We start from the raw sequence: 51,740 nt of genomic DNA, 5'->3' as shown, positions 1-51,740 counted from the left end.
CAGCGCGCGCGGCAGCAGGCGCACGGGGGCCGATGCCGACAGCGCGGCCAGCTTGCCCAGTCCCGCGGGATCGAGCCCCGCCGCCGCCATCACCTGGTCCGACAGGCCGGACAGCTCGCGCGTGCGGCGCGCATGGTCGTCGATGCTCTGCCGGCGCTCGCTCGCATAACTGTCCAGCAAGACGTCGCGCAAGGCGGCCGCATCGCCGGCGCGCAGCAGCAGCGCCAGGCGCCAGGCCAGGCTGGCCGCATCCTGGATGCCGTGGTTCATGCCGAAGCCGCCGATGGCGGAAAAACCGGCCGCCGCGTCGCCGATCAGCAGCGCGCGGCCACGCCGCAGCGTCGCCGCGCGGCGCAATTCCATGTTCCACGGCCGCACCGACATCAGCTCCACCGGCACTTCTGCGTCGCCGATGGCCGCACGCACCATGGCCAGCGCCTGCGCGTCGCCGATGTCGGCCGCCGTCAACAGCGGCGGCAGCACGGCGCAGCTGAGTACCCATTCGCTGTCGTCGGCCGTGTGCGCGGACAGCGCGCCGGCGACGCCGGCGTTGAGTATCCAGTACAGGGGGCTGGGCCGGGCCGACGTCAGGTGCGCCAGATTTGCCCGGAAATGTATCTGCACCACCGCTTGCAGCGGCGTCGCCGCCGAGGCGATGCCCAGCGCCTGGCGCGTGCCGCTGGCCGCGCCATCGGCGCCGATCACGTAGCGCGCCGCCCGCTGCGCCTTCTTGCCGCTCGCGCAGTGCGCCAGGGTCAGCGTGGCGGCTTGCGCGTCCTGCGACAGCGCGACCAGCGCATGCCCGGGCAAAAATTCGATCAGGGGCTGCGCCAGCACCTGCGCGCGCAGGATGGGGTCTGCCACGTTCTGCGACAGGTGCAAGGGACGGCACGGACTGCATGCCAGCAAGGCCGCCGTGTGGGCGGGATCGCCGAGCGGTACGCAGCGGCCCAGGTCCACGCCGGCCAGCGACGTACACCAGGTGATGTAGCGCAGCTTGAGCGGCGGCGCGCTCGCTTCCCTGAAGTCGTCCGCCAGCTCGGGCGCGATCGAACGCAGCACTTCCATCGAGCGTATCGACCAGACGTTGCCGCGCGGATGCGGGTCCGCTTGCGTGCCGCGTTCCACCAGCACGCTGCGGATGCCATATTGGGCCAGCAGCAGCGCCAGCACGGAGCCGGCCGTACCGGCGCCGACGATGGCGACAGGCGCCGTTTCGCCACCGCGCGCGCGGTGGCTATCTGTTTGAGTTGAAATCACGGCGATACCTTCAGTGAAGAACGGCCGCCCGGGCGGGCAAACCGAGATGGAACAGGCTGGCAAAGATGCCGATCAGGTCATCGGCTTGCGGCAGGTCGACGTGCGCATGGCGCCAGGCGATATGGCCGTCCGGGCGCACGAGGAACAGGCCATCGGGCTGCTGCTGGTTGAAGGCGGCCAGGCGGCCGGCCTCGTCCGGATGAACGAGCGCGTCGAGATCGGCCGCGTGCAGCGCCACGCCCAGCACCGCGGCGGCCTGGCGCGCCAGGTCATGCACGGCGCCGGCGTGGCGCCCCATGCCCGCCAATACGAAGCGTTCACCGCCGAGCAGGCTGTGCGACGACAGTTTTACGCCAACCGGCGCCGCCAGATGAAAGTGGGGAAAGCGCGCGCCGGGGTGGAACGACGGCAGGTGCTCCAGCACCGGGTCGCCGGCCTGCGGCGCGCGGCTGCCGTCACCGCGCACGGCCGCGCTGCGGTACAGGTAGCCCAGATCCAGACCTATGGTATTGAAATGGGCGAACTGGTTTTCCGCCGCCTGCTGCACGCGCTGTCTTTGCAATGCATGCGGGCCGCCGGCCGCCAGTTGCACCTTGTCCGTGCGCGCCTCGATGGGAGCCACCAGCAGCTTCTTGACGCCGCTGCGCACGGCGCGCGGCAGGATCCGCGCCGCCAGGCTGGCGCGCAGCCTGGCCAGACGCGGTAAATGGTCCATGTTCAAGCCCAGGGCGTCGCTCACTTCGCGCATCTTGTGGTGGTTCACCGTGCTGGCCTGGCCATTCGCCAGCGCCACCGGCCGCCTTTCCTCTTCATAGGTCTGCAGCAGCGCCTGCCCCGCCTTGCCCTGGATGACCAGCGCCAGCTTCCAGCCCAGGTTGTGCGCGTCGGCCGCGCCTGTGTTCAGGCCCAGGCCGCCCGTGGGCGGGAAACGGTGCGCCGCATCGCCGACGAGGAAAACCCGGCCGTGGGCGTAGCGTTGCGCCGTGTGCGACTGCATGGTCCAGCTGGAAGTGGAGGTAACGCGCAGCGGCATGGCGTCGTCGCCCAGCGCGGCCCGCAAGATGCGCTCGCAGCGCTCGACGGGATAGTCGCGCGGCGATTCGCAGGCGGGAAAATACGGTGTCATGAACACCGAGTAGCGGGCCGCGTCGTGCACGATGAAGGTGCCGGGACAGCGGGCCGACATGATCCAGAACAGGATCGATGGCCGGTCTTGCACCAGGTGGCGGATATCGCCCTCGAAATTGATAGTAATCAAATTGGCCAGGTCCGTCTGGCCCTCCATCGCGATGCCGCACTCGCGCCGCACGCGGCTGCCGGCGCCATCGGCCGCGATGATCCAGCTGCTGCGCACGCGGTATTCCTTGCCCGTGGCGCCATCCTTCAGGCGCGAGATGGCGTGATCTTCGTAGTGCTGCGCGCCCAGCCAGGTCTGGCCGAAGGCCGTGCGGCACGGCACGCGCCGCGACAGGTGCTGGAACAGCAGGCGCTCCAGCTGGTGCTGCGGGATATTGCGCGTGAATTTGCCGCTGGAGCGCGCCAGCTTTGCCGCATACGCGGAGCCGCCGATATCGATGCTGGCCAGGTCGCCGCCGGCCAGGGTGCGGCGCCACGTCACATGGCTGGCGCCATCCGCATGCGTGGCGATGCCGGCCAGCTCGGCGTCGCCGATGCCGATTTCCGCGAGGATTTCCAGCGTGCGGCTGTTGATGACATGGGCTTGCGGCGCCAGGTGCAGATCGTCGCGCTGCTCCACGATCAGGGATGCGATGCCCCGGTCCGCCAGCAAGGCGGCCATGAGCATGCCTATGGGGCCGGCGCCCACGATGAGCACCGGTACGTCTGTTTCATGCATATCTGTCTCCTGTCATGACGGTCGGTCCGCCACGTCAATTTATATAAGTATCAGCGCAGCTTATATAGTTATAAGGTTGAAGTCAACAGCAATTCCACGACATGCATCGGACGACGGCGGTCGGCGCGCGCGCCGTATAATGGCGCGCAAGCGGGCAGCGTTGCGGCTGCGCGACAGGATGAAATAAGAACCGGGCAGAACAGCCCGGTGGCGTGACCTTCAATGAAAAATATGACAGCAGACGACAAGCAATCCACACAAGCCGGCCCCGCCTGGAGAGCCACGCTGTTCAATGCCGACACGCCGCCGACGGCGGCGCCGGAAGCGAATGGCAAGCAAAGGCTGATACAGGCGGCCGAGATCGAGTTCTCGCAGAAGGGCTATGAAGGCGCGTCGGTGCTGTCGATCGCGCAGCGGGCCGGCGTCAAGCAGCCGCTATTGAATTACCACTTCGGCAGCAAGGAGGGCTTGTGGCGCGCCGTCGTGGCGGGCGCGTATGCGGAAGCGGAAGAGTTTTCCCGCACAGTAGACCAGACATTAGCGTCGGCCGACCCGCTGACGCACTTGAAAGCGCAATTGAAAACCTTTGCCGTGATCAATGTGCTGCACCCGGCCGCGCATACGCTGGTCTTCAAGGAAGTGGCCCAGGGCGGTCCCCGGCTGGACTGGATCATCGCCACCTACATGAAGCCCTTCCACGCGCGGCTCGACGCGCTGATCCTCGAATGCCAGGAACAGGGGCTGCTCAAGCGCTATCCTGTCGAGTATGGCAGCATCATGATGACCGGCATGCTGACCTCCGTGCAATCGTCGATGAACCTGCTCAAGGGCATCTACGGCATCGATACGATGACGGCGCAGCAGGCGGAATTGCACGCCGATCAGCTGATCGACGCCCTCTTCGACGGCATCGCGCTGCGTCCGGCCTAGTTTGGCCTAATTCTCGCCCTGGGCGGATGGGCCGGCATCGGCTTGCGATGGAGATCGCGCCAGGCACAGTTCCAGTCTGGCGATCAGGGCGCGCACTTCGTCGTGGCTCTGTTGCACAATTTTCCGCCAGCGACGCCTGAATCGCGGCTCGGGGAAACTGTCGGCAGGTGTACACCCAGCAAACCGACGTATCGAACGACCAACTGGACGGAGTACAACACGGCGTTGAAGTGCGTGGTTCGCTGCTCATCTGGCCGGACCAGAACATGTGCCCCCTCTCGTGGCAGAGCATGATCCAGTCGCGCGCGAGGCCGGTGATGAGGTTCTTAGGGACTCCCAGCCTTGCTTGGACCGTCCAGATCCAGTTCACGCACAGTGAGGCTCGGCTCACGCAGCCCCTATCAAGCGTAAAGTGCCTGACTGATTTCTTCGTCAATCGTATTGGCGAACAGGTCGACACTCAGCATATGAACGGACTAGAGTGGCTCGTCGTATTCAATTGATTCAGGCCTCCCCCGACACGCTGGCGTACCTTTCCGGTTCTAAAACGGGCCAAGTGGAAATGACCATGTTTCTTATATAGAAGAGACGTTTCAATTCAAGCGTCGAGGGCATTTAAGTGTACACGTGTGTGGTCATTCCGGCAGCAGATAGGACACAATGCGGCCCGAGTATGTTTCGACATCCGGGCAATACTCCTCCCCTATCATTAAAAAGGAAGATTACATGAGCCATTTAAACATACCGCACACCAGTAAAGCGCTCGCAGTGTTTTTCCATAGCCGGACGGTGCCAGTATTATTTGCGGTATTCGCAGCGATCCTAGCGGCGGTATCGGGTTTTGTGCTGTATCTGAGTACGACCCTGCCCCAAAAGACGCTGAGTGACACCTCTGCCATGTCGCTGCGTAACGGCACAAAATTAGGTACACACAGCAACATACATATTCTCTATGGTGCTGCGGCTTTTTTATTGCTGCTCGCACTGCTGGTGCTGGTGATGCGCGCGGTGATGCTTAAGCGGCAGAAGAGCCGTTTTGAACTGCATGAAGACGGTGTGATCCACGAATCTGATGGCATTCGCAGCTACGCTGCATTTGCAGATATACAGGACCTGTATCTATTCGCKGGGGGCACCACCGCCATGACCGGCATGATCAACAATTTTGCCTACCGCACAGGCGCCGACCAGCCATGGATATGGGCAACTGGAGAACTTAAGGGGTTTGATGATTTCATGGATGAGTTTCGTTCCCGTTACGTGTCGCACCGCATGCCCGTTTTAAAACAGAAGCTGGCAGACGGTGAACGCGTTAACTTTCATTATATTAGTGGTGGCGAAGTTTACAAGAAACGATTCTTCGGTGATTTCCTGAATTTCAAGACCCAGGAATTGGCGATATCGACCGAAAGCTTACATGTGGACGGAGCAAGGTGGCCTCTTGCCAGCCTGAAGTGCATGAATCTAAGTAACTGGACTGAGAAACTGACCATCACGGATGCGGCGGGCAGTACGGTATTTTCGTGCATCGGTACGGGCATCCTGAATTTCGATCTCTTCGTCAATATACTCGATGAAGAGATCGCTCAGCTTTCTTAGACTTAATCGGGGCGCGCGGCCCGGATACGCTTTCGACCTTGCGCGCCGCGTGCGGTGGTAGCCACGACGAGATCAAGAATAGATCAATAGTGAATCGCCACGAGCACACTAGACACTACTCCTAAAAAATAGTATTAGTTAATACATTATGACAAAAGAAACAATAGGAAGACTGGTAAAGATCCTTAAGAAGACACCCGAATGGGCATCAGGCCGTTCGTTCCCGACCGATCACTTTGACAACTATATGGCCGGCAAGGGAAGTGTTGCAGCCTCGGTCGACGGAATATTTGGACTGTTTTCACTGGGACTGCAGGAGTGCAAGCAAGGTCTGCTAGCGGCAGCGGCGAATCAATTGGAATCGGCGAATCGGCATATGGCTTTCGGTTTCAGCCGCATGATTTATGCCGAAGCGATTGATGTATTCAGCATGAAGAACTCGCAACGGACGACATACTGCGACCTCAATGGATCTGCACACCTGATGCTCGGCGCCATTGCGATGGGCCGCCCGGAACTCGTTAAACCTTTGCATCAAACCATATTCGACGCCATCGAAGGCGGATACGGCATGCGTGATGGCCATGATCGGCAGTATGACACAACGCTACGTTACGCAGCCTTCGCCCTATCGATCGTCGGCGACTGGTTGGGGCAGCCGCTCGATTTGAAAAGATATGCATTGCCATCTGACCCGGAATGGGAACCATTGGTCGCCAACTGGCGCAGCACCGATAACGATGTAGTGCTGTCCTCGCTGCGGCTTGCCTGTGATACACACGTGGCGCGCATTGCATTAAATGACCGTGAAAGCAATTCCGGAAAATTTGAATTTGACTCGGAATTTCTCGCAGTGTATCCCACAGAAATCCTTGCAGTACTGCGCTTGCGTGACCTACTTGGCTTGCCGAACCCTCAGATGATCAATCACGCCCTCATGAAAACGCCCTACGCGGCCATTACTTGTGCGCCAGCAGAAGTGAAGGAGCATGATGAATTGCTTGCGAAATTCCTGACGATGGTACGCGAGCGCGACCCACAGGCGCTTCCTCCTGGGCTTTAATATATGTACTCCCGTGGTAGTACACTCTCAGGTTATTTAGGCAACAAGGCCGTGCACTTTAGGCATACGCTGATTTCCACCAACAATATTTAATGTTGGAATGAGGAATTCTAGAAAAATCGATACGATACCCATGAAAAAAAACCATTACACCCGTCTCACCCCCTTAGTACGTTCCTTACCTTTTTTCTTGTTGGCCAGTTGCGAGATACTGAGGCAAGCAGTGGCCGCGACAATTGCGCCCATCGCGGCTTTGCCTCCGATGACCATTCCTTTGTGCATCAACGAACAGTGCGGTGTGCTGGACCAAAACGGCGCCATTCTAGTTAGCCCCGACAATGACTATGACAACATCGCTTCCGCACCTTCCCACAACACCTTCCTCTTTGCCAAAGACGGCTTCTGGAACCTGGCTAGTGCCAATGGCAAGCGGATCATCAAGGAACGCTTTTCCGATGGCGAACTATTGTTTTTGACGCCTGGCTACTACGGCATTGGCCATGACGGAAAATTCAGTGTCATGAATGCGCAAGGCGATGAAATCCAGCCTGCCAAGTTCGATACCCTGTATCTCGGTGGGAACAAAGAATTCATCGTATATGAAATCGACGGCAAGCTCGGCTTTTTGAGTACAACCGGGATATTGATCACCGAACTGCTGTTCGACTCCGCTAGTATCTGGACGAACTTGGCCCAAACAGGCGGCTGGTTGACTGCTCTGCGCGGTAACGAAAAATGGATCGTCAATATCAACACCCACGAACAGAAGAAGGTCACGTTTGACAAGATTTCTTCGTTTGCAGACGGACACATGGTGGTCGCTATGAATGATGGCGGGCAAGGCCTGGCAGATGCCAATGGCAATTTGCTGACCGAGCTCAAATACCAGCGACTGGGTCTGCCGGGCAACGGCTTGGTGGCTTTTCACGAGGAATCCCTCAGTCCGTGTGGTTACCTGGACTATCAAGGCAGGGTCGCGATTCCGGCTACTTTTTCGTCCTGCGAAGTATTTGGCCAGCAAGGTGCGCTGGTCATGACCAAGACTAGCGATGGCACATATGGAAACTACGGAAAAGCGGGGTTGATCAACCGCTCCGGTGAATGGCTGATCCAGCCGACCTATGATTGGGCAGGCCCGGCGGGTCATAGCGTCATGGGTATGCTCAGAAACGTGCCCGGCTACAATAGCATCGCCATGCGGCAAGGTGATTATAGATACGGCATCTTTAACGTCAACAAGGGCGTTGTGGTGTTTCAGCCTGACTACTTACAAATAGGTGTCCTTAACGATAACCTCTTTGTCTTTACCAAACCCGATATGCCGCTCAAAAAAACAACCATGTTTGGTCAGGCAACGCAAACCCCGCCAGTCGGGGTCATGGACGCCGCAGGCAAGGTACTGATCGAGCCGGGGCAGTACATCGACATCCGGCTCGATGCCACCGGCCATTACCTGATCGCCATGGAAAATACGACGGCCCAGTCAGCCTTGGCTCTGTATAACCTAAGCGGAAAACAACTGGTCCCGGCCAAGTGGCAAGAACTTGTGATCAATGAAGCGCGTGGAGTAGTTTTCGCTTATGAACGTATGGATTCTGACCAGCCTGGAACCCTGAAGGCAGTCTACCGCCTTGACGGAACGCCAAGCTTCCAGCTTAGCCGCATCGCCTGCGGCGCCGAGCAGGTACTTAACAGCAAAGGTCAGACGCTCTGGCCAGCCAATCCTAAAGCATTCTGTCCACAATCCACCAAGGACGTAGGCAAAAAGGGACGAAAGCCACAAAAGGCAGTGAGATAGCCCCCTGATTCCCCGGAGACAGCCTATGCGTTATTCTTATGGATAGGAATAGGACTGTGCATATGACTAGGAACAAGCAAACAATCGAGGTGGTGACGGTGAACCACGAGCACCGCAGGCGCTGGTCTGCCGAGGAAAAGCGGCGCTGGTGCGCGAGACTTACGAGCCGGGGATAAATGTGTCGCTGGTCGCTCGCAAACACGGCGTGGGCGCGAGCCAGTTGCTTAACTGGCGAATGCGCGAGCGCGAAGGTGCGTTGACGGCGGTGACTGCTGGCGAGTCTGTCGGGCCGGCGAGCGAACTAGCCGCTGCACGCGCCCAAATCGCTCAGCTGCAGCGCATGCCTGGCAAGAAGACGATGGAGGCGGAAATTCTCAAGGAGGCTGTCGAGTTCACTCGCGAAAAAAGTGGATTGCGCGCTCGCCCTTGTCGGGCAAGGACGACCAGTGAAGCCGGTTTGTTCTGCCCTTGGTGCAGCGGGCTCGCATGTTTCGCAAATGATGATTCGGTCCGCCGATTGGGTCGATGGTCGCACCGTACAAACGTTTCATCAACCTGCTGACGCGATCCTGGTCGACGCGGTGCACGCCGAGATCACCGCAAGCCTACGCGGTAGGAGCGGCATGCGCAGATGGCGAAGGATCTGACGCCAATGGCTGCGCAGCGGCGTCGCCGATATCGGGTGCAGCCGCTTCTTCCTCGCCAAACTTAGCCCCGAGGAATGCGCGCAGGAGCTTGACGGCGCTGCGCGTGATCTCCGGTTCGCCTTCGCGCAGCCAGGCCGCCACCTCGCCCGGGTGCGACTTGTAGGCCGTCACCAGTTCATTCACCGAAGTCACGTCGCGTACCCTGCCCTCGTTGAACGCCAGGGCGATGGGTTCGGGCAGGTCCAGCAGGGCCGCATGCTGCGTCACGAAGGCGGCGGACTTGCTGATGTTGCTGGCGATCTGCCCCCGCTTCAGCCCCTTCGACAGTTCACGGCCAATATAGTTGGCAATCTCGCGCGCCGTCAGCTCGTTGCGCTGCAGGTTTTCCACCACCTGGTCGGTCTCGCTGTAGTCGTCGTCGATAAAGCCGGGGATGGTCGCCAATTGCGCCAGCCGCGATGCGCGGTAGCGGCGCGCGCTGTGATTGATGATGTAGTGGCCGGGCCGTTCGGGATGATGGCGCAAGGAGATCGGCGTCTTGTTCCCGCGCAGGCGGATCGAGGCAGCGAGTTCGGCCAGGCTATGCGCCGTAAAGCCCGGCTTCGTGGCCGAGCGCGGCTGCAGCGGGTCTTCATCGAGATGCTCAAGCGGCAGCGCCAGCGGCCTGCCCTCCGGCGCGCGGCCGCTGGCGGCGCCCGGCGGCGCGGATGCCTTCTTCATTGGGGCTGGTCCGGCTTGCCGTACGCCACGAACCAGGTCAGGTAGCAGAAAAAGGCGTAGTGCAGCAGCAAGGTCCATCCGGCATGCGCGCCAGGCGTATCCCACAGCACCAGCGCGTGCAGCAGCTGGAACAGCACGTCGCACACCATGATGAAGCGCAGCACTGGCCAGCACATCACGGTCAGAACCCATGTTATCTGGCGTACGCTAGGGCCATTTGCCGATGGCTGTGACGCAGATCGTCGTCCAGGCGCAGGCGAGCATGCCTTGTCCTTGCTCTTGGTAACGGCTGGAAACTGAATAATGTCGGCCATGCTGACCTCCTCATCTGTCGCGCGCAACTCATCGCCGCGCTGAAACACAGCATATATAGTTGCGCGACACAGCTGCTCCCATCTTGATCTGGATTAAACCGGTGCACTTGCATACACCTATTTTTAGCAGCTAAAACTGCGCAGACCATCAGATGCCCTTGTGGCAGCGACTTGCAAACACCTTTGATCTAGTCGATATACCCGCCCGATTCCAGTTGCATTGGCCGTATGCGCCATCGATACTGACTGCGTATTTTCGGAATAATGATTGTGAATACAATGTCGACACACCGCCACTGGCGACACGACCTCAACGATCCGATCTGAATCATTGCCGCCATGCTGACACCGAACCTGTATCACTCGCTGAGGAGCAAAAGGAGCCTCCCATGACCCAAGTCACATTTCCTTCCAACCCAGAGCCACCCGCAATTCCAACGCTCAATGAAGAGCGTTTCATCCGCTTGGCTGAAGTGCTGGCCACCTGCGGGAAATCGCGCAGCAGCGTTTATGAAGGCATCAAGGATGGCACCTTCCCTGCCCCGGTTAAGCTCAAAGGCCGCTCATCGGCCTGGCTCAAGAGTGAAATCTTGTACTGGATGCAGGCGTGCGTTGCCGCACGGCATCTTGTCACTGTTGCAAAACAGGCTCCTCCGATGCAAACGGTGGGTGCGACTGGTTCAAACAGGCGCGCCAAGCGCCAGCCTGCGTAAGGATGTCCCTGCGCCCCCCCCCCTTAGACAGCAGGCGGCAGGGAAATGGTGCAAAAGTCAGACCATGCCTGCATCAGCACGATACGCTTGTCGAACAGGTCGCCGCGCCTATAGGCCGCTTCCACGCTGTCCGGCAAGGGGTGCGCCAGCGCATGTTCACATACCTCGCGCGAAAAGGTATTGGCTGCCGCCTCGGCGCACCAGTCGCGGAACGAAGAACGGAAACCATGTACGGTGATGCCGTCAAACTGCATGGGGCGCAAGACTGCCGTCAAACTCATGTCCGACAACTGAGCGCCACGCTTGCGACCTGAAAAGATGACGTCCCCTTGACGCGGCACTGCGCACAGCAGCGCAGGCGGCTCACCAGACAGCGGCACGTGATGCTCCTTGCCGGCCTTCATGCTCTGCGCTGGAATCGTCCACAGCGCCGCCTCCAGATCGGACTCATGTTACCGCGCGCGCCTAAGCTCTCCTGAACACGCCGCCGTCAGAATCGTAACGCCAGCGCAGCGATCCTCTCAATGTCCAGCGTCGTCCGCAAAGGTCCAAGTCTGTTTCCCGTACTTTTCCCGTACCAAACAAAAAAGGCCTACACCGGATCAGTGTAAGCCTTTGATATCAAACGAATTCTTGGTGGGAAGTGCAAGTTTCGAACTTGCGACCCCTGCAGTGTGAATGCAGTGCGCCGATTCGTCGCCTTCATAGGGGAAACATGCGCTGAGCGCGTGAATAATATCATTTTGGTGGAATGTTTGTCGAATTGAATTTGCGCCCCCTCCTCGCCTGCCTACAGGGCGACGCCTTGCTGCCTCAACGGCAAAGAGCGGGTGACAATTCTTGATACCACGTTGCCAAGGACTAACACTGCAGGCATCTGGACCTCGGTTGCCTTTTGAGCTATCGCCATGGATACTGGTTGCGGCTTAAATAAACCTTGGGCGCCTAAGATCGCCAGACCGACCTCTCACGCACACCAGACACATCAAAAAATATGCCAAAGAATGGATACGCCCCTCTCCTTTCCAACATCTTGGAAGGAATGTATTACAACCCTCACATTGAAAATCCGGACAAGGCGAAGACCAAGCAGCGCTGGCAAGAGCTCATGGGGCAGATGATAAACACGCCTCCTATGAAACCGGAGGACTCAAAGACCTTTCACGTCAGGTGGACGGAGAGCGCTCACAAAATACGCGAGCTAGTGGCCAATGACCATTTGCTTCTGGATATGCTGAGAATTTGGTTGCCAGCTTACATTGGACAGGACCGAGTCCTGTATAGAGGCGAAAGCATCGAGCGTTGGGAAGATGGCTCTGTCGGGAGTGGCTGGACACCAAAACTTGAAACGGCTCAAATGTTTGCCGGGGGTTTAAACAAAGTCGGAAAAGGTGGTGTCGTTCTCAGCACGACGGCCCCGCGCGCATCAATCATCGCGGGGCCATCCTCGCACAGCATCTATCTCCAAGAGTTCGAACACACGGTCGATCGACGCAATCTCAACCTCGTGTCAGAGGTCGAGTTTTTCCGAACGGGCTGAGCTCGGAACTATTCTGACAATTCAGAAATAAGCTGCTCACGCAGTGGATGTGGATTTTCCTTCTGCTGGCCTTGAAGCAAGAGCCATGCTGAAACGCCATCCTCGGCCTCCACCTCTAGGTCCGCACCAGCATCGAACAGTAAATAAAACGTTCTGTCGATGTCTTCGTTCCAAGCCGCATGGCCGCATAGAGTGATCATTGGCGTGTCGCCCGTGGCAGATTGAATGTTTACGTCTGCACCGTTCTCAATGAGGTGATGCACAGCCCTTGGATGCGCTCCCCTACCCCATTTCAAATTGCACATTGCATGGAGCGCGGAAATACCGCCTTCCGGTGTTTGTCCGTTCACATCGAAGCCGCCCCACATCAGCGCGCGCATGCAGGCAATCTCACCGCGCAGGCCCTCGAAGTCCATCTTATTCAGCGCGGCCCATGCGATCAATGGAAAATGCTTCGGGACGCCCAGCTCCATGCATGCGAAGGCGGCGATCATGTAGTTGTCCATCATGTCAGCCTGGATTTGGCTCATAAGGATCTTAGGATCGCTCATGCAACTGAGGTAGGCACGACGGAAATCGCTGCCAATATCGTGCGAGCTCATCGCCGCCCGCGCTTGCTCGCACACGGCCGCGAAACCGTCTTTAGACTGGTCGCCTTGCAAGTCCTCGGTGATTAAAGCTAACTTGAATGATTTATCGTCAAAGATGCCGACCATCTTGCCCCACCTGTGAGTTATAGCTACCGCGGCACCTGCTGTCGCCACGCTGGCTGATCTTCTACTAAGCCGTCTCCAGTCCCGCCAAGAATACGCGGCATTTCCAAAAACGGCTCCTCTGTTCTGCTGCATGGCTCCACTGTTTCGTCGATCATCCAGCTTACCTCTTCCGATGCCCGAGGCATGAAATAATGAAGATCCACTTCGATCAGTTTGGAGTGCGGGCGGAAGCTGGCAACCGTTTCCAAATTCCGCTTTCGACGCAGATCGGCAGTTAGATTATCCCGTTCCACATCCATCCCGATGTGGGCGATCGCGATGGGAGCATGCGCGACCTGCCTATCGATATCCGCAAGCTTAGACCTGACATGGCGAGCGCGGGCATTGACTGAGCGTGCAGATGAACATCGCCAAAAAAGCACAGTCCCATAATGTATCTCATCGATGAAGCGAGGATCGCCATGGTAGGGTTTCCCCCCGCAAACCAAATGGAAATGCTCTTCGTGCCTTTCCCCCCCGGCGAGCAATCTCGCCAGCTTGCTCCCAATGATCAAATATGTTTCATCCGTATCGCGTCGCACGGCGTCCAAGTCAGAGACGCGAATGGCCCCGTGGCCATGCTCGTCCTTCCAAGAAAAGTCTCCCGATGACAAAAATTGAGATGATGTGAAAGTTTCTAATCGGCTAATCATGTAATCGAGTGGAATACTGCTCAACTCGGATGAAAAAGTTATATCGATCGAAAAGCTCAATTTCTGAGAGTGGATGAAATTGTCCACGCGCTCGAGGATCTCAAGGGCTCGTTTTTTTTCTGTCTTTTCATACACACTAGGCTGCAACCGTTTGCACTCAACGTGTATGCCCTCTAGACCGAGTTCGTAAGCATCCTTGACGAGTAAGTCCGCCATTCGATCGGTTTGCTCTGGAATGAATTCCACCAAAAGTCCCGGCTCCCTAGCGTATCGCAGGGCCACAGCTAGTTCGAAGATCCCACCATCGGGATGCTGCTCAGCAGGTCGAAGCATGCGTCTAGCTCTCTCGGCAGCGCCCGGAATGTCGCGAGCCAATTCAATGTTGGCTCCAATGATCTTCATGAACGGAAGTATTTCAGATGCCAAGAACACGTCACGAGTTCGGCGGTCAGCAAGTTCAGCCACCACTTGGGACAAAATTATCGCCATTCGATCGGCGAATCCCTCAAATGGATCTCGCGACGCCCAGCGCCCGTCGGAAAAATCTGTTGAATGGCGATAGTGGACTCTCGCTGCGTGTATTCGGTTATGTAACTGAACTGGATCGTCGCAAACTTCAAATAGCCACTGCAGCACTGCTTTAAAAACAATCGAATCGTCTTCTTCATTAGCCATTGCCTACCCGTTTCACATGATTACTCATTACACAATTCTACGCGCCCAGCGCGAGCCGTCGCCAACACCAACAAAAATAGCACTGACTGTGATTGAAAATGTGCCATCGGGCCTGCCAAGCCCTCATATTCCACCGCAGCAACGCCGCGACATCATCCACGGTTTTCGCCGTCGGCAAGTCGCGTTCCGCCAGCACTTGTGGAAGACCACCCGATGGCCCGTAGTCCGAATGCGCTGGGCTAGGGAACTATGCATTGACCATTGCACACTTGTTATCTATGATGACTCGCCATGGCTATCCATCTCAAAACCCTTGGTCTCAAGCTCGCGAAGTATCGCGAACAGCTTGGCGAGACGGTTGCGGCCACTGGCAGCGCGACCGGGATCGAACCCAAACGGCTTGGCCAAATTGAAGCCGGCCAGTTGGAGCCGACCGGGGACGAGGTGCTCATCCTCGCCGATCATTTCAAGTGCGACTACAAATTCTTCATCTCGAACGACAATGTCGCGCCCTTCGAGCAGACCGAAACGCTGTATCGATCGGCCAGCAACGAGTTCACGCCGGAGGACAAGCAAGCTATCCAGGAATTTCTATACCTCTGCGACACGGAAGCCTTTTTGATTGCCGCGCTGGGGCGATCGCAGTCGGTGTTCGAACTTCCCTCCGGTGCCGGCGGCGCTGCACAGACACCCGAGGTGGCGGCCGCTCAGGCGCGCGCCGCTTGCGGCCAGGTCAACAATCTTGAGCTCCCCGACATCTACAAGGCCGCTCGTGCGCTTGGCGTCAGGGTGTTCCGCCGCAAGTTGGGCAACTCGAACATCTCGGGCCTTTTCATCATGCACCCGGTAGCGGGCAAGTGCATCTTGGTGAACAGCAGCGAGGACATCTATCGGCAAAGGTTCAGCGCCGCCCACGAACTTGCGCACGCCCTTTTCGACGCCGACCAGGCCGCAAGCGTCTCCCTCAAATCTGTCCACGGCGATCAACGCGAGATCCGCGCGAACAAGTTCGCGTCCTACTTCCTGCTGCCAAAGACGCTGCTGGAAAAACTGCCGAACCCGCAGCAATGGTCGGAAGCGGAGTCGAAGGAATGGGCCAACAAGCTCAAGGTAAGCTGCTCTGCCCTCGCTTACGCGCTCAAATCGGCTCGGCGCATCACCAACGCGCAATGCGACGCCATGGTGGGTTATCGCGTCTCGCGCGAACGGAAGGTGGATCCCGAATTGCCGCCAAACCTGACGGCGGCTCAACTGGATCGAAAAATGACATTACTTAATCTTGGGCTTTCGGATTTCTACGTGGAAGTCTGCTTCGACGCATACCAGGCCCATCGCATTAGTCTTGGGCGCCTCTGCGAAGCGTTGCTGTGCAGCCCGTCTGAAATGGCGGAGCTCTCCTCTCTCTATGGGCGGTCGATCAATGTCCACTGACCCGTCCCACTTCCATCCCGTCAACGTGACCGACACTTGTTCGGTTTGGAACGTGCTATCGTCGAATGCTCTTTATGAAGCTGCAAGAAACGCGGGTTGCCTGTTCTGCGTGACGGCTTTCGTGCGCTATGAGCTCCTCGACAAACCCAGAAAAACGAGCCATGAGGCCGACCACGAGCTGAAGCGCCGTTTGCGTCGGGAGCAGACCGCCGGCCGTTTTGAAACCCACCCCTGCACGATTGACGATCTACAGGCCATCGGGCTTCTTGAAGATCGGCGCGCGCTTGGAATAGGCGAACTGTCATCCATCGCGTTCGCTTTGAAAATTCGCCAGGGGTTTCTGTCCGACGACAAGAAGGCATTGAATTTGGCCGTCGACCGTGGAATCGTCGCATCTCATACAGTGCCCGATCTTTTGGAGTGGCTGGTTTTCACCGGCGGCATGCCCGATGCGGAGGCGATCGCCGCAATCGAGGAGCACAAATCATTGTCCCGCTCACTGGCGACGCAGCTGAATAACGCGCGCGAGCGGGCCTTGGCTTATTTGTTGAACCTTGCTCGCGCTTCACAGATTGTTGATTAAGAACATTAATTAGAAGGTCGCGAGCCGAAGCTGTATTGAGGAACGGGGAAATCCCCCTTACAGGCTCTACTTGCGATTTCGCAATCCATGCAGACATATCCGCAATTGATTGGAAATCAAGTATGAAGGTGCAAGCAAATACATTTGGCACAGAAGACCCAAGGGTCTATGGCAACGACGCGGACCTCACTCTGTTTTACGACGAGACGAACAACATTCGAAAACTGCGTCTAAAAGCATCTGGTCTCAACGACGACAAGAACGACAATTTCGTGCTCGGCGGCATCGTGTTGAAACCTGGCCAAGTCATGGCGGATATCAAAAACCTACGAAAAATTCTCTACATTCAGGACAACGCCGATGAGATCAAATTCGACCTTGTCGCATGGGGTAGTTTTGAACGCATCCTCGATTCTAGAAAACTGACAAAGGTGTTTTCATGGCTTATCGAGCAAGACATCGGCATCCACTATGTGAACCTCAACCTGTTGAACTGGTCGATCTTGGACATCGTTGATTCCATCCTCTCAAACGAGAAATTCAGGCAGTTCATGGTTGTCCATCGCGAATTGCAAAACGAACTCTACCAAGTCGCGATGACCGACTTGCCGGCCTTCCTGTCCATCATGAGAAGCTATGCCTACCCGAACATACAACGAAGCTCCACATCGGCGTTCTTGGTCGATTTGAGGCGGTTCATCCAGACACATTGGCCACCCCACGCCAGCCAGTGGATCACGACGTTGGACGAAATCCTGTTGAAAGCGCAATCCTTGCCGGAACTCGCGTTCCTTGTTGACGAGAAGGAAGGAGTGCTAATCGACAGCTTCGACGTATTTTTCCTCAATCGCATATGCATGTTCAAGAACTCCCGCCACGTGTTCGATGAAGAGGAGGAGGTGCAGGCAGGGATTGGCCATTACCAAATCATGGACGGCGAGCGCGTAATAGACTTTTCGTTCGTCAACTCGAAGGCCGTCGACGAAATACAATTGTCGGACGTGATCGTCGGTTTTTTGGGCAAATACTTCTCCTACATCGAGAAAACACCCATTCAGGTGTTGCTTCGTAAGCGCAAAGATCTGACTTCCACCCAGTCTCAAAACCTAAAGCTCTTTGGCAAACTCATCGACATATCCGACGCGCTCAGCAATGCTTTGTTACATCGAATCACAACCGTGGAAAGTGACTGGAAAAGCGACCTATTTTTGCATGGATCCCCCTCGCGATAAGGCGGTCGGCGCGACGGACAAGATCGGCGTCTGCGAATCATTCGCCAAGTTCAATTCGACGCTCTGTTTCGCCGCGAGCGGCGCTAATCGCGGGGAACGCGCCGGACAGCAGCGTATCGATCGCGCAATAGACGCGGCCGTTCTTGAAAATATTACCCGTCCTCACCTCGGACGGAGGCCACATCGCCGGTCCCAGTTTGTAGACGAAATTATCCTTCACGGTCTTTGGCCAATGTCGATTCGCCTTCGACAGGTCCCCGACGACTTCGAAGCTCCCGTCATGGTGGACGGCTTGCAGCTTTCCACCGTATCGAAAGCCGACGTAGTTTGGCGGTTGACTCGACCAGACCGCTGTGATCTGGCAATGCGATCGAAGTTCCGTTGACACGAACCAAGAACTGAGGGGCATGCAGAAACCGGGCTGAAAGAATGTCGCGCACCCGGTCTGGATCCGGCAAATGGCGATCGACGCGCACCGTCAGGCGGGTGCCGTGGCCCGCGCGGGCGAAGGCTATCTCGCTGTCAATCTTGAACGGCGTTTCCTGGCTATGGGTGCTGACGACAAACTTGGCCCCTTGCCTCCGTGCCAAGTCTCGACCTCGTAAAGGTTCGAGAAGCACAACATTCCGTGGACCCCGACTCCATTGCGACCAAAGGCGCGCCTGCGCCATTCGGCGCGCTCCAGCGGAAACTCGACGTTTTGGCTTTGATGCTTGATCCGGTCGTAGGAGAGCTTCATCCAACTCCCCTGGAATTGCGTCGAACTCATGCCATGGCATCGTCGACGATCACTAGGTTGAACAGGCGCGTCGGTGGGATGGTTATGTCAACCGAGGACGCGCCGGCGTCCCAGGCATTGGCCACCAATTCGGTCAAGGCGCCCTCAGGATCCTAGGCAATACGGCCCAGATTTCTTACAAGGTAATCGTCCTCGAACAGCGAGCCGAAGATTTGCTCGACTTTCTTGTCGCGTGGTGGCATGGAATGGCCTCGGATGATTAGCGATTCAAATTATAGCGGCTTGCAGCGCACGCGTGGCCACCACGGATGAACATGGCTGACTCCGGATTGGCCGTTGACGGGATGCTCCGGATGCAAACGAAGGCAAACAACTCGCTGCACCACATCACGGTCCTAGGCCGGCGGATCCACAATCCATTCTTCGTAATCGGCCATTACCAATTCGGCGCGCTTCATCATCGGAGCCATGAACGCCTTCCGATCTGGATGAGTGTAGATTTCGGGCGCAGCATTTGCAGCGTCGAGCAGCTCCTTGAATTTGACGAAACGCTCCTCCCAAGGCATGTCTTCCCCCTCGGCGGCCATCGCTAGGATCATCTTTCGGTGGATGTCTTGATTGCGACTTTGCCCTACTTTGTCCATGGCCTTGAAGAGCGCTAGGAGAAAAGCTTTGAGCTTTTCGATGAGGGCGAGCTTTTGCTGCTCTGTAAACTGGAGGGACGTTAGAAGTTCGAGCGACTCCGCGATCTGTCGAGGCGTCCGGGGCTCCGAGGGCTTCCCTCCCTCTTTCTTCTTTCTAGGCTCCTTCGGTTCGGGCAATTCTTCGAGGCCCCAGCCCTCCGCCTCCTCGACCATATCGACTTCGAACACGGCGGCTATTCGGTCGTCCGCATCCCGGGTTCTGGCCGCCAGATGCGCGACGACCTGGGCAGCGAATGCTGCGCGTTGTTCGTCGCCGTGGCGCGCCAACTCTGGACGCGCGAAGTCCAGGATGCCCCTGAGCCTTGACCGCGACGACAGCCAAGACGCGCCCATCTGCCGTAAAAAAATTGCGCGTGGCCTGTCGCGATCCACCAACCGCTCGAGAAAGTCGGACAACGCAGTGGCCGACGCTCCATCTTTTCCGCCATCGGGCGCGGCTTTCCAAGCCTTCCAATGGACCAGCAAGTCCGCATCTTTGAAGAACGCGCAATAGGCCGCATCCATTTTCTTCATCAAGTCCAAAGCGTCGAAAGCCGAAACGGTCAGCCCCCCGTATTTCGCAAAAACTTTCGGAAGATTTTTTGAGACGACACCATCGTGGGAGAAATCGACGATGAGGCAATCATTCTTCCACTTGCGGGATCGATTGATCCGACAGGCCGTTTGAAACAAGAGAACGTCATCCATTCCGCGATCGATGAAGACCGTATGCAAGGTCGGCTCGTCGAAACCGGTCAAAAGTTTGTCCACCACGACGATAATGGAATTGCGGATTTTAAGCCCCGACTCGCTTTCGATGCCCTTGCGTCGGAACGCATCGATGATCTGCTCTTGATTGCGCCCACCGTTCCGGGACGCGCAACTGGGCTCGCCTTGCTTGTCCGTGAAGAGGACGAGGACCTCGATCTTTGCCAAGGTCATGGCATGCCCCGCAAAGCGCGGATCGTGAGCCAAGGCGCGGATTTCTACTTGCAGCGCGGATTGATACGCGATAGCGGCTTTGATGGAATGGGCGGCAAAGAGAGCCTTTCCTTCGCCGAGCGCGCGCCCGCCCACGGGACGAATCGCCATCATGGTCTTCGCAGCAAAAACCAGCGCGGCCTGTCTGGCCACCATGCGCTGGCGCGCCTCGCTGCCGTAAATCTCGTCGACCGATGGTGGCCGAAGCATATCGTCGGGGCCAAGGCCGGCAATCGAAGCGGTTACCTTGTAGTCGATATGGTCCCCAAAACGAACGATGTTCTGAATGGGATTGAGAATCACCTTCTCCCGGATGGCTTGCGCCATAGTGTAAGCGAAGTAAGGAGCCCATCGGATGTCGTCGCCAGGCGACGCTGGCGAGCGCCACTCGCCGATCCGGGCAAGTATTTCGTCTTTAGGCGTAGCGGTAAGCCCGATGATCAAATTGCGCTTCGCCCCCACCGGCCGAATGGTCCCCCACTCGTCAAAGACCTCAATGGCCGCATCGTGCAGCACCCCGTTTTGCGAACGGTGAACTTCGTCGATCACAAAGGCGACACGCTTGGACAGCATTAGCGCAGCCAGCTTTGGGTCGTCCGCCGCAAAGCGCTTGAGCGATGGGAATTTCTGGATGTTCACGACGACAACGCGCGCGCCATCCTCGAGAGCTTCCCTCAACTGGGAGAAAGTCTCCGCCTCAGACACGATGCCGCGGGTCGATTTAAGCCGCGCGGCTTCTTCCGCAACGTTCTTGCGCAGTTCGGTGCGATCGGTAAGCAAGATGCACGCGTCGAAAAGCGGGGCCGCAGCCTTGCTGCGCGCATCGGGCATGTCGGCGAGGGCTTGGGCGAGCCAAACCATCACATTTGTCTTGCCCAAGCCGGCCGCGCCCTGCAGGAGAATCGAATGCGAATCAGCCCCATTTCGATGCAGCATTGTGTCGGACACGACCTTGTCGACCTTGGCCGGATCGAGCTCGGGCAAATCGACGGCGAGACGGTCGCGGATCACCGTCTCGCTGAGCTTCGGCACCTGCTCATGGGCATAGAGCTCCTCGACCCGCCTCAACGATTGAAACAACATGGCCCGCTGGGCAGCGCGCGGTCGGAGTATTTCTACCCCGGTGGTCGTTCGCTTTGGGCGCACCTGGTTAAAGTAGAAGACCTCCCGGTCGATCCCGTCGATTGGGTGGAAGAGCGCGGCCAAGTGATCGGCCAACGAAACGCTTGGCGACTTGTCCCGAATGTCCGCTGCCGGCGAAAACGCGTCGACCAAGCGCGAAGGAATGCCCGAGTCAAGCTCGACGCGGTTGTCGCGTTCAATGGCGTCATCCACGTCGGCCAGCACCCAGTCCATATCTTGGATGGTCAACAGGCTGCCCATGTCGACGCTGCTGATATGGACTGCCTTCTCGTAAAGGCAAATGTCCTGCCGGATGCGATTCTTTTCGCCGACCGGCATCGAGCGGCTTCGAAAACCTGGCCATTTTCCTCCCGCATGCTCCCATCGCGCCCTCGCCTCACGCAACGCGGCAACCGAGGCTTCTACGCAGTTGTGAGCGATCTTCTTGCGACCGTGCGTCGCGGCGGTCTGTCCCGTCTGCGCAGTCTTCAACTCGGAATAGGCGAAATAGACGCCATTGACGAAAAAGACGCAATCAGGTCGACGTCGAACGCGACCCTTGGTGAACGGGAAGAGTCGTTCAAACGTGGCTTCTGGAATGGCCCGGAGCGCATTGCGCGCGAAGGCATCCGAAGCTTCGGAGCTCGCTCCCGCGCGCGGTGCCTCGTTCCAAAGCGAGAAAGGCTGTTCGCAAAAAATGATCGACTCTCGCAAGACGAACGCGGCGTTCGCAGCGCTTTCGAGCTTCGGCAACAGCGCCTCGTCGATGAACGCATCTAGGCACTCCTCGTCCGTGTCAAAGCGCTTGGCGACCTCTCTGAACGCCAAGGCATTGAGCTCGTTACCCGCCCTAAGAAATGCCAACAGGTCCGAGCCGACAATCCACCGCCGTCCATCGATGTCAGAGGCCTTCCCTAAGATCCAATCCAACTGTCCAGCCGAGCTTCCGGTGAGAAACGGGAGGAACACGCCGTTCTGAAAGTCGCTTTCTTTGAATCCGTGAGAAGCCATAACTTCCTTTCTATGCTGCGGCGGGATGTCGCGCAATTTTCGGTGAGCGACTGGACGGCGCGGCGTTGGAAAGTCCAGTAACCGCCTCATGAATCAGAGCTCGGCGCTGTTCCGTCACGAGCTTGGCCATTTCGACGATGGCTTCGTCTTGCAAATCGATCGCCTTCAACCTTCGGTCAAGCTCGTCGGAAAGTCGAATCTGCTCGGCCAATGGCGGGAGAGGAATTCGAATGTCCTTGAACTCGTCCCAGTAGAGGCGGAGGCGAAAATCGATGATGCCGCGTGAACGCCGTCGCATCTCCTCAACGCCCGAGCTTGTCCTTAGCATGTGCTCGATGAAGCGCGGCTCGACCTTGCGACGTGGACGGGAAACGACATAGGCAGGGCTGACCAAGCCATCCACGCGGGAGACGCCAAAGCCGCCCTGCCAAGCCCGCATTTGGTTGTAGACGATGTCGTCGGGCCTGACCCTCTTGTATTTGCCGCGATTCTCGCTGCGAGCCACTTTTCGGTCCTGCTCGCCATCGACGAGCTCCTTGTCACTGATGCCACGATGGATCGACACACTCAGCACCGGGAGTCCTTCCCCGCCAAAGATCGCCACCTGCTTAAACAGATGTCCTATTCGATCCAAATGCCAACCCTTGGGCACTTCGCCGTGCCAAGCAGGCGCATCCAGTCCTCCAGGATTGCGCGGCGGATGAGTCAACAGGACTTCCTCACGGAGGCTCTTCTTGATGTCGGAAACGGCCTCGCGACGCAGGGCAAGCAATTCCAACTGCCGGTCGACCGAGATGAGCTTGAATTTGAGGTCGCGCACGATTTGCGCTTGCACAGGTTTGGGTGGCAGCGGGATCCGTCGCGAGCTAAGGATGCCCCAATCCACCCGCGGCATCTTAGCCCCCGCGACCTCGTCGCTGATATGGTCGATAAAGCCCTTCGACAGCAGAAGGAAACAAAGAAACATCGGATCGACAGCAGGCGTCGGGATCATGGGAAGGAACTCGGTCGAGACCGCGAGCGTGTCCCCCGCCATGAAGACCTTAGCAAGGTATGGACGCAATTTTCCAAAGCAAATGGTCCCTGGCGCCACGACGTTGAATGTAGATACGTCCTCGTCGAGAGGAACCGGGGAGGCGACGCCGGTCAGGGCTTGGACGTGTTCAAGGCCGGCATAGAGCCGAGGCTTTCCCAACTTCGACACTCGTGGAAGGTGGACCACATCCTTGAGCCTGACGTCCTGCCAACCAGTCGGAATCGACGCCATCCAAGCCGGCGGCGGCAAACGATGCAGCGCCACCATCAACGCGTTCCCTTGCGTGGTTCTTCGAACGCCGCCTGCAACCTGATCATCTCCGCGCTGAACTCGCCAATTTTTCGGGAGAGATCGACGCTTGACATGACCCTAGGCGGCTTTGGGAATACTCGATTGAAATTGACATCGCATCCAACTTTGGATGCGACGCGCGAGCAGGGTTCGGGCACCCATTCGCTCAAAAACGCGCCGATCAATTCCTCGTTCTCAACTGGATCGGATGAGAATTGCGTAGATTCGAAGTCCTTTTCGAGCAAAGGCGTGGTTGAGACAGAGATCGTCGCAAATTTGCCTTTCTTGGTCGACGTAGCCTTCGCCTTGATCGATATGCGCCCCAGCCCCAACTCCTTGGCGCGCCCGGACATAATTCGGACGACATGCCCACTCTCCGTGTCCGCGATGTATCCATCCTCGCTATCCAAAGCCCGCACGTCAATTCGCGCGGCAGTTTTGATCCATACGTTGACGAGAGCGCATGCGGACTCGACCGACGAGGCAATATCGGAATGGTTTTCAATCCGGCCATTCCGGACGCGCACTTCATGCGCATCGATGAGCAATTCGAATTCATCGAAGGGGACGGGAGCCACCTCGCTGATTGAGCGCCCCTTCTCGTCAAGCCTACGGACGAGAATTTCCACCTTGTTGTGTAGGAGCTGGTCAACGGTCATCACGCGCGAGATCGGCCCGTCCGCGTAATCGAGGAAGGCGCCAACAATCCGAGCACGATTGCCCGCATCGATCTCGCAGTTCTTCTTGTTGAGGTTCCGCTTGAGCTTCGTGAATGCCCCCTCCGCGTTAATCAAAATGACCTTGCCCTTGCGATTTTCCGGCTTGGCTTTGTTCAAGACCCATACATACGTAGAGATGTCGGTGTTGAAGAATTCGCCGCGCGGGAGTTGGATGATCGCTTCGACCAAGTCCAACTCCTGGATCAGCCATCGTCGAGTCTCCGATTCCCCTCCCCCGGCGCCGCCCGAGAAGAGGGTTGAACCATTGTGGACAACCGTCGCGATTCCGCGCTCAGCTAGGTGATAGGCAGCGTGCTGGAGAAACAAGAGTTGGCCATCCGATACAGGAGGCATGCGGTGTTTTGCAAAGCGACCGGACGCATCTGCCTCGATCACGCTTTTGTGATCCTTCCAGTCACCGCCGTAAGGGGGATTAGCAACGATTATATCGAACTTTTCGGACAGGAACAGGTCGTTCGTCAGGGTATTGTCGTGTTCGATGCGGGCGTCATGGCGAAATCTAGCTTCGATCGCGGACAGGGCGAACAGCGTGTCGTTGAGCTCCTGCCCGTAGGTGCGAACAGAGAGCTGCGGAAAAGCGTCGCGCATGGCGTCCTCGGAGGCGAACAAGAAGTTGCCCCCGCCACACGTCATGTCGTATATTTTGGCGATCCCATCCCGGGGATGGCTGTCGCGCTTCCACATCTCAACCACGAGGTCGTTGGAGAGTTCGATGACGTCGCTTGGGGTGTATTGCTCACCAGCAGTTTCCGCCGAAATATCGCCCCATTTCCGCTTGATATGCTCCTCGATCGTAGTGACTTCCGAATTGGTGAACGGCGTCAAGTCGATCGCGGCCCATCTTGCAGCAAATGCGTAAAGCGGGCTATTCGGCCGGGAAAATAAGTCGGAAGCCTTGCCTTGAATATCCAAATATTTCGGCGTCCCCTCGGCATACCCAAGGCCGAGCAATCGTTTGGTGTCCGGATCGTATAGGTTGAGGTGCGATATGAGCCGGTTGCGGAAATTCCCGCCCGGCACGGCGCAGGTCTCTTTCAATCCTTTATCCAAGAGAAGCAATTCGGGATGGTAGCCCTTGTTGGCCGCCTTGGCTGCAGCTTCGAGCCAATCTTGATGATCCTGATTGCCGTCATCGAAATCCACGCCCGTGGCCAATTGGAATTCCACCAGTTTTTCGGCCTTGAAGCGGCGAAGCCGCGATTCAAGAAGCATCAGCGCGAAAAATGGCATCATATAGCTAGGGAAGTCCCCTTCTTTGATTCCCGCGCCGCGAAGCGTGTCCGCCGTCTTCCAGATCGTCTCGGCATTCGCCAAGAGCGCCGCCCCGATTTTTTGCACCATGTAGCCCTCAATTCCAAAGTTCGACTTGCGTAATCGAGCATTATAGCAACGGTCAGCTCCCATATGCCATTGCCGACCGAAGCTGACACTGCCTCATCCCTACCCGACTTCATCGTATCGAAGGGCAGCAAGGTCTTCTGCTTGGACTCCAAGGGCGCCCTCTTCTTCGACGCCGTTGCATGTAAGCTATTGGACATCCACGAGGTAGTAGTGCGAATGTTTTTTCCAAGGTTATATATCAATAGGAATCAGCAAAAGCTTCAGTTCAACAAATGAATTATGATGTTTCTCTATATGAAAAACAGGTGGAATTGGTAGAACAAAATTGCCGCCCTGAAATACAGGATACGCAAGGACCCCCTTCCCACATCCAAAGCGAGTGGCATAGGCAAGCATTTGGTAAACATCGCTTTCTTGCACTCCCCAATCTTTTGCCGCAGGCTCTATCGTTTTCCACTTTGCGTCGACAACCTGCTCCGGCACTGCCCCAGCAGACTGATCATCTTTTCTCCACACAATCACATCAGGGGTGAGCCTGAAGACTGGTATGCCGGCATTCGATGCTGCCACTGAGCCCATTGGTGGATTAATACTCGCCAAGTGCCTTGCGGTGCAATGGCGTCTCGCGACCAGATGGTCTTCAAGATTTTTCTGAGTGTGGATTTCAACCCAACGCTCAAACAGCTTCTCCATATCAAAGAGCAGTGATGGAGCCTCGCTGACACCGGAAGATAAGGTGGGGCTTTGAAGGCCTAGAATGACCTTAGCCCAACTCAGTGCCTCGTCGTATCGTTTGGTAGATCGGTTACGTGCAAATCGGTTGATAACAGCGACCGTAATGCTCCTCCCTGAAATCGCGGACAGCATGGACCTAGCCTCAAGCCATAAGCGATGGGTCTTTGCCGATAGCACAAATTTACGGCACACAAGCAAGGCAGCAAGCAGTGCTTGGTTATATGGATTGTCCGAGGAAAAATCATCATGGATGCACCTGATCAGACCGTTTCTACCAACGCCCGAAAGCTGCGTCTCTACAAACATCAGCCGCCCACGCAATGCCGGCGAATCAGAAATTTTTTCGACGTAGCCAGACTTTAGCCCGCCATGAGCGATCCGAAGCACCTCATTAAGAAATGCCCGGACAAATACGTCCAGCAACGATAGTTTCGCCAAGTCCTGGGCGGCGCTATCCAAAATCGAGAGTTTCAAATCCTGATTACTCGCCAGCATCCGCAACAGAGCCAGCCTCGCCCGCTCTTCCTCTTTTGATCGCTCCGGATTCTGCATATCGTCTGCCGACCAAATTTTGGGCAATATTTCCAACACCTGACCACTAGGCAATCGCACAATCCCGCACATCTGATAAAGCTGAATACCGCCGACGACTCTACGGCAAAATCTTGGGCGTGTTTGATTCATACCTTCTAACGCAGCAGCTGAGGCTTCATCTATGCATAGGCGACCGCCAGCCTCGCGAGGCTTATGTAGGCGGACGTCACCCGCACGAACTACGGCAATCGTCTCGCGTTCAAACACCGAGATGGATTGCATTAGAGCACCGAAGATGCTTCAGTAGCTGCGGCGGCGCCATGCTGCACCTTAACTACGCTTGGTTCGGCCCGTATAGGTTCGTCCGACGCCTTGGCTGAACGGTCGTAGAGCAGCCTGAAATCGAGCTCAGTCCATTTCTCGATCTTCTTAGCAGGACTAATGGCAAGGCGCTTCTCAGTGCCCACTAAATCTTCACACCCGTCAAAGAGCGCACTTGGAGTTAAAGGTCGTTCATCAAAGAACACCGTGGCCCCCGTCTTCCCAGTCAATGCGATTTTGGCCTGATGCGTGTCTTCAAAAAAATACTCCATCAATAACGGAATGATGCGAGTAGAGAAGGCTCTTCTCAGTCCTTCGATGTCGTCGATATTCATGAGAATTGCATGCCCGATGGCATGATCCCGGTCTCGCAGAAACTCCACACGATCGTTGACAGCACTCAGAAGCTTCCTCAAATCAATCTCTCCCACCATCGGCGGCTCGATCAATTCCGGCATCGCCGGGCACTCGATGAATTCGAAGCGACGCCGCAAGGCATGGTCGATCGCAGTCACCGAACGATCTGCTGTGTTCATCGACGCGATGATGTCCAAGTTACGCGGCACGGCCAGCTTATCCCCACTGTATTGCAGCGTTACAGACGATGAAAAGTCCTCGAACTTTACACCGGGATCACATCGCTTACTTTCTTCCAAAATTGTAATGAGCTCGCCAAAAACTTTCGCTACGTTGGCTCGATTGATCTCATCAATAAACAGCGTGTGTCGTATGTCGGGATTTGCATGAGCTTGTTCACAAATCCTTCTAAATGGTCCTTTAACAGGTCTATCACTGAGCTGTCCATTTTTACCTGGTTCTGGACGAAAACCTTCTACGAAATCCTCATAGGAGTAACTTGGATGGAATGATAGAAATTCAATCTGCTCCCCGTCATCAAAACGTTCACTGCGTAATTTTGACATCTCGTAAGTTTTACCGGTGCCAGGAGGCCCAAAGTAAATTCGATTGATGGGTATCCAATCGGAAAATGGAACACTTTCCGCATCTTCTGACTCGTCGAGCGGCTCCTCAGCAGCGTCAGAAGGACTGTCGACCGTCAAATCGAATAAATTCGCAGCAGTCTTCGGACGTTTCAGGATTTTGCTGCGGACAAGAATCGGAGGATCTTTGTAGAAGTCCACCTCTAAACTACCCTTGGCAGTCTCCAAGGCTTGCCTTGCTGTGAAGAGTGCTTGATCTCGAGAGGGTCTATCCTTCAAACTCGATGGCGAAATGCCAAGCATAGAAGAACGGGCTAACTTGGCTTTGTCCTTTTCCGAAAAAATTCTCTCGAATTCATCAGGAAACATGAGATGGCATAAGCAGTGATAGAACTGCCTGCCGTTCGCCTCATCGAAATGGTCCAGCCACTCGGCAAAAGCCCAAGGCTCGGCGAGCAATAAAGAACGAACATCCAAATCCATTTCCATCAAATTTTTAAACGCGACGACGGCGAATTGAAGTTCCTTCCACTGATACATATTAAAACCTGGACCTGCACTGCCTATGCCAGACAGTGCAGAGTCATTTAAGAACTGAGAGTTTGCGTCGTCACTGGGCAACGTAGAAATCGGCGTGGATGTCATATTCCAGACATAATGCACACGCTCGCGTTTTTTCGAGGCTCGTAGATTGGTTGGTCCCAGCAAAAGAATCCAGTAAATCTCAGCAAACAAAGCTACGCTTTCAGCGGGGCACGGCTTCAACTGCTGACCAAGCTTAGTCACCATGTTCCTCTCATCGTCGATGAGAGGATTGTTGACGTAATGCTTGATGAGAGGATCGAAGTTCTGGGGAATCCAGATTTTCTGATGCCCGACATCCAGGATGGATTCGCCATCAATAAGAGCCTGTTTTTTGAATTTTTCCGCAGCAGCAAAGACTGCAGCCGCGTGACCTTTTGGATTGTATCGACTCATATTTAATCTTTTCGTTATGCGGGTCCTGCGATCAGGCTTTACGCAGCCCGCCTGGTGGATGTTCGCTCGCTAATGCTGCCGACTGAAACAATTGCTCAATCATACGTGAAAGGTTCATTTTTTTGCCAGTCCAATTCCCCATGTCTTCGGCTATGGCTTGGGCTACCTCTTCTTATCATCCCTCGACGACAAGAAGCTCGAGAACGTGGTTCAAGGTCACTCAGTAGCTTCTCACGGCAAGCGCGTTGATGCCCTCATGAAGACGCGCGGCCTCATCGCAAGCCTGTGCTTCATCGAGATCAAAACGCACTCGACTAAGCTGCTTGGAGACGATCCATACCGCGCCGGATGCTGGGCGCCGTCAAAGGAGCTTGTCGGCGCGGTAGCCCAAGTGCAAGGCACTGTGCATGGGGCCGTCTCCCAGATCGGTGCGAAATTCGTAGGGCAGGATGAGAAAGGTGCACCGACTGGGGAGGAGGCCTTCAACTTTCAGCCGAGGTCATTTCTGGTCATTGGAAGCCTGTCGAAATTCATGGGGCCACACGGAGTCAATGTCGAACAATACCGCTCCTTCGAGCTGTATCGCCGCAATACAGCATGGCCGGAAATCATCACTTTCGACGAGCTCTATGAGCGGGCAAGCTACATCATCAATCACAACAGCAGCGGTAATTTAATTTCAGGAAAGGCAAATTTCCAGTAAACAAACCCGCTAAAGACCCGAGGCGGCATTCTTTGCTTAGCGTTGACTTTGTCTTCCATACTTTATAACAAACTCTCTCAGTCAGCATAAAGGTCTTTCGGGCGAGCCAGCTCAGTGTCGCATCGGCTCTGTTCAGGTTAATGGTGAAGGATTGGTCTTCTGAGGGCCGACGCGAGGTCCTCGGCTCGGGCCGCGCCCGAGCCCTAGCACTTCAAGCGCATCCACGCCAAAAGCTCGGAAAATGCATCGTGGTGACGTCGCGAAGGCCCCTAGGGATCTACGTTTGAGCCTCTCGTGGTAGAATTGTTAACTGACTGCACGTGCCACGCCTTACTCAGGCCCAGGCATTTATAGCTGGCCACGAAACTCTTGACCGACACGCCCAAGGCCGTCCACACAAATGACCGCTTCGCGGGCGGCGATCGAGCCGGCCAAGGCCTTGGCGATCTCCTCTCCACAAAACTTCGGCAGGACCTTGCCCTCTTCCTGGCCACGGGCTCGGACGACCAAGACCACCCAATTCTTGTTGGAGCGGCCCTTGCCTGCCGCCCNAGCGCCCTCTTGGGATCGACGAAAATAGGTCTCGTCGCCATGGCCGTCACACCCAGAGAAGCTGGCTGCAAGTCATTGATTTTATTATTTAAAAAAGATGTGTATAACGATATGGCGTTAACCCAGTATAGTTGTGCACGCAACCTTCTTTTGTCGATACAATTTCAATGAGAATTAAAGATGCCTCGAAAATCTGCAACCCCAGTAACTCAAGCTGATGTCGTCATAAAAAGCAAACGCAGGTGCGCTCTTTGCTTTGGATTAGACCAGAACCTAAACGAACGTGTAGGACAAATTGCGCATCTGGATGGCAACAATCAGAACTCCCAATTCGGAAATCTGGTTTGGCTCTGCTTAGAACATCATGACAAGTTCGACTCGACCACGAGTCAAACCAAAAACTACACACCGATTGAAGTGAGGACGTATAGGGACAACTTGTATCTCCATTTCAACTCAACAAACTTTAGCCAAGAAGATATCCAAGAAACGCGGACCTATCTAAAAGAATTCGGCCCGATGTTCGAATACCTGTTCAACGAATACGAGGAGCTCGCTTTCCGTATCGACGCAGATATGCTCGATACACTTGCGAATATTCGAGACTTTTGGCATACTAGCCCTCTTAGATCATTCAACTCGAAAGTTCGCGGACTACAAGACAGCATCGCGAACAACATTGTTGGACTGTGTGGAATCTACCAATTAAATATGTATGATGCCGTCGGTAGCTACATAAAATTCGATAGTCAAAATTTCAAACACTCTGAGCTCACCGATCGACGCGCTTTAGCGAGAGAATATATCGACTCGATAGGGCACTCCTTCCATGATCTTCAAGCCATTGCAGTTTTATAAAATAAGATTATTGGCTCTGTTCTGATTAAAGGTGGGAACGTTCATTCAGGCATTTAATTGTGGCATCGCTTTGGCGTGCGCCATGACCGAAAAAGACTTCGAACCCGTCCTCACCATGCCCCCCCTTGGCATGGACTCCGCGCAGCTCCAATACCTCCGCTCGGCCTCGCGGGAGGCCGAGAGCCCCCATCGCTTCTTGGGGCTCCCCAAGCCCACCAAGCAAAGCCCATCTCCGGCACCTTTGAAGTCGACGAAACCGACTTTCGCCAATACTGACTGAATCGCTGACCTAAATGTTGACAGCGGCGCCACGCTCGAACGATGGAAAGATGGCATCAGGCATAACAACTTCCCAAATTTTCCCGCTCGATCTTTTGGCCTCCGCAGCCATCAAGCGCAACATCAGGATGCCAGCGCGTTGATGTTCCTGATAGACTATTGGAACATAGCCTGCACGAGATCGCTTATGCGGACGCACACCAACAGGACCTTGCGCTTTTCACCGCCGGAGCGGCACAAATTGCCGACGCTAGTCATGGCGGGGAAGCGCCTCGACAATAAGGACGAGAGAAATGGATTACACCTGAAGGACGTGCTACTGGCTGGTTGATACGAGGCATAACGAATAAGCAAACAATCAAAAACAAAAAAACAAAAGCTGCATAGCTCCAGTCTAACGTAGGCGACTCACGTATCGATTACATCGGCTTAGGCGCCGTGGCATTTTTTATATTTTTTAGCACTACCGCATGGGCACGGATCATTTCGCCCCACAGGAACAAATCGGCAAATAGGCTTGGTGGCCGGTTGTGAGGCAATGGAAGCCATCAACCCTTGCACAGTCAACGCCGGAGCTATAATTTGAGCGGCGGGGCGCCGTGTCTTTTGATACAATTGGACGCATTTTGCCAAAACATGCCCGGCAGGAATCTGCAATGGAGTTCCGCATTTTTTGAGGATCTCTTGCGTCAGCTCCAATGACCTAACACCCAATTGTAAGTATTCGGCGGGGAGATCGTCGCACTGAAGTTCTGCGGCGGCGGCTACCTCCTCTGGTAACAAGCGCAATCCCTGGAACGATTTAGATACATGTTCTATATGACTCTTGGGGACCTCGCTAGCCTTGAGCATGCAAATAATCGCTTCACCCCAGATGCGATTTTCATCGCTACAACTCCAATTATCAAGATTGACGAGCCCATATCCCGATGCGCTAAATATTTCTGCAATAATAGATGCGCAAGTGAAGCCATCCGAATTTTCTGTGGGCGTATATGCGCCCATGGAATCGATGGTTCCCCGCCCCGCCAATAGATTCATGCCGTAATTGGGGCTCCGGGAGTGATTATTCTCTTTCGCTTCATGACGCTCAGCATAGAGCCGAGCCAGCGCAATGAGTTGTATCGCGTGCAGAGGCTCCATGGCGACGACATGAGCAATCCAATTCCCGCCTGGATGAGATTCTTTTTCGTATGTGTCGAGTTTAAGCCGCCGATGGTTGGCCAGATGAAGCATCTTCGCATCACCTTCCTCCGAATAAAACGCCATCCCCAAATGGCTGCCAAAAAGACCATGGGCCAAGCATACCGCGATGTTATCGGGGCCCAGCTGCACATTTTTCACATCTTCATAGGCCATCTAATCCCCTAAACTTAAATCAATCCCGAGAGGATCTTACGTTCATCGACGCCACTCTGAGCGAGCGATTCGCGAGCAACTCGCAAGGCATCCGACCAACCTTTTACTTTTTCTTTTCTACGCAAAGTCGCTCGTAAAATGACTGCCAGATGTATCGCACTTACTTGCTTAGGATCAAGGCCCGATAAATCAACCGCCCAATCCCCAAGCTCTAACATCGCGCGAAAAACCGGCCTCGCCGTTCTTGTCAATGCGTTTGCGCTCACCTCAGCGTCTGGATCAAGCACTCCCTTCTTCCATTCGCTGGTGAATTCATCGATCTGCATTTTTATCTCCAATCTCGCGGCAAGATATGCAGGCGAGTCCAATGGCGAAGTCCGCGCTGCGGGACTCGAGCTATAAAAACGAACACCGCTTAATGCGCTGTGCGACCTCCCTGACTGGTTTAAGCCTTGCAACGCTTGAGAGGCCGCCGGGGCCGATATGGTCCGAATCCCGGTCTGGCCCTGAAATGCACGGGAGAAGAACGGCGCCGAGGATAATGCCCCTTCAATTGTAACGTTCATATCACTCTCCTTTTTCCGCCGGCAACAGTTTAGACAACGGCGCAATCAACTTGCGAAATGACGCATCGATTGCTTCATGTGCCACATTGAACGCCTGCATTACAGCGTCCACGGAAGGAGCGACGTCAACCGTGGTCGCCACGGAAGTGTCCATAATGACACCCTGCCGTCCGGCCGCTCCCCCCTCGCCAACACTGAAAGACATTGCCATGCCATCTCTCATAGGAATCTGCAACTGAAGAAAAGGCTTCACCTCCGCTTCACTTGAAGCTAGTCCCGAAAGAGCTGGCGGAATTTCCAGACGAAGCCCTAATACATCGCGAATAAAAGCAGCAGGGGTTTGGTCTCCCATGAGGGCCGGGCCAAACAAATCAATGTAGCGCAAACTTACTGCCATGATCGGCTCATCGACCTCACTGGATGGACGGGATGCCAAGAGTGCCTCTAAGCCCGCACGAATGACAGGCGCAAACTGCTCCCATGATTTATAGGGAGGAATGGCATTTGCCGAAAAAATTCCAGGCCCCACCTGATAAAGGCAGTCCACGACGCCGTCGGTCGTTTTTTTGAATCTATAAACCGGTTGATGCAAGAAAGTGGGAACTCCCGCCGGAGATAGTCGCTCGCTACTTGCGAAGTTCATTGCAAAGGCCCTGCCGCCAAAGTGCATATAAAACTCATCCAACCCTCCGGTGTCCATGATAAGGACTGGACCTAGCGGCGCCAATTCTGAGACCGAAGCCCCACCTTCGGAAGCACTCCGCCAGCGGATCTCAGCAATCAGTTCAACTAAGGGGGCATTTACCAAGGTGACGCTCATTATTGCTCCTATTTATATCCATACCATGATACTCATGTGTTCCGGCTAGACAATAGGCTAAAAATCCGATACACACAACAGTAATCACAGCGTTTTAGCACATCCGAAGCATCACCTATGGTCGTGAAGACTTTTACCTTGCCTCCCGATGAGGCGCAAGGGCGCCTCCAATACAGGCATTCTTGCACACGGGTTAAATTATGTCACGTAGGCAACAGTCATGGAGGCGATGCCTCCTGAAATGGGCGCAACCTCGCATCGAGACCAGCAGCGACCAAGCCTCTTTCCCTGCAAGGGAGGCATTAAGCTATGAAGTCAAATCGCATTCGCAGCGAGTTCAGATACTCACGGCCGTCAGCCTGTTAAGTTGGATCAAGCAAGATGTCTAGCTTGCATGCAGCCAAACGCTCGTTGTCCTACCCTTCTACCATACGCTCTTTCACCACCATGAAATTTCTCGTGCAAAGTCGACAAGCCAAAGCGGCCAATGCTAGCGGCAACGGCACTTCATGTCGGCCAACAGCCATGCAGCGAACAATGTCACGTGTGAAGCTGACAGCTAACAGCAACATCAGCTCTTCCTGAAACGCATCCATGACCACCCACCCCGTTCCACCACATTAGCTGAGCCGGACGGGCGCAAATTGAGATGCCTCAGTAGCCGTCCAACTTGCGTGGCCTAAACGGTGCGAAGTCCATCTTAAAAATAACAAATGGCATCAACATGACACTCTTGACAACAAAATATTTTATCAAGAACTTAAGCGCACCTAACATTGTCATACTCTTCGACCCATTCCTTGTGCACCTCCATGGAGGTCATCAGCTTTTCCAGTCCAAGCATGTATTCCGCCATTAGCTCGGCGTCCTTCGCTGCGGAGAAAATGACCATCGGGTCAGTGCTCACAGCCTTGATCCAGTGTTGGAGGTAGGCCGCGTGGTTGTCGATGTGGCTTTGAGACATTGGCACGCCTGTCTCGGCCGCCAGGATCGCCGAGCAGATCTCCGCCCTCAGCTCTTCCACGGCATATGCCTCGTCGCCCCAACGCTTGGCGATCGCCTCCTGCCGGTCCAGACGCTTCTTGTGCAACGTGCTGTGCGCCCCCTCGTGAAGGGCCGTCGCATAGTAGTCATAGACGCTATGGAATGACTTTTTGGCCGGCAGACGTATTTCATCCAGGGCCGGCACGTAGCATGCATCGGTGCCACCATGAACGACGAGTAAGCCCGTCTTTTCTTTAAGAGCCTGGATCACCGCCTCCGCCCGGGCAACAGGATCGAACAGCTTTTCAGATGGGGCTTCAAGAGGTGGCACGCCATCCATTTGCTGAGCATTGAAGACGACGTATCGGCGCAGCGCGAAAGCCTTGCGCTCGGTCTCTCCCGCCTGCGCATTCAGCGCACCTGAAAGTCCACCGCCCGCGCCTCCCCCGCCCCCGCCCCCTCCACTTCCACTTCCACTTCCACTTCCACTTCCACTTCCACTTCCGGCATTTGCATTGGCATTAGATCTGACGCTGCCGGCAGGTTGACGATTGCCAGCAGAAGAGCTTTGATGTGCATCCGGGCTCGCAGATTTCCCGACTTCAACCAACTTCACGATCGGTGTCCCTTTCTCACCTCGCCTGACCTGCCAGCCATTTGCTTGCGCCTGCTGATAGGTCGCCCACCGAGGATCGGAGCGTCCCTCGGCATCAAGACAGCTCCCCAAAGCAAGCAACAGCCTATTTATGCCTCGATATCCGTTGTTCGTGGCGAGATTCACTGGCCTGAGAGCTTGCGCCGCCCAAGGTCTTTGCCAGGGGGTATTCCCGCTCTTCATCGCTTCAATCAGTGTGAGAGCGATCTCAGATTTCACGTCTGCTTTATTTCCAACATTTTCGCCTGCAGAGCGAGCATGTCCGTTAAATTGCACAGCTGGGTTTTCGACACGCATGTCTCACCTCTTATTTTTGCCACTATGAAGACCTGATCAGTTCGTCCCCCCCTACATTACAAAGACCTATTGGGGATCAATATCCTGATGGCCGCCCTTCTGGTCTTGGGAAAACGCGCGCGGCGCCAGGCTTGCCCCGCAAATTCTTTGATGAACTCGATCCATGTGCGCCTGTTCCGTTAGCATTTTTCGGATCACATTTACCAGTTCCCGCGACAAGCTGGTTCGCTCCACACCGCCACGTTCCTTTAACTTGCTGTGCACGTAAACGCAGAGTTCCAGCTTTACAAAAAGCATCCCCGCGTATTTTTCCTTGTCAGCTTGCCGATCTTGAATGCAGCTCTTTCGAAATTTAGTATTGAGCTCTTCAATGGGGACCTCCTCTTCAATAGGGGCTTCAATGTGGGCTTCAATGGGTGCGCCAATACCTACTCGGTCACTTGAAGACGCCAAATCCTGGTCGTTGCCCAAGTCCCCAACAAGGTCGACATCCAGATCAGCGAGGACCTCGTCTTCGTTAGCAATGGCTTGAGTGGCTAACGAGGCACCTCGTGGGCTTTCGCGCACCTCCGCAAGGCACAGCCTATTGATGATGAAACCCGAGCAATTGAAACCGTTTTCTCGTCTTGATTTCATTTTTTTCATCAAACCTCCCATACAGCATGTTTTCGACATCCAACACCTGGCTTCTTGCTCCGGCCCTGCCCTCCCACCGCCTTCGCCGCTGATGCTGTCCACGTCCCCGCACCATTCCTTGCGGCCCTTGCCGGCAGCATTAGATATGCTTCTTCCGTTCAGCTATGCACGGGACTGCTTTGGCGCGTGGTTATTCGCCGATTGCTTGCCAGGAAATTGGCAAGACTGCGACGAACGGTCGCCGCCATCGTTCGGCCAAGATGCAAATTCATCAGTCATTGATCGCATCGCTCCTCGCATCGCCAGTCTTTTTGGATGCCCTCTTTTTTTTAAGATCAAGAGCTTCGTTCAGCATTGCTGACAGCTCCTCCACGCCGGGCAAGTCGTGCAAATCGCTGGGCAGCTCACTGCGCACCGGCTCAATTTTGGTCAATGGCGCAAGTTCCGGGCGAAAATCTGTCCTCGATGCTGGCGAGTCAACGCTGGCCCCAAGTGGAACACGGGAAAAAGCGAACGAGCCAGACGAATCGGGATAAAAAGTGTTTGGCTCAGTGTGCCCGGCTGGAATTAGAGCAGTGCCTGCTGCTGGCACTGCGGATGCAGGAGCTGCCACTGAGGTTGTGCCAGAGATTGGAGCTGCCTTTGCGGCTCGCGATTTTGTTGCAACTGGGGTTGCGGCTAGGGTTTCTGCTGGGGTTGCGGCTGGGATTGGAGCTGCGGCTAGGGTTGATGCTGCGATCGGGGCCGGGCAGGACGCCGCAGGGCTGCCAACATAGCCCGCACCTCGGCTGACATCTTGAGTCCATGCAGCCGGCACGTGAGCCGCCCGCGCCTTTTTCATCTTGTAATGGGGCCAGAACAGCTCGTATGCTTGGCCACCGGTAAAGAGCGCCAAGCGAACACCTTTGCCATCGGGGGTTGGGCCGAGGCGGGAACCCAGCTCCGATGGCTTGTAAATTGCAATCTCGTCACGCGCGAACGAAAGCGTCGTCGAGCTGCCTGAGCCACTCCCGCCGCTGCCGCCGTAGGAAATATTTGAGCGCTCGACCTCTCGGGAGCCCAAGGCCTTGCACATTTGCTCCGCGGTGTCTCCCTGCATGAGCTGCCCGACCAGGACGGTGCCGGCCATCGACACCATCGCCTTCACCATGAGCGCGCCATGGATCTCCTCCAGCTGCGCCAAGTCTTGGCAGGCCAGGATGCAGCGCACGCCTCGCGAGCGGCCGACCTCCAAAAGCGGCCGGATCGGAACCTTGCCCATCTGCGCCGACTCGTCCGCGATGATCCACAGCTTGCGGCTCTCGTCGTCATCCATCTCCACGCTGTTCACAATCGCAGAGACGGTGCCAATGATTCCCTCCAAATAGCCCTTGGTGAGCTCCGGATAGGCGCCATGCCCTTGAAGAATGATTTGCCGGCGCACGCCCCGGGAATGTTTCCCGCTACTTCTACGGCCACCTTCCCGCTCAACTTCACTGGCTCCTTTCGAGCTACCTTTCCGACGGGCTTCCCCTTCAACTGCCTCCCCGCCCTTCCTTTTACCTTTCCGGCCCGCACCGCCCTCAACGGGCTCACCATCATCTATGGCGCCGCGACCTTCAATGGCCTCGCCAACATCATTGGCTGGTATCCCGCCATGCGCCCATTCCACAAAGCTGACACGGCGATCCTCCGGTGTTTCGCCCCAAGCCTCGGCCAGATCAAAGATCGACGCGCAAAATGAGGACAGATTGATCAAAATGCCCTGCGTGGTGACGGACGCCCTCTCCACCGACCGCATTGCCTCTGGGTGGCACGCCTCCATGATTTGCAGAATATTGGCCTGCGGGATGGACATCATCTCTGCCAGCTCGCGCCATCCCCACCCATTCCCTCGCGTCGTCTTCAAATAGATCATGAAGCCGACAACAATCTGCCGCGCCGCGTTGGACCACATCGGATCTTGGGCCTCCCTGATCATGGCCGCGGCAAAGCGCCGCATGTCCCCGATGTTCCGCATGTCCTTCGCGATGTCCCACGCCAGGGACCGGGCATCCCACGGCGCCATGATCTCGGGTTCGCCAAAGCCCTTTGTGAACTCTCCCTTCGGATCGAAAAGGAGCAGGCTCTCGCCCGCCTCGATCACCGCTTGGATCATCGGCTTGAGCGCCGTCGATTTGCCAGAGCCCACGCCTCCCACCACCAGGACGTGCCTAGTCCACATATCAGCTGGATAAGGCACGTCCGGGGCAATCGGATGATCAGGCCGGCGCTTGACCCGGTCCGCGAGCATCAGATTCAGCGCCTCGACCGCTTGGGCGCCAACATGGCGCGCCGATCCTCTCAGCACAAGCAGGCCATTGCGCGGAGCGAGGTAGATTTTCGCCAGAAACACCGCGGGCAGGCACGCGACCCACAGCGCAAACATCAAGCGAGAGATCAGAGCAACCCTCTCCCCCGCAGACAGCGATTCCAGAAATTGGGCATAGCTGCGGGCCGCATCTGAAAATGCCCAGCTCCAAACGCCATGCAGGGCCGAGCGAATCAGATAGCTGAAGTGCAGCGAGATGGAGCCCGGAGGGTCATTCAGCCAAGGCAGCGCCCGCCAAGACAACATCAGCGCCAAAATCCCGAGAAAAGCTCCAAGCGTCGCGCTGGCGCCGATCCATCCCACCACATTCACCCGCCCCACGGATGGCGCGGCGGGGGCTGAAATGCCCCAGTCAAATTCGGTCCGACCGTTGTCGCTGTTCATCGCTTCTCCCAATGCCAATCAGGGCACTGCGGAGGGAAATCGGCTTCCGACATGGGCGCCGGCCGTCTTGACGAGCGGCTAGCCTCGCCGCTAGTCAGACAAACAAATCCGGCTAGGCAGAAGGCCCTTCCAGTTTGCAGTCGAAGGCAGGAAGACAATCACTCGGAGGAAGCAATGACAGCTATGAATCAATATGGAACGCCGGAAGAAACGATGCTCGCTTATACCAACATCAACGCACGCGAGAGGCAAATCTTGCAAGGAGTGGCCAGAAGATACATAAAGGGAACCCATTTCACCGAGCCCTTGGATCTGATGCATGAAGCTCTATACCTGACGGTGGAGCAGCGCCGCCGCTGGCCCAAAAGCGTTAATTTTGAAATCTACCTGGTCATGACCATGCGCAGCATTGCCGGCGCCGATCGCAACAAGCAGTTGACGCAGGCGGCATCGGGCATTCCAGTCGAGGACATTCTTGAGTGGTCTTTCCTGGGCGAGAACTTTCACATCTCCGCCGAAGAGACTGTCCTTCGCGCCGAGGAGCGCTTGGCCGATAGCATCTCCACAAAGACGATACTAGGCCAGCTCCGTGCCGGGGCCGACAGAGTCGCGGGGGACGTTCTTGCATGCCTTCTGTCGGACATGCCGGCTCGGGAAATCAGATCCTCGCTCGGCCTCACCGTTGGCGCATATGACGCGGCAAGAAAGCGGGTCTTGCGAAAGTTTAAAAAGTCGGAGAGACTCTGATCCGGCTGTGACGGCGGAAGCACTCTTCCTGCCGCTCATGCCACGCTGAGATCGCGGCGCATGGCGAAACAAAGAGGCTCTCTCCGATGATTCGAAACACTAAGAAAAATGGCGCGGGGAAGCCCGCGCCCCGTTCAAACCCCAGCAAGGCCAAGCCCGCAAGCGCCGGGCTCTCGCCACTCGAGGCATTCATCATTGCTAGTGGCGAATTTTCCGCCGATGACATTGCGTCAATGACGAGCGACGACACCTTGCCCCAAAAGGAAACATCTGCGGAAGCGCCTTTGGAGCCCTATGAGCAGTGGCTCAGCGCCAGAAAAAACCGCGATGACGAGCCCTCTCCGACTCAAATGCCCTCCACGATTCAGATCCCATCGACGATGATCGCTGGCATGACCGCTGAGGAGAAGTATGTTGCGCGCATCGCCTCGGCAATTACCCATGCAAAAAAACAAGTGCGCATTAATGGCGACTCGATGCGCGACCTTGGAATCAAGGACGGCGACATGGTCGACGTCGAGCTCAATGCCGAGCCAAAGGATGGCGACATCGTGTGCGCGGATGTAATGGGCATTGGCAGGATTGTTAGAACACTAAGAATCATAGGCGGCGCCCATATCTTGACCGCAGCAAACCCGGCATTTAAGGCCATTTCGATCATCGAAAAATCGCACATGCGCATCTTGGGCATCGTGATCACTCCTCCTAGCAGTATTCATTGATCTCATCCGTAAAATGGCATGGGGCTTGGGAGAGCGTCATCTCCCAAGCCCCATGCNCCAAACCCCCATGCCATTTTTTAGTAAAAGTCATCGCCTCGGCCGAAAAACCCTAGAGCGTGGACTGCTATCAGCCAGCCCCATCGCAGCCAAGGCATCATCGACAATCGATGTTGCCCGCGCCCGCGCCATGGCCTCCTCTTTCATCTTGCGAGCGTGGGCGGTCTCTTCCTGCTCGTTTTTCTCGAGTGCCTCGGTCTCGGCAGCCTCGAGTGCCGAAAGGCAATCGCGCGCGCAATACCACTCGACCAGGTCGTCTATGCAGACCATAGGTGTGAAATTAAAGATTTGATAGGGAATGAAAAATTGCCTATTGCGAATTAGTCTCCAAATAGTCGAGGGTGAAATGCCCAGGATTCGGGCTAGCTTGGTGACATTGATGAACGCTGATTCCACCTGATAATCCTTGATGATCATAAGCTTAACGCGCATGCGCTCAGCTTCCGCAATGTCTGCAAGCGAGGGATTGTCGGCGGCGTCATCTTTTGAGCAGTCACATTGTCCTACGCAATTGCATTGTTTTCCATAAAAGCAGCTCATCTTTTCTCCGTTGAGTGAATGGCCGTGGCCGGTTGGCTGCGGCAGCCAATAGCACTGCTCAGAGTTAGCGAGCTCAGACTCTTCGCCGACAGAAGGTAGCTCTGAGACCTTCTGTCGAGGTCCACCACATTGCTGTTGGCAAACATGCCATCGACACCGTTGGGTTAGATCGACTCTTACATCCTTCGTTCAGTATGAACCTCCCACAACCACTTGATGGCTGTTGGTTATCAGAGCATCCTGTTTGTTGAAAACTTACAATTTGACGGCACATCCAACTTAATTCATACAAGTGTTGCGTTGTGCAGCCGGTGATGTATAGTTCGTGTATAGTCATTTTCAAAGTGAGTTTTAAGTGATTGATCGGACAGGCGTTCTGCCAAACCAACCGCTCTTTTATGTCTTGGCGTCGTTGCGCTTTCAACGGTGGCTCTCGCTACCGCATAAGATTGCCGAACTTCAAGACGCACTGCGCGAGCGGTTTCCCTTAATTAACCAGATCCATTATGGGGACCGTTCGCAAGAGTCCTCCACGCGCATGCCATCGTCCGAGCCGGCAGCTTGGGCGTTTCACACCGCTGACAGGAGCATGGGCTGCCAGATCATGCACGAGCAAATCGTGGTGCATACAACGCGCTATACACGGTTCACTGAATTTGCGGAAACGTTTCGATTTGTCTTGGAAGCAATCCAACCGCATATGAAACATTTCGACGTTGGCGCCATAGGCATCCGATATTTGGATCGGATCGCGCCCCGCCAAGGAGAAAATCTATCCGATTATCTGCCTGCCGAATACCTGCCCAAACCTCTTCAAACTGCCGAATTTAGCGTGGAAAGCGGCCTATCGCAAACTGTCTACCGGACGAAAACAGGGATGCTGCAAGCTCGATTCTGGGCTGGCCGACAGTATGTGTCGGTCCCAGACGACTTGGTGCCCTTGTTTGTGCTGACACAAGAGTTCGGTCCTGCGGGGCCGGCGCTTCCTCCTTTAGAGATGGGACATGGCGTGTTGGATTCGGATTCAATCTGGACAAGTTTGATTCCCGTGAGGATCGACGTGGACGAGGCGGTCGCAAAACTCAGTGCCCTGCACTCGCATTCCAATGAGTTTTTCCGGACCGTTTGTGCGGAAAAAGCCTTCGCTGTATGGAGAGGAGAAGCGTAATGTCATTAGCTGTCATGGAATATGAGGGTTCTCGCTCATTGCGGGCCTTGAATCGCTCGCTGACGACGTCCGGCGTCGGAGCAATGGCAGAATCAGGGTCACGCCCGGTGCTCGACTTTTACTCAACATCCCCATCAATCTCTCGCGGCTACCAGCTTGTGATCGTGGAAGAAACAACGTCCGCAGCACTGGCTACTGACGTCGAACATTCTGGATGGGTTATCGGAATATTCGACGAGCTTTCAAGATTTGTTTGCACGGCACAATCAAGCTCGAAAAAAACGACTTTTGAACAAGCCTCCAAAATCGATGATGCAATCAACACCGTCAGCGACATCGCTTGGTTGCGCACAAACCTTGAGATCAGCATGAGCGAAATCGCCTCGTTATTTGGAGTTACTCGCAAGGCGGTCTACGATTGGACGAATGGAGCAAGAGCGACAAACGCCAGCTACATTGCTTCGGTAAAAACGATGATAGAGCAAGAGCTTCGAGCCGAATTGCGTCCCTACCTTAGGCAATTTTGGAATTTTGACGAGGCCGGAGGCGAGGCTCTGGTAGATATTTTGAAGTCGGGTGACGCGAGGCGGCTCGCGACCGCTCGTGGTGCGTTGAGCGCGCTGTCTGGCCCCATTGGCAATTACGTTGCAAAGATTCGGTCAAGTCTCGACGAGACCGCGGTTTCTCACCTCCACAACCATGATGAATATAGATACCTCTGATGTCATTGTAAGCAAAATCAAAAACGCGGAATGGTGGCAAGGCTCAGTAGTTGAAGACGGAACGCTCCGCTCGGTCGAGCCCAACCTTCCCGAAGGTTTTGCTTATTGGATCATGGCAAGCCAAACATGCAATCTTTACAATAATGATTTTCAAAAAATAAGTAAGGTCGAGTGGATCGCCGCCAACGTCGTGAAACAAAGCGCGACCGCGTGCCGAGGCGGGCGCAATCCTCGATTGCTGGAGACCAAAGCGTCTAGCTCCGGAGGAGAGACATGGTTGATATGCGACACGCAGGAACGCCACTGGGGTCGACGCGAAAACTTAGCTCTGTTAGCACCGTGCATGGCGCTTAAGAACATCCCAGCATTGGGGCAGTCCGAGCAACATAAAGACAACTTCTCCGCGTGGCTCGCACGAGGCTATACACGATTAGAGCTGTCCGATGAGTTGAACACAGCCCTCACTAAAGGGAAATTCATGTCGGCCATCGACAAATTGCTTGCAGCTCACGAGGCGGATATTTTCGGGATTTTCATCAAGGTCTCAGATAATAACAAGAACTCACCAGAGCATGTTAAGCCGCCATGTGACATGGATTTACGAGTCGTGGTGTCAAAAGAAGCAACATTAAAGGATGTGAGAACTAAGCTCGCAGAACTTTTTTCAACGGCAAACATCAAGGTGGAAAAGGGTGAAGCTAAGACGTCACGAGAAAAAATTCTGGCGGAAAATTTTTCTATCATCTTGGACCAGCAAGCACTACCTGCTCTTCGCTGGGACGCGACATTGATTGAGCAGCATTTGCGATTTAATTTCAGAGATTATCTGTCGGGGCCCGAAGAAGATGCCATGGAATAAATAAGCAAAAAAATAGAAAGCCATAAAAAAGCCGGTTTCCAACCGGCTTTTTTATGGCTTTCCGCTGTGCGATCTTCAACGAATTTTGGCAGCGTAGAGTAAATATGCCAAGCACATCGCTAGCAGCCACGGGCTGTCCAGATCAAGTCAGCGTGCACTAATTGTGTTGAACACATATAACATTTGGAGAAGGCGAAAAATAGGCCTTAGCCGTGGCCAGATGGCTTCGCGGCATTAGGACGGCAAACGAACAGGGGTTTCTGTCGCCATGCAGACAGGCGACGGCTCGGCACCGCCTGTCCAATACGAGACACTGAGCGGAAGATCCACTCGCGGCCCGGCAAGCTTTAAAGGCTCAGTTGCCCTTGCCTGCGCAAGACACGGCGGGGAACATCTGGCCAACGGCGCTTTCCGCTTCAGAAAGCTGACGAGGCCAATCAACCGACGCGACGAAAACATGCTCAACCACTACGGAAAAGATGGCGCTCCATTGGACGCCTTGGCGCCAGAAGACGACTGGGACCTTCCTCAGCCGCCTCGGCAGCCGCCAAGACGCGAAGACCTACCTCCCCCGCCGATCAAGCACGAGCAGTCGCCAGCATCAGGGGAAATTGCGCGACCCGTGATTGAAAATCTGCCATCGCGCCTGCCAAGCCAAAGAGGCCTCGACCGATGTCCCGCATTCATGGTTAGAAGCGCCCTTTTCCGGGCTGGCAGGATCGTTTTAGGGGTAAGCCACGATGGCCCTGTAAAGGGACAAGGAAGCTATGATTTGACGCTGTCGGGGGAACGGCTGTATATGCGGGACAAACAGGTGTGGCAAGCGGTGATCAGCATCGTCAAACGAGCGCCTCGCCACGATATTCCTATACGGATTGAGTTGGCGGCGATCGCAACACTGATGGGTTCATCCGACCACTGCGGCGGAGCCCTGAGGCGAATCTGGCAAAGCGTGGAAAGATTGTCGCGCGCAGCCATTCAGGTGAAGCTTAGCGACGGTCAAGTCCACGAGGGCAAGCTGCTCTCGGCCGCATATCGTCAAGAAAAGAAGTATTTCGTTGAGCTGGACATGCAATGGATGGCCGCGGCCATGTGCTTGGATTATCAATTCAAAATAGACTGCGAGCGCCGCAACGGACTGGCCACCTCGCTAGCTCAGTGGCTTCATGATTTTTTGTCGACCCACCAGAGTTCTCCGGGCCTCTCGGTCGGCTACCTGCGTTCACTGTGCGGCTTCGATGGACAAAATAGGAAATTTCCAGCGGCGATTCGCACCGCCCTGAGCGAGCTGAAAATCTCCGCAGCTGCGCTTGTCGCAGACTTTGAGATTATCAAAAACGGCAGATCCAGCGACGCTTGGACTGTAGTCATTGTGCGCGGCCCAGAACAGCCATCATTCTCCGGTCCGTCATCGCCCAAAGCCTTCGACGGGATGGAAAGCCTATGTATTCCAAAGTGTCGCAGGGTCGCGCTTTGAATGTCCGACCTGCCTTGCCGGAATCTGCTCATCGACAAGCCAGGCTGACGGGTTTAACGGAGCAGATGACTTTGCGAATGCTCGCCATCTCGGGTGTAACTGGGAGGTTTCTCGGGTTTAAGGGGGAAGTTCAGCCAGACAGCTCGGGTTTAACCGGGAAGATGCTCGGGTTTAACCAGGAAGTTCCTCGGGTTTAACTGGGACGCACGGCCCACATCTATAGATGTTAATAAATATAAAAATAGAAGACCGTCGACTGCGGCCTTGCCTTGGGCAAGCCGCGTCTAGCCTATATACCCAGTTCCAAGCTTCCGCGGCGCCATCGCCGCGAATTTATTGGAATCCAAACCCCGCGCGATCAACGAAAACCGACGCTCGACCAGATCTAAGGATGTGTCGATAAATACCGCTTGTCCGAAACTTTTCCGCTGCAGCGGACTGCAGCGGAAAAAACATTTGCTCTAAATACTCCAAAAAATGTGCAATACAAGACGTTTTGGTGCTCAAAAGGCCATATTTTGTTGCAACGGAACGTATTTTTCTGTCTTTCTAGCAGGAATTTGGTGCCAGCGGCAGCAACTTCTCCGACCATACATAAAAAAATGATGTCTTTGTAAACTCTTGCAAACCTTGGTTGTTTACGGGATCGGTTCCGTGTGGACTGCTGCGCTGCAAATGTGCTGCAGAAACACTGTTCTAAGCTCCGACGAGCGGGTGGCTGAAAAGCCCTTTCGTCGGCAATGAATAAACCCACTTTTCATAGCCGAACCAAGGAGAAAAATATGGCTACCATCATAGAAAGAACACGCAAGAACAAACCAAGCACTTGGCAAACAACAGTTAGAATCAAGGGGCAACTGCCCGTAACGCGAACTTTTGCTAACCGGGATGACGCCGATAAGTTCGCGCAACGCATTGAACCCGAGCTTAGAAAACTTGCGCTTGCAGAAGCCAAGAAAAAGGCGCGCCTTAAGCCAAAACAGGCAGGGGTTGAAAGCCTGCTTGATGAACGCTTGGACGAAATTTTGCAAAAATACTCCGTAAGCGGCGACTCGACTGAACGACAAAGGAAAAATCTACCGACGATCATAAAATTTGTCCGCCTTGTGCGCACTGCTGGAAGTGTCGGCTGTAATTCTCTGCGCCAAATCACATCCTCTTGGAACAAAAAATACGTCGAACGGATGCGCAGGGAAAAAACAAGACGAAAAACAATTTTTTCCTATGAGACAATTTCTGTTCACTTGCAAATTATGGCGATTGCCTGCAAGTGGAGGGCTGAATGTTTAGATATTCCCGCTCCCGAACTCAACTTTTCAAGAAGGCACTTCCCCAAGCATTGGGAGAACAAACGGTCTCGACGGCTATCTGCCGACGAGCAAAAACGCCTAGAAGCGACCATTTCCAGCCACCAGGCCCCATCAAAAGATCAATGGCTCCTCCTAATGCGGTTAGCTTTGGAGACAGGTGCTCGCCTTCAAGAGCTGGTTCTTGCAGATTGGGCAGAATTTGCACTGCCTAGGAAGTTGTGGACCATACCTGCAGCCAAAACCAAGTGTAATAAGGAGCGCGCTGTTCCACTTTCCTCCTTGGCATTGGACTATATGAGGGAACTGCAGAGCGATGCACTTGATGGCAATACCCGTGTATTCCACCGTCTAGGCCAACCTCTTAGCGTCTCCGCGGGGTTCCACAAGTTCGTGAAAAAGACAGGGCTGATTGATTTTAGGTTCCATGACCTTCGCCACGAAGCGATCAGTCGGATGGTGCTCTACAAGCGCAGGCTGTCGGTCTTTGAAATCATGGCGATTGTTGGCCATAGCGACTTGTCCATGCTGGTCCGATACGCAAATCTTAGGGGCGATGAGCTAGCCGAACGGATGGACTAATGCTCGCCTTGGGGGGGCTTCCGAGCCGCCCCTTGTTTTCTCCCCTTTCTGGGAAAGGGACATTGGATATCAGAGGCGCCAGAAACAAACGAGCTTGCCCCTCAGAAAGGAGGCGTCATTTGCTTTCAATCACGAAAATAAATTCTTCAACTAATCAATCTAAGAAGGGCCATGGCTCCAAGAGCTACCTGCATTATCTCGGAGGCCCAACAGACACCACTCGACAACGTGGCGACTTCGACGATTATGCTCGGGGCCGGGACGAGGACTTGGGGCCGCCGCCATTCTGGGTTGGTGGCGGAGTGCCACTGCTTGAGCTCTCCGGCCCGGCAGAGCGCGAGCACGTCGAGCGCTTGGCCAAGGGATTTCATCCGCTTACTGGCGAGGCATTGGTCAAGGGAGCCGGCGACAACCATGTCATGGGGCTCGACATGACCTTCTCGGCGGTCAAGGATGTTTCGGCGATATTTGCCGCCGCAGACAGAGGGACGCGCGACGCACTCATCGCTTGCCTGCAGGACTCGGCAAAAAGCGCTCTGGCCTATGTTGAGAAAAACTCGATCACCAGGCACGGCCAAGGTGGCAGGATAAAGCAGCAGGCCGGCGCCACAATATCAGCCTGCTATACGCATTTCAGCAGCCGCGCCGGCGAACCCCAGTTGCATATCCATGGCTTCTTCTTCAACTTGGCCAAGCGCAAAAATAGCAAGGAATGGAGCGCCCTGGAACACCGCGCCCAGTTTGAGGCGAAGATTGCCACAGGCATTCTCTTTCGCGTCGAGCTCGCGAGCCGACTGCGGGGCCTTGGCTTCGAAGTGGAGCCAGCAGGCCCCTACTTTACAATTCGCGGAATCGACCAGGCACAACGGGACGCCCTATCGACGCGCTCCAAGCAAATTGCAGAATATGTGCGCGAGTGCGGCATGCTTGAAGCGGATGGCGCTGTCGCACGGGAAATTGCCGCCCTCAACACCCGCTCCGCCAAGGCCGAGCCCTCGCTGCCGGTTCTACTTGAAAGCTTCAAGGAAATGGCCGCAAAGCTGGGCTTGACGCCAGAAGCAGTCGCCTCGATGCGGACCGGCCGCGACAAGACTGTGCATCCAGACATTGAAGCACCTTTTGAAATCGATCGCAACGCAGTCTTGGCCGAACTATTGGAGAGCCGGTCGTGCGCGACCACCCAAGATGCCCTCGCCCTCATCTGCGAAAAGGCCATGGGCCGCTGGAACGCGGAGGAATGCCTGGCGGAGCTCGAAAAGTTCCTAGCTCACTCCAATGTCGTTCAACTTGGCCGCACTGAGCACCTTACCGAGATCTTCACTTCGAAGGCCACATTGAATCTTGAGGCTTCGATCAGCGCCTCGGTGGAGCAGCTCTCCCTGGATCGAGCGCACCAGGTCGCCCGCTCCGTCGTTGGTGATGAGTTCGAACGCCTGGAACACGAGCTCAAAGCCAAGCTGGGAGTCGACGTCTCCCTGGACCAACAGCGCGCCGCGGCCCTGCACATCGCCTGCGACACAGGCCGGCATGCCTTCGTTGAGGGTTGGGCGGGAACAGGCAAGACGACCCTGCTGAAGGCCTTGGGTGTCGCGTATGCGGCCGCAGGGTTCAACGTCTCAGGCTGCTGCCAGTCGGCCGCAGCAAGCTTGAACTTGGCGCGAGAGGCGGACATACCTTCGCGCACGATCGCCAGCCTGCTCTTGTCGCTTCAAAAGGGCAGAGTGAAACTCGACTCCAAGAGCATCTTGATCCTCGACGAGGCTGGCATGGTCGGCTCCCGCGAATTTGGCCTCCTGCAAGCGGAGGCTATCAAGGCCGGCGCGAAGCTAGTTTCGGTCGGCGACGCAAAGCAGCTTCAGCCCATCGACGCGGGCGGGATCTTTCGGGCGCTCGCCATCCGTCACGGCAAGGCCGAAATCTCAAACATTCAGCGACAGCGGACGGACTTCGCTCCCCTGCTCACATGGCTCGACGCTCGCGGAAGCCTGTCGAAGCTTCAAGGCCAAGCCTTGCGCGAGGCACCGGAGGAGGCGCGGCTGCTGGCCCTCGAATCGATTTGCTCGGGCGACGCAAAGCTGGCGCGGGCTTTTGAAAAATGGAGGGACCGTTACGATTTCGAATGGATGCGCAAGGCCGTGGAGCTCTTCGCCACCGGCGAGGCTCGCGCCGGATTGGAGATGCTCGATGAGCGTGGCCGGCTCAAGCTGGTCTCAGGCCACTCTGCGACCGTTGCCCAGCTGATCGCAGCATGGGACCAAGACAATGCGGCCTTGCCGCAGAAGGCGATCATCGCCGGCACGCGGGCAGAGGTTGCGGAGCTCAATGCCAAGGCCCGGGCCGCTCTTGTCGAAAGGGGCATAGTTCGCGATGCGTATGGAATTGAGGCCGAGATCATCCACCGCGACGACACTACCGACATCAAGCGCTTCGCGCCTGGCGATCGCATCGTCTTTACCAAAAATGACAGGTCGCTGGGCATTTCAAATGGCGTGGCTGCCAGCATTGCGGCAATTGAGCGCGCCGCGGCCGGCGTCATGCTCGTGGTGGAGCTCGACGAGCCAAACGAGCGCCAGGAAAAGATTGTTCGCATACCCGCGTCGTTTGGGCGCTTTGACCATGCCTTTTGTCTGACGAATCACAAGAGCCAAGGGCGCACATTCGAATCGGCCTATGTCCTGGTGAATCCACGCATGGCGGATCGCGAATGGAGCTATGTTGCCGCCAGCCGCTCCCGCTTCGCCACCACCATTTACGCAAACCTTGGCGCCTTGGGAGCTGGAGATCCCGAATCCCATCAACAGCAGGACGGAGCGCCAAGCGAACGAAGCAAGGCGATGGATGTCCTGGCCTTTGGCATGAGGCGCAGCCGCGCGAAGGGGACCACGCTCGATTATGAGTCGCCAAAGGCGCCAGCGAGCGCATCTTCCCCACGCTGGGCAACATCGTTCCGAAATCTCATTTCGAGGGCAATCCGGCGAATGCGTTCGGGCTCCCGGCCTTTCGGCCCCACTGCCAACGGCATCGCCAGTCCCAATATCATGGCCAATGTCGGCGCCATCTCCCCAGCGCCATGCTCTATCCGCTTCTCTCCATTGTCCACCTGGCTGCCCTCTTCCCCCATAGGTTTAGCTGTGCACTCCAACACTGGCTCTCGGGGCTCGGTCCACGGGCAAGTTCCATATAAAAGGCCACCGGCTACCCTGCTCGGCGAGCACGACTTAGGGCTGAGTCGATAGAGATTTTACTTGTGGGGGGAAGTGCGAAATGACCGAAATGGCTGCTAGGAGCACTGCTATGACTGGTGTAAATGACGGGGTGATGCGTTGAACGAGAGAAATGTGACAAACCATGCGGAGCATATGAACGATATGAAAATGCCTATGGAAGCATCCGAGCAGCCTAGCAAGCCCAACCTATGGGAAAGCCGAGGCGTCTATCTTCAACTCAATCCCAAACGAAAGGCGCGGCTTCTTGAAATTGCCCGCTCAAGAGGAATCGAGGACTCCCCGCTCAAAGCGCTGGCCGCATACCTTGACGAGGCGCAGGACGGCGCGCGCGGATCATTGAAGGCAACGGAGTTCGACACTACCGGCGACATTGACGATCTGCGCTCCTTGCTTTGCGGCCGCATCGACAGGCTGGAACAATCCATAGGGCAGATTCATCACTTAGTAATGGTAAAAGAAAGCGCCAACAGCAATCCTGGCATGCAGTCTGCCCTGGCTGCGCCAACGAAAGAAGATATTCTGTCATATGAGACCCCATCACTTCTCGCGTGGCTCGACTCGCCCATGGCGGAAGGTGGCCTAGAAGTGTATAGCTTGGCGTTGCTGCAAGCCTGCTGGATTGCCACCAGGGCGGATGGCAGCGCCCTAGGCAAGATCACCTTGGAGCT

40 protein-coding genes, 1 tRNA gene and 2 pseudogenes (1 of these 43 only partly in view) are annotated in these 51,740 nt (G+C 55.7%); 21 read left to right on the top strand and 22 right to left on the bottom strand.

What is annotated here, in order from left to right; all coding sequences use genetic code 11:
• Positions 1-1,260: FAD-dependent monooxygenase (locus CBW50_RS16370; RefSeq protein WP_172404791.1), on the bottom strand; the 1,260-nt coding region annotated here is incomplete at its 3' end.
• A gap of 10 nt (positions 1,261-1,270) precedes the next feature.
• Positions 1,271-3,115 (bottom strand): FAD-dependent monooxygenase, encoded by a 1,845-nt coding sequence (locus CBW50_RS16365; protein ID WP_086146542.1) that lies wholly within the window; start codon positions 3,113-3,115, stop codon positions 1,271-1,273.
• A gap of 231 nt (positions 3,116-3,346) precedes the next feature.
• Between CBW50_RS16365 and CBW50_RS16360 the strand changes: the two genes are divergently transcribed.
• The 5 genes and pseudogenes from CBW50_RS16360 to CBW50_RS16335 all read left to right on the top strand — a co-directional run.
• Positions 3,347-4,045, top strand: a complete 699-nt coding sequence (locus tag CBW50_RS16360; protein WP_172404790.1) for a TetR/AcrR family transcriptional regulator — start codon at positions 3,347-3,349, stop codon at positions 4,043-4,045.
• A 726-nt stretch (positions 4,046-4,771) separates the two neighbouring features.
• The gene (locus CBW50_RS16350) at positions 4,772-5,644 is read left to right on the top strand and encodes a hypothetical protein (RefSeq protein ID WP_086146539.1); all 873 of its coding nucleotides are present in this window, start codon (positions 4,772-4,774) and stop codon (positions 5,642-5,644) included.
• A 148-nt stretch (positions 5,645-5,792) separates the two neighbouring features.
• A complete protein-coding gene (locus CBW50_RS29765; protein ID WP_216356365.1) occupies positions 5,793-6,707 on the top strand; it encodes a hypothetical protein in 915 nt (304 codons plus the stop codon).
• A gap of 133 nt (positions 6,708-6,840) precedes the next feature.
• Entirely contained in the window at positions 6,841-8,505 is a 1,665-nt protein-coding gene (locus CBW50_RS16340; protein ID WP_086146538.1) for a WG repeat-containing protein, read from the top strand.
• A gap of 62 nt (positions 8,506-8,567) precedes the next feature.
• Positions 8,568-9,038 (top strand): annotated as a pseudogene (locus CBW50_RS16335) (transposase); the annotation flags it as partial.
• A gap of 183 nt (positions 9,039-9,221) precedes the next feature.
• On the opposite strand, the pseudogene CBW50_RS16330 reads toward CBW50_RS16335, so the two are convergent.
• Together CBW50_RS16330 and kleE are read right to left on the bottom strand one after the other, a co-directional pair.
• A pseudogene (locus CBW50_RS16330) lies at positions 9,222-9,950 on the bottom strand (ParB/RepB/Spo0J family partition protein); the annotation flags it as partial.
• Positions 9,869-10,186 carry a KleE stable inheritance protein gene (kleE, locus tag CBW50_RS29405; RefSeq protein WP_172404789.1) on the bottom strand — a complete coding sequence of 106 codons (318 nt, stop codon included), beginning with the start codon at positions 10,184-10,186 and terminating at the stop codon, positions 9,869-9,871. The gene kleE and the pseudogene CBW50_RS16330, both read right to left, overlap by 82 nt.
• A gap of 389 nt (positions 10,187-10,575) precedes the next feature.
• Here kleE and CBW50_RS16320 point away from each other — a divergent pair, with 389 nt between their 5' ends.
• The gene (locus CBW50_RS16320) at positions 10,576-10,899 is read left to right on the top strand and encodes an AlpA family transcriptional regulator (RefSeq protein ID WP_086146534.1); all 324 of its coding nucleotides are present in this window, start codon (positions 10,576-10,578) and stop codon (positions 10,897-10,899) included.
• A 23-nt stretch (positions 10,900-10,922) separates the two neighbouring features.
• Here CBW50_RS16320 and CBW50_RS28955 read toward each other — a convergent pair whose 3' ends face one another.
• Together CBW50_RS28955 and CBW50_RS29400 are read right to left on the bottom strand one after the other, a co-directional pair.
• Entirely contained in the window at positions 10,923-11,180 is a 258-nt protein-coding gene (locus CBW50_RS28955; RefSeq protein WP_172404788.1) for a hypothetical protein, read from the bottom strand.
• A 353-nt stretch (positions 11,181-11,533) separates the two neighbouring features.
• Positions 11,534-11,678: transfer RNA gene (locus CBW50_RS29400), tRNA-Val, on the bottom strand.
• Positions 11,679-11,893: 215 nt separating this feature from the next.
• On the opposite strand from CBW50_RS29400, the gene CBW50_RS16305 reads away from it, so the two are divergent.
• On the top strand, positions 11,894-12,439 hold the full coding sequence (locus tag CBW50_RS16305) for a hypothetical protein (protein WP_086146532.1): 546 nt from the start codon (positions 11,894-11,896) through the stop codon (positions 12,437-12,439).
• Positions 12,440-12,447: 8 nt separating this feature from the next.
• Here CBW50_RS16305 and CBW50_RS16300 read toward each other — a convergent pair whose 3' ends face one another.
• Both CBW50_RS16300 and CBW50_RS16295 read right to left on the bottom strand, forming a co-directional pair.
• Complete coding sequence (locus CBW50_RS16300; protein WP_139842545.1) at positions 12,448-13,155, bottom strand: hypothetical protein; 708 nt, start codon at positions 13,153-13,155, stop codon at positions 12,448-12,450.
• Positions 13,156-13,178: 23 nt separating this feature from the next.
• A complete protein-coding gene (locus tag CBW50_RS16295; RefSeq protein WP_139842544.1) occupies positions 13,179-14,522 on the bottom strand; it encodes a hypothetical protein in 1,344 nt (447 codons plus the stop codon).
• Between the two features lie 291 nt (positions 14,523-14,813).
• Here CBW50_RS16295 and CBW50_RS16285 point away from each other — a divergent pair, with 291 nt between their 5' ends.
• The 3 genes from CBW50_RS16285 to CBW50_RS16275 all read left to right on the top strand — a co-directional run bounded on the left by CBW50_RS16285 (position 14,814) and on the right by CBW50_RS16275 (position 17,768).
• Positions 14,814-15,953 (top strand): ImmA/IrrE family metallo-endopeptidase, encoded by a 1,140-nt coding sequence (locus CBW50_RS16285; RefSeq protein WP_216356363.1) that lies wholly within the window; start codon positions 14,814-14,816, stop codon positions 15,951-15,953.
• Positions 15,943-16,536, top strand: coding sequence for a hypothetical protein (locus CBW50_RS16280; RefSeq protein WP_193068893.1), 594 nt, complete (start codon positions 15,943-15,945; stop codon positions 16,534-16,536). Before CBW50_RS16285 ends, CBW50_RS16280 begins: the two co-directional genes overlap by 11 nt.
• A gap of 122 nt (positions 16,537-16,658) precedes the next feature.
• On the top strand, positions 16,659-17,768 hold the full coding sequence (locus CBW50_RS16275) for a DUF3800 domain-containing protein (RefSeq protein WP_086146528.1): 1,110 nt from the start codon (positions 16,659-16,661) through the stop codon (positions 17,766-17,768).
• Between the two features lie 37 nt (positions 17,769-17,805).
• On the opposite strand, the gene CBW50_RS29395 is transcribed toward CBW50_RS16275, so the two are convergent.
• The 7 genes from CBW50_RS29395 to CBW50_RS16240 form a co-directional block, all read right to left on the bottom strand.
• Entirely contained in the window at positions 17,806-17,988 is a 183-nt protein-coding gene (locus CBW50_RS29395) for a hypothetical protein (protein WP_172404787.1), read from the bottom strand.
• A gap of 545 nt (positions 17,989-18,533) precedes the next feature.
• On the bottom strand, positions 18,534-18,632 hold the full coding sequence (locus tag CBW50_RS16265; protein WP_253251951.1) for a hypothetical protein: 99 nt from the start codon (positions 18,630-18,632) through the stop codon (positions 18,534-18,536).
• A 270-nt stretch (positions 18,633-18,902) separates the two neighbouring features.
• A complete protein-coding gene (locus tag CBW50_RS16260) occupies positions 18,903-22,304 on the bottom strand; it encodes a DEAD/DEAH box helicase family protein (protein WP_086146525.1) in 3,402 nt (1,133 codons plus the stop codon).
• A 10-nt stretch (positions 22,305-22,314) separates the two neighbouring features.
• On the bottom strand, positions 22,315-23,607 hold the full coding sequence (locus CBW50_RS16255) for a restriction endonuclease subunit S (protein ID WP_086146524.1): 1,293 nt from the start codon (positions 23,605-23,607) through the stop codon (positions 22,315-22,317).
• Positions 23,607-25,712 carry an N-6 DNA methylase gene (locus CBW50_RS16250; protein ID WP_086146523.1) on the bottom strand — a complete coding sequence of 702 codons (2,106 nt, stop codon included), beginning with the start codon at positions 25,710-25,712 and terminating at the stop codon, positions 23,607-23,609. Before CBW50_RS16250 ends, CBW50_RS16255 begins: the two co-directional genes overlap by 1 nt.
• A 231-nt stretch (positions 25,713-25,943) precedes the next feature.
• The gene (locus CBW50_RS16245) at positions 25,944-27,263 is read right to left on the bottom strand and encodes an McrC family protein (RefSeq protein WP_086146522.1); all 1,320 of its coding nucleotides are present in this window, start codon (positions 27,261-27,263) and stop codon (positions 25,944-25,946) included.
• Complete coding sequence (locus tag CBW50_RS16240) at positions 27,263-29,221, bottom strand: McrB family protein (protein WP_086146521.1); 1,959 nt, start codon at positions 29,219-29,221, stop codon at positions 27,263-27,265. The genes CBW50_RS16245 and CBW50_RS16240 overlap by 1 nt, the downstream gene beginning before the upstream one ends.
• Positions 29,222-29,378: 157 nt before the next feature.
• Here CBW50_RS16240 and CBW50_RS16235 point away from each other — a divergent pair, with 157 nt between their 5' ends.
• Positions 29,379-29,924: a Shedu immune nuclease family protein gene (locus CBW50_RS16235; protein ID WP_226935954.1), complete on the top strand. Its 546-nt coding sequence runs from the start codon at positions 29,379-29,381 to the stop codon at positions 29,922-29,924.
• A gap of 732 nt (positions 29,925-30,656) precedes the next feature.
• Positions 30,657-31,334 (top strand): hypothetical protein, encoded by a 678-nt coding sequence (locus CBW50_RS28940; RefSeq protein ID WP_139842541.1) that lies wholly within the window; start codon positions 30,657-30,659, stop codon positions 31,332-31,334.
• A gap of 708 nt (positions 31,335-32,042) precedes the next feature.
• Here CBW50_RS28940 and CBW50_RS29980 read toward each other — a convergent pair.
• The 6 genes from CBW50_RS29980 to CBW50_RS29975 form a co-directional block, all read right to left on the bottom strand.
• A complete protein-coding gene (locus CBW50_RS29980; protein ID WP_086146516.1) occupies positions 32,043-32,972 on the bottom strand; it encodes an SEC-C metal-binding domain-containing protein in 930 nt (309 codons plus the stop codon).
• Positions 32,973-32,986: 14 nt separating this feature from the next.
• A complete protein-coding gene (locus CBW50_RS28930) occupies positions 32,987-33,298 on the bottom strand; it encodes a hypothetical protein (protein WP_139842540.1) in 312 nt (103 codons plus the stop codon).
• A 241-nt stretch (positions 33,299-33,539) separates the two neighbouring features.
• Positions 33,540-34,358, bottom strand: a complete 819-nt coding sequence (locus CBW50_RS16210) for a TIGR04255 family protein (RefSeq protein ID WP_086146515.1) — start codon at positions 34,356-34,358, stop codon at positions 33,540-33,542.
• Positions 34,359-35,118: 760 nt separating this feature from the next.
• Positions 35,119-36,294 (bottom strand): ArdC family protein, encoded by a 1,176-nt coding sequence (locus CBW50_RS16205; RefSeq protein ID WP_086146514.1) that lies wholly within the window; start codon positions 36,292-36,294, stop codon positions 35,119-35,121.
• Between the two features lie 66 nt (positions 36,295-36,360).
• Positions 36,361-36,939 (bottom strand): hypothetical protein, encoded by a 579-nt coding sequence (locus CBW50_RS16200; protein ID WP_139842539.1) that lies wholly within the window; start codon positions 36,937-36,939, stop codon positions 36,361-36,363.
• A gap of 262 nt (positions 36,940-37,201) precedes the next feature.
• A complete protein-coding gene (locus tag CBW50_RS29975) occupies positions 37,202-39,664 on the bottom strand; it encodes a type IV secretion system DNA-binding domain-containing protein (protein ID WP_226935952.1) in 2,463 nt (820 codons plus the stop codon).
• Positions 39,665-39,838: 174 nt separating this feature from the next.
• Here CBW50_RS29975 and CBW50_RS16190 point away from each other — a divergent pair, with 174 nt between their 5' ends.
• Both CBW50_RS16190 and CBW50_RS16185 read left to right on the top strand, forming a co-directional pair.
• The gene (locus CBW50_RS16190; RefSeq protein ID WP_086146512.1) at positions 39,839-40,411 is read left to right on the top strand and encodes a hypothetical protein; all 573 of its coding nucleotides are present in this window, start codon (positions 39,839-39,841) and stop codon (positions 40,409-40,411) included.
• Positions 40,412-40,497: 86 nt separating this feature from the next.
• Entirely contained in the window at positions 40,498-41,133 is a 636-nt protein-coding gene (locus CBW50_RS16185) for a LexA family transcriptional regulator (protein WP_086146511.1), read from the top strand.
• 87 nt (positions 41,134-41,220) lie between these two features.
• Here the strand turns inward: CBW50_RS16185 and CBW50_RS16180 are convergent, their stop codons facing one another.
• Positions 41,221-41,730 (bottom strand): AlpA family transcriptional regulator, encoded by a 510-nt coding sequence (locus CBW50_RS16180; protein WP_139174407.1) that lies wholly within the window; start codon positions 41,728-41,730, stop codon positions 41,221-41,223.
• A gap of 355 nt (positions 41,731-42,085) precedes the next feature.
• On the opposite strand from CBW50_RS16180, the gene CBW50_RS16175 reads away from it, so the two are divergent.
• From CBW50_RS16175 to CBW50_RS16145, 7 genes are all read left to right on the top strand, one after another.
• Complete coding sequence (locus tag CBW50_RS16175) at positions 42,086-42,898, top strand: TIGR04255 family protein (protein WP_086146510.1); 813 nt, start codon at positions 42,086-42,088, stop codon at positions 42,896-42,898.
• Complete coding sequence (locus tag CBW50_RS16170; RefSeq protein ID WP_139842538.1) at positions 42,898-43,620, top strand: hypothetical protein; 723 nt, start codon at positions 42,898-42,900, stop codon at positions 43,618-43,620. Before CBW50_RS16175 ends, CBW50_RS16170 begins: the two co-directional genes overlap by 1 nt.
• Positions 43,598-44,479 carry a hypothetical protein gene (locus CBW50_RS28920; protein ID WP_139842537.1) on the top strand — a complete coding sequence of 294 codons (882 nt, stop codon included), beginning with the start codon at positions 43,598-43,600 and terminating at the stop codon, positions 44,477-44,479. Before CBW50_RS16170 ends, CBW50_RS28920 begins: the two co-directional genes overlap by 23 nt.
• A 268-nt stretch (positions 44,480-44,747) precedes the next feature.
• Positions 44,748-45,956, top strand: a complete 1,209-nt coding sequence (locus CBW50_RS28915; protein ID WP_139842536.1) for a hypothetical protein — start codon at positions 44,748-44,750, stop codon at positions 45,954-45,956.
• A 782-nt stretch (positions 45,957-46,738) separates the two neighbouring features.
• A complete protein-coding gene (locus CBW50_RS16155; RefSeq protein WP_172404786.1) occupies positions 46,739-47,845 on the top strand; it encodes a site-specific integrase in 1,107 nt (368 codons plus the stop codon).
• 119 nt (positions 47,846-47,964) lie between these two features.
• Positions 47,965-51,081, top strand: a complete 3,117-nt coding sequence (mobF, locus tag CBW50_RS16150; protein ID WP_086146505.1) for a MobF family relaxase — start codon at positions 47,965-47,967, stop codon at positions 51,079-51,081.
• A 123-nt stretch (positions 51,082-51,204) separates the two neighbouring features.
• On the top strand, positions 51,205-51,740 hold the 5' portion of the coding sequence (locus CBW50_RS16145) for a hypothetical protein (protein WP_086146504.1). The gene runs 235 nt beyond the window's last position; only the first 536 of its 771 coding nucleotides appear in the window; it begins with the start codon at positions 51,205-51,207; its stop codon lies beyond the right edge, outside the window.

The sequence above is a fragment of the Janthinobacterium sp. GW458P genome, assembly GCF_002127585.1.
Classification (GTDB): domain Bacteria; phylum Pseudomonadota; class Gammaproteobacteria; order Burkholderiales; family Burkholderiaceae_D; genus Janthinobacterium.
The sequence above is the reverse complement of the archived record's forward strand: the minus strand, read 5'-3'. Positions and strand labels throughout refer to the sequence as shown.

Coding starts and splice junctions, on each gene's coding strand:
- CBW50_RS16240 (WP_086146521.1), bottom strand. CDS start 29,221: ATGAGTCGATACAATCCAAAAGGTCACGCGGCTGCAGTCTTTGCTGCT.
- CBW50_RS16260 (WP_086146525.1), bottom strand. CDS start 22,304: ATGGCTTCTCACGGATTCAAAGAAAGCGACTTTCAGAACGGCGTGTTC.
- CBW50_RS28955 (WP_172404788.1), bottom strand. CDS start 11,180: ATGAGTTTGACGGCAGTCTTGCGCCCCATGCAGTTTGACGGCATCACC.
- CBW50_RS16365 (WP_086146542.1), bottom strand. CDS start 3,115: ATGCATGAAACAGACGTACCGGTGCTCATCGTGGGCGCCGGCCCCATA.
- kleE (WP_172404789.1), bottom strand. CDS start 10,186: ATGGCCGACATTATTCAGTTTCCAGCCGTTACCAAGAGCAAGGACAAG.
- CBW50_RS16305 (WP_086146532.1), top strand. CDS start 11,894: ATGCCAAAGAATGGATACGCCCCTCTCCTTTCCAACATCTTGGAAGGA.
- CBW50_RS29980 (WP_086146516.1), bottom strand. CDS start 32,972: ATGGCCTATGAAGATGTGAAAAATGTGCAGCTGGGCCCCGATAACATC.
- CBW50_RS29975 (WP_226935952.1), bottom strand. CDS start 39,664: ATGAACAGCGACAACGGTCGGACCGAATTTGACTGGGGCATTTCAGCC.
- CBW50_RS28930 (WP_139842540.1), bottom strand. CDS start 33,298: ATGCAGATCGATGAATTCACCAGCGAATGGAAGAAGGGAGTGCTTGAT.
- CBW50_RS16320 (WP_086146534.1), top strand. CDS start 10,576: ATGACCCAAGTCACATTTCCTTCCAACCCAGAGCCACCCGCAATTCCA.
- CBW50_RS16170 (WP_139842538.1), top strand. CDS start 42,898: ATGTCATTAGCTGTCATGGAATATGAGGGTTCTCGCTCATTGCGGGCC.
- CBW50_RS16340 (WP_086146538.1), top strand. CDS start 6,841: ATGAAAAAAAACCATTACACCCGTCTCACCCCCTTAGTACGTTCCTTA.
- CBW50_RS16360 (WP_172404790.1), top strand. CDS start 3,347: ATGACAGCAGACGACAAGCAATCCACACAAGCCGGCCCCGCCTGGAGA.
- CBW50_RS16155 (WP_172404786.1), top strand. CDS start 46,739: ATGGCTACCATCATAGAAAGAACACGCAAGAACAAACCAAGCACTTGG.
- CBW50_RS16205 (WP_086146514.1), bottom strand. CDS start 36,294: ATGCGTGTCGAAAACCCAGCTGTGCAATTTAACGGACATGCTCGCTCT.
- CBW50_RS16190 (WP_086146512.1), top strand. CDS start 39,839: ATGACAGCTATGAATCAATATGGAACGCCGGAAGAAACGATGCTCGCT.
- CBW50_RS16300 (WP_139842545.1), bottom strand. CDS start 13,155: ATGGTCGGCATCTTTGACGATAAATCATTCAAGTTAGCTTTAATCACC.
- CBW50_RS16280 (WP_193068893.1), top strand. CDS start 15,943: ATGTCCACTGACCCGTCCCACTTCCATCCCGTCAACGTGACCGACACT.
- CBW50_RS16180 (WP_139174407.1), bottom strand. CDS start 41,730: ATGAGCTGCTTTTATGGAAAACAATGCAATTGCGTAGGACAATGTGAC.
- CBW50_RS28940 (WP_139842541.1), top strand. CDS start 30,657: ATGCCTCGAAAATCTGCAACCCCAGTAACTCAAGCTGATGTCGTCATA.
- CBW50_RS16185 (WP_086146511.1), top strand. CDS start 40,498: ATGATTCGAAACACTAAGAAAAATGGCGCGGGGAAGCCCGCGCCCCGT.
- CBW50_RS28920 (WP_139842537.1), top strand. CDS start 43,598: ATGATGAATATAGATACCTCTGATGTCATTGTAAGCAAAATCAAAAAC.
- CBW50_RS28915 (WP_139842536.1), top strand. CDS start 44,748: ATGCAGACAGGCGACGGCTCGGCACCGCCTGTCCAATACGAGACACTG.
- CBW50_RS16200 (WP_139842539.1), bottom strand. CDS start 36,939: ATGAAAAAAATGAAATCAAGACGAGAAAACGGTTTCAATTGCTCGGGT.
- CBW50_RS16275 (WP_086146528.1), top strand. CDS start 16,659: ATGAAGGTGCAAGCAAATACATTTGGCACAGAAGACCCAAGGGTCTAT.
- CBW50_RS16285 (WP_216356363.1), top strand. CDS start 14,814: ATGGCTATCCATCTCAAAACCCTTGGTCTCAAGCTCGCGAAGTATCGC.
- CBW50_RS29765 (WP_216356365.1), top strand. CDS start 5,793: ATGACAAAAGAAACAATAGGAAGACTGGTAAAGATCCTTAAGAAGACA.
- CBW50_RS16255 (WP_086146524.1), bottom strand. CDS start 23,607: ATGGTGGCGCTGCATCGTTTGCCGCCGCCGGCTTGGATGGCGTCGATT.
- CBW50_RS16210 (WP_086146515.1), bottom strand. CDS start 34,358: ATGAGCGTCACCTTGGTAAATGCCCCCTTAGTTGAACTGATTGCTGAG.
- CBW50_RS16295 (WP_139842544.1), bottom strand. CDS start 14,522: ATGGCTAATGAAGAAGACGATTCGATTGTTTTTAAAGCAGTGCTGCAG.
- CBW50_RS16245 (WP_086146522.1), bottom strand. CDS start 27,263: ATGCAATCCATCTCGGTGTTTGAACGCGAGACGATTGCCGTAGTTCGT.
- CBW50_RS16250 (WP_086146523.1), bottom strand. CDS start 25,712: ATGGTGCAAAAAATCGGGGCGGCGCTCTTGGCGAATGCCGAGACGATC.